This window comes from Sphingomonas sp. LT1P40 (assembly GCF_036663835.1).
Lineage (GTDB): Bacteria > Pseudomonadota > Alphaproteobacteria > Sphingomonadales > Sphingomonadaceae > Sphingomonas.
The window spans coordinates 1,982,990-2,039,349 of sequence record NZ_JAXOJT010000001.1; the positions used below are offsets into that span (position 1 = coordinate 1,982,990).

The window sequence follows — 56,360 nt, forward strand, 5'->3', positions numbered from 1 at the left end:
CGCCTCGACCCGGCGCACCAGCACCTCAAGCGCGGCCCGGTCGCTGGCGTTGATCATCGACAGCAATGCCATCGGCTCGACGTCGGCGGCATAGGCGGCGGCGATCGACCGCTCGATCGATTCGACCCAGGCCCGCCCGCGCGTGTCGAGGAAACGATTGCGCAGGAACACCACGCCGACATCGATCATCTTCTGCGTGTCGTCGGTCGCCCAATTGCGCTCGTCGGCGAAGCAGCGCAGCCATTGCTGCCAATAGGCCTCGGAAATCGCGCGAATCTCGGGTTCCAGCATCGTCCACACATCGCGGCTCAACCGGTCGAGCGATCCGTCGAAGTCGAAGATGCGCAGCCGTGCCGCGATATCGATCCTTGCGCTCATCGTACCCGCAACGGGCATATCCTTGGGCGTCGCCGCTCGCGTCACGTATAAAGTCCCCCTGTGCGGTGAAGCGCCCGCGCGATCCACCTCAGCCTCACGCTACCGGGACAGGTATTAAGAGTGCGTTAGCCAGTGCCGATCCACTTGCATCGTGTGCCCACCTGTCTCATTAGGCCCGCAAACCGTCAGGGGAACCACATTGGCCACGGCCCGCAACACCGATCGTCCGCTCTCGCCGCACCTTCAGGTGTGGAAATGGGGGCCGCACATGCTCGTCTCGATCCTTCACCGCGTCACCGGCAGCGGGATGGCGACCGTCGGTGCCGCCATATTCCTGTGGTGGCTGGGCGCGCTGGCGGCGGGCGAGACGGCCTATGCCGGGTTCCTCGACCTGCTGACGGTCGAAAGCGGCGCACCCAATATCGCCGGCTATATCCTCGGCATTGGCCTGACGCTCAGCTTCTTCCAGCACATGATGACCGGCATCCGCCATTTCTTCCTGGATGCGGGCGCGGGTTACGAGCTGGAAACCAACAAGCGCTTCGCGGTGCTGACGATGGTGGTCTCGGTGCTGCTCACGGCGGCGTTGTGGGGCTATATCACTTATGGCGACCTGATCGCGCCGGCTGCGACGCCAGCGCCGATCGCGGTGGAGAAGAAATAATGGGCGACGGAACCAGCATCGGCCGCGTGCGCGGCCTGGGCGCGGCGCATGAGGGCACGCACCACTGGGTGACTCAACGGCTGACGGCGGGGTCCAACTTGGCACTCATGCTTTGGCTGGTGGTCAGCCTCGTTCGCCTGCCGGACCTTGGCTATGAGACGGTTCAGGCGTGGCTGTCGGCGCCGATCGCCGCCGTTCCGATGATCCTGCTGGTCATCAGCGTGTTCACCCATTTGCGCCTCGGCCTGCAAGTGGTGATCGAGGATTATCAGCATGACGAGACCCGCGTCGTGCTGATGACGCTGGTGAATTTCTTCGCCATCGCGGCAGCGGTCTTTGCCATCTTCTCGATCCTCAAGATCGCGTTCACCGTGACCACCGGAGCCGCCGCCTGATGACCACAAGTTCTTCTGGCGCCTACAAGATCATCGACCACAGCTATGATGCCGTGGTCGTGGGCGCGGGCGGTTCGGGCCTGCGTGCGACGATGGGTTGCGCCGAGGCCGGTCTGAAGACCGCGTGCATCACCAAAGTGTTCCCGACGCGCAGCCACACCGTGGCGGCACAGGGCGGCATCGCCGCCTCGCTCGGCAACAATTCGCCGGATCACTGGACCTGGCACATGTTCGACACCGTCAAGGGATCGGACTGGCTCGGCGACCAAGACGCGATCGAATATATGGTGCGCGAAGCGCCCGCCGCCGTGATCGAGCTCGAACATGCCGGCGTGCCGTTCAGCCGCAACGACAATGGCACGATCTATCAGCGCCCGTTCGGCGGCCATATGCAGAATATGGGCGAAGGCCCCCCGGTCCAGCGCACCTGCGCCGCCGCCGACCGCACCGGCCACGCGATGCTCCACGCGCTCTATCAACAGAGCCTGAAGTATGACGCCGACTTCTATGTCGAGTATTTTGCGCTCGATCTCATCATGGAAAATGGTGCCTGCCGGGGCGTGATCGCGCTGTGCATGGAGGATGGCAGCATCCACCGTTTCCGCAGCCATTCGGTGGTGCTCGCCACCGGCGGCGGCGGTCGCGTGTACCAGTCGGCGACCAGCGCCCACACCTGCACCGGCGACGGTAACGGCATGGTGCTGCGCGCGGGACTGGCATTGCAGGACATGGAGTTCGTCCAGTTCCACCCCACCGGCATCTACGGCGCAGGCGTGCTGATTACCGAGGGTGCGCGCGGCGAAGGCGGCTATCTCACCAACTCCGAAGGTGAGCGCTTCATGGAGCGCTACGCCCCGTCGGCCAAGGATCTGGCGTCACGCGACGTCGTCGCCCGCTCGATGGCGGCGGAAATGCGCGAGGGGCGCGGCGTCGGCAAGGACGGCGATTACATCTATCTCCACCTCGACCATATCGACCCGAAGGTGCTGGCCGAGCGCCTGCCCGGCATCACCGAGACCGGCAAGATCTTCGCGGGCGTCGACCTGACGCGCCAGCCGCTGCCGGTCACGCCGACCGTTCATTACAATATGGGCGGCATCCCGACCAATTATCATGGCGAAGTCGTGCAGTTGCGCGATGGCAACCCGGATTCGGTCGTCCCCGGCCTGTTCGCGGTCGGCGAAGCGGCATGCGTGTCGGTCCACGGTGCCAACCGGCTCGGCTCGAACAGCCTGATCGACCTGGTCGTATTCGGCCGTGCCACCGGCCTGCGCCTCAAAGAGACGCTCAAGCCCGGCACGCCGCACAATCCGCTGCCCAAGGGGTCGGAGGAATTCGCCCTGACCCGCCTCGACCATTTCCGCAACGCCAAGGGCGCAACGCCCACTGCGCAAATCCGTGCGGACATGCAAAAGACGATGCAGAAGCACTGCGCCGTGTTCCGCGACACCGCGCTGCTGGCCGAAGGCGCGACGAAGATGGATGCGATCTATCAGAGTTTCCAGGATGTCCAGGTCACCGACCGCTCGCTGATCTGGAACACCGATCTGGTCGAAACGCTGGAACTCGACAATCTGATCGGTCAGGCCGTCGTGACGATCAAGGGCGCCGAAAACCGCAAGGAATCACGCGGCGCACACATGCACGAGGATTTCCCGGACCGCGACGACGCCAACTGGATGCAGCACACCACCGCGACGTTCGACGGCTGGGGCGGCAAGGGCGGCGGCGTATCGTTGGGCTTCCGCCCGGTGCATGATTACACGCTCACGGACGACGTGGAGTATATCAAGCCGAAGAAGCGGGTTTATTGAGGCATGGCCCGACCAAGACGCGCTTGGTTGGTTTATGAGAGAGGTTGGCAGCACGAGTGGACGGGGCGCGTTTATCCCTTGCTTGTGATTGACCCGCGACGGTCAGTTGAGCGGGTGCAAGCCTCCGTCCAAGACTTGTGGAACGCGACTGGTTTATCGACCGCCGAGAAGGTAGTTTTCTCCACTCGCACACGATCAACGCCTTATCTCGCTACTGTCATCAACCAGCGAGGAATTGGTTCGGTAATCACTTGCGGGCACGATCCCTATCTCGAAGCGAGGATTTGGATTTTAGAAGATATTGCCGACGACGGTACAATTGCTGTGAGGCCGCCAGCTACAGCGAATCCGTCAGCGACATCCTAGCGAGGGCTTGAGACCTTAGGCCCAGTCTATCCCGCCCACGTCCATCCGCCTGTGAACGATACGTGAGATGACCACCGCTTCATCAATCACGCGGTAATAGATGCTATGCTCACCGGATCGCCACTTGCGCAAACCCGGCGACACATCGGACCGATCGCTTTCCGTTTCCGGCAGTTCCGCGATCCGGTCCAGCGCATCGGCGATCGCGCCGAGATATAGCTGCGACTGCGCCTGGCCCCAACGCGCGTCTGTGTAGTCGGCAATCGTACGCAAATCCTTATGCGCCTCCGGTCGAATATCGATCCGGCGTTTCAAGCGCTCGGATACCGGTCTGCGATCCACGCCCGCATGTCGAACGGTGTCGCCGGGCCGCTTTCATCCCCCACGCGAATTGCCTCACGCAACGCGGCCAGTTTCTGCTCCTCGCTCTCCAGTAATCGCAGACCCGCGCGGATAACCTCACTCGCGGAGCCATAGCGTCCCGACTCGACCTGCTCGGCGGTGAACGCCGTAAAATGCTCGCCGAGTGCAACGGAGGTGTTCTTGCTAGCCATGCCTAATGTTACCAAAATCTGGTAACGGTCGCAAATCCCTTAATGCTTGACGTGCCTCCCCCCACCGCCCCACCTTCCGCACACATCACCGGGGGAATCAATGCGCCGTTCGCTGCTTCCATTCGCCGCGATTCTCACGCTCCTCCCGGCGTCGGCGCAGCAACAGCCCTATACCCCGCCCAAACACACCGCCCCCGCCCCGCCCGGCATCGCGCGCTCCACACCGGAGGAGGTCGCGCAGCAGGCCGATGGCGGCACCCAGATCGAGCGGGACCGCCCGGTCCGCCACGCCCTCGCCGAACATCGCCGCCTGACCAGAGCGCTCGCCACCCTCGCCCCACAGCGCAAGGGGATTGTCGATGCCTATGTCCTGTCGGTCGCGCTCGACAGCGACCCCGTATTCGGGCGGGAGGCGCGCGAGGCCGCCAAGGTTCTCGCCCGCCGCTACGACGCCGCCGGCCGCACGCTCACCCTCGGCGGCACCGACGGCTCCGCCCCCAGCCCGTTGCCGATGGGTTCGCCCGTCAATTTCGAGGCCGCACTCGCCCGCATCGCCGAAGTCATGGACCCCAAGGAGGACGTGCTCGTCCTCTACACCACCAGCCACGGCGCGCCGTTCGGCATCGTCTATAATGACGGCAATGAAGGGTTCGGCGCGATTTCGCCCAATCGCCTTGCCCGCATCCTCGACGATCTCGGCATCCATCGCCGTCTGCTCATCGTCAGCGCGTGCTATTCGGGCGTGTTCGTCCCCGTCCTGTCCGGCCCGGAAACCGCGATCGTCAGCGCTGCGGGGTCCGACCGCTCGTCTTTCGGCTGCATGGCGGAGAATGACTGGACCTTTTTCGGCGATGCGCTCATCAACCGCGCGCTGCGAAAGCCCCAGCCGCTCGAAAAAGCCACCAACGAAGCCGTCGCGCTGATCGACGGGTGGGAGAAACAGGGCAATCTCACACCCTCGCTCCCCCAGCAAAGTTTCGGGGTATCCGTGGAAAACTGGCTCAAGCCACTGGAGGCGCGCATGCCCAAGGCTGCGACGCAGCCGGTCGGCAAACCCTCGATCGACAGCCTTGGCGCGTTGCAACGCTGACGGAACCTCCGCGCCATCGGCGGGTTGCCGCGCACATGACCGAAACGACTCACAACAGCATCCGCTACCCGCTGCTCGCCCGCCCGCACGTCCATCTGTCGGGTACCGTCGATCACGCCATGTACGACAGCTTCCGCAAACAGCTCGCCGCCGCGCCGCACGACGGCAGTTTGGTCGTGGCAATCTGCACGCTGGGCGGCGATCCCGAAATCGCGCGACTGATGGGCGACGAAATCCGCCTGATCCGCGAGTTCGAGGGGCGCGAAATCCTGTTCCTGGGCAAGGTCGCGGTCTATTCCGCCGGGGCGACCTTCATGGCGCACTTCCCGATCGACAAACGCTTCCTGACCCGCGGCACCCGCATCATGATCCACGAGCGCAACCTCACCTCCGACATCCATCTTGCCGGCCCGCTCAAATCGCTGACCTCCAGCCTGAAGGCGAAGCTGCACGAGATCGAGGAGTCGGTGCGGATCGAGGAAGAAGGCTTCCGCGACCTGATCGCCGGATCCAAAATCACCTTTGACGAGGTACAGCAGCGCGCCTCGTCCAACTGGTATATCGAGGCGGACGAGGCCCGCGAACTGGGCCTCGTCCTCGACGTTATCTAGAGCGAAAGCCCGCCATCGATATCGATCCGCGCGCCCGTGATGAACGATGCCTCATCACTGGCGAGGAATGCGACCAGCGCGGCGACCTCGTCACCCCGGCCATAACGGCCCAGCGCGATCTGCGACGTGAACAGCTTTGCCATATCGCCATCCGCCGGGTTCATGTCGGTGTCGATCGGCCCCGGCTGCACCGTGTTGACTAGGATGCCGCGCGGCGCCAGGTCGCGCGCCCATCCACCGACCAGTTGCGCCACCGCCGCCTTGGTCGCGTTATAAACCGCGAACCCTTGGGCCGGCGTAAAGTGTGAGGAGATACTGCCGATTACGATGATCCGCCCGCCATCGCTGATCCGCGGCACCGCCGCCAGCGTGCCGGCGAACACGCCATCGACATTGGTGCCGAACTGGTGCCGAAAATTCTCGATCGTGTCCTCGCCGATCGGCTTCACGTCCGCGACCCCGGCATTGTGGACCAGAATATCCAACCCGCCCAGCGCGTCGATTGCCGCCGCGACCCCGGCCTGTTGCGCATCGACATCGGCGGCGTTCGCCTGAACCCGGTAACCGCGCCCACCCGCCGCCTCGATCGCCGCGACCGTCGCGTCCGCTGCCTCACGATTGGCAGCATAGGTAATTGCGACGTCCGCACCCTCCGCCGCCAGCCGCTTTGCGATCGCAGCGCCAATGCCGCGCGAGCCGCCGGTCACCAGAGCGCGTTTGCCGTTTAATCCATAAGTCATGTCGAAATCCGTGAATTGCGCCGGATCCTGTCCGGCCCACCGTCAATTGGGGAGGCCACAAATATAGTTCAATAATCCCGAACTATTAAACTTACGGCCGTGTTCCTATATGCCTTTCGTGGCACGCTTTTCTCATCCCCGGCTCGACGATGTCCCGCTGACCGCCGTGCTACATGCACTGGGCGACCCCGTGCGGCTGGGCATCGTCGCGCGGCTTGCAATGGGTGCGGCGATGAACTGCACCACCGCCTGTCCCGGCGAAGCAGTGCCCAAAAGCACCTTGTCCAACCATCTGCGCATCCTGCGCGAGGCGGGCCTTATCGAAACGGTGCAGAGCGGCCGCGACGGGCTGAACAGCCTGCGCCGCGAAGCATTCGACGCGCGTTTTCCCGGCTTGCTCGACAGCGTGCTGGCCCAGCAATGCGGCGGCGCGCGCCCTGCCTGATTGCTGCTTCTGTTTGCAGCAGCCCCCGCCCTTATGTATCTGACCGGCAAACGGGAGCGGGTCGTCGCTCCGCTGGAACTGATACGGGGTTGAAGATGGCCGATTTCGTCCTGCCGAAGAACAGCAAGATCAAGAAGGGCAAGACCCATCCGGCCCCGGCGGGTGCAAAGCGTGCGCGCACCTTCACCATCTATCGCTACGACCCCGATTCGGGCCAGAACCCGCGCTACGACAATTTCACGATCGATTTGGACGATTGCGGGCCGATGGTCCTCGACGCCCTTATCAAGATCAAGTCGGAGATCGACCCCAGCCTGACCTTCCGCCGTTCGTGCCGTGAGGGGATTTGCGGGTCGTGCTCGATGAACATGGACGGCAAGAACGGCCTCGCCTGCACCACCGCGATCGAGGATATGAGGGGCGCGATCCGCATCACGCCATTGCCCGCGATGGACGTTATCAAGGATCTGGTCCCCGATTTCACCCATTTCTACGCGCAATACTCCTCGATCCAGCCCTGGCTGAAAACCGTCAGCCCGCCGCCGTCGGGCAAGGAACGGCTGCAATCGCCCGAGGATCGCGCGAAGCTTGACGGGATGTACGAATGCATCCTGTGCGCGTGCTGCTCGACCAGCTGCCCCAGTTACTGGTGGAACAGCGACCGTTTCCTTGGCCCCGCAATCCTGTTGCAGGCCTATCGCTGGCTGGCGGACAGCCGCGACGAGATGACCGGTGAGCGGCTCGACGAGCTGGAAGACCCGTTCCGGCTCTATCGCTGCCACACCATCATGAACTGTGCGAACGTTTGTCCGAAAGGGCTAAGCCCGGCCAAGGCGATCGCGGAGATCAAGAAGATGGAAGCCGAACGGATTGTCTGAAACGACGACCGAAACGCATTTCAGCTATGGCGACGATCCGGATCTGTCCGGCTGGAAACGCTGGGCGCTGCGTGACGATACGCGCTTCAATGCGTTTCTGGGGGCGATCCATACCCGGCTCGACGGCGACCGCGCGCTGGTCCGCATGGTGCCGGAGCGGCGGCATTCCAACCTTGCCGATTCGATGCATGGCGGTGCGTTGCTGGGCTTCATGGATGCCGCGTTGTTCGCCGCCGCGCGCACCTTTGGCGTGTTGACCGCAGGGGCGGCGGTCACGCTCGACCTGTCGGCGCAGTTCATCGGCACCTCCACCATCGGTCAGCCGGTCATCGCCGAAGTCGAATTGCTGCGGGAGACGGGCCGCATGCTGTTCCTGCGTGGGCTGGTGAAGCAGGACGATAATGTGCTCGCCAGCTTCTCCGGCACGGTGCGCAAGAACACGACCAAATGACCCAGGTCCTCGCCCGCTACGACGCGCTGGTCGCCGGGGGCGAGCTGCGCCGTGACCCGGATCAGGCCGCCGCCGCGCACCGGCTCGACCAGCTTGCCCGCGAACTGGAACAGGGGCCACGCAAGGGCAGCGTGCTGTGGCGGCTGACCAACCGCACGCCCGCCGCCCCCACCGGCATCTATCTGTGGGGCGGGGTCGGGCGCGGCAAATCGATGCTGATGGATTTGTTCTTCGGCGCGGTGAAGATCGACCGCAAACGCCGCGTCCATTTCCACGAATTCATGATCGAAGTTCACGCGGCGCTGGCGGTGGAGCGCAAGAAGGAAGCGGGCGACCCGATCCCACCGGTCGCCAAAGCGCTTAGCGAAAATCTGCGCCTGCTTGCGTTCGACGAGATGGTCATCAACAACGCCGCCGACGCGATGATCCTCTCGCGCCTGTTCACCGCAATGATGGAACATGGTCTGACGGTCGTCGCTACGTCGAACCGTCCGCCGGACGATCTCTACAAGGACGGGCTGCAACGCGACAGTTTCCTGCCGTTCATTGCGCTGTTGAAGGACAAGCTCGACATCCTGCCCTTGAACGGCCCGGTCGACTACCGCCGCGACCGGCTCGGCGACATGACCACCTGGCTGGTCCCCAACAGCCCCGCCAACACCGCCGCGCTCTCCGCCGCCTTCTTCCGCCTCACCGATTATCCACCCGAAGACCGCGAGCATGTGCCCGAGGAGGATTTGCCGGTACAGGGCCGCACGCTCCACGTTCCCAAGTCGCTGAAGGGTGTCGCTGTCTTCTCGTTCAAGCGACTGTGCGGCGAGGCGCGCGGCGCGGCGGATTACCTCGCCATCGCGCGGCGCTATCACACCGTCATCATCGTCGGCATCCCCCGCCTCGGCCCCGAAAACCGCAACGAAGCCGCGCGCTTCGTCACCCTGATCGACGCGCTCTACGAGCATAAGGTCAAGCTGCTGGCGATGGCCGATGCCGCACCGATCGACCTCTATGCAGCGGGCGACGGCAAGTTCGAATTCGAGCGCACGGTTTCACGGCTGATGGAAATGCAGTCGGAGGACTATCTGGCGCTGGGGCATGGCCACGAGGCTTGAACGACCAAGTCGCTTCACACCCCATCGTCATCCCGGCCTTGAGCCGGGATCCCGCTTCTTCGACGGCACCCATAAGCGGGACCCCGGCTCAAGGCCGGGGCGACGAGAGATAAGCCAATCACCCTCATTATTGCAACTAATTCGCAACCGCAAAGATTTCCTTGACAGCGCCAATTCGACGGTTGCCGCGCCTTGCCAAACGGCCTAAGGCGCGGGCCGTTCCCCTGCGGCCCGCATGACTTTACCGCGCCGCCCAACGATAATTTCCAGGGAGGTTATAGTGGCCCGCAAGAAGATCGCACTCATCGGCGCAGGCAATATCGGCGGCACGCTCGCTCATCTCGCCGCGCTCAAGGGGCTTGGCGACATCGTCCTGTTCGACGTGGTCGAGGGCGTTCCGCAGGGCAAGGCGCTCGACCTTAGCCAGTGCTCACCCGTAGAGGGTTTCGACGCCACGATCACCGGCACCAACGATTATGCCGACATTGCGGGCGCGGACGTCATCATCGTCACTGCCGGTGTCGCGCGCAAGCCGGGCATGAGCCGCGACGACCTGCTGGGCATCAATCTGAAGGTCATGAAGGCTGTCGGCGAGGGCATCGCCGCCAACGCGCCGGACGCCTTCGTCATCTGCATCACCAATCCGCTCGACGCGATGGTGTGGGCGCTGCGCGAATTTTCCGGCCTGCCGCACCAGAAGGTCGTCGGCATGGCCGGCGTGCTGGACTCCAGCCGTTTCAGCCACTTCCTGGCGGACGAGTTCAAGGTTTCGGTCAAGGACGTCACCTCGTTCGTCCTCGGCGGTCACGGCGACACGATGGTCCCGGTCATCGAATATTCGACCGTCAGTGGTATCCCCGTCCCCGACCTGATCGAAATGGGCTTTTCGACGCAGGAGCGCATCGACGCGATCGTTCAGCGCACCCGTTCGGGCGGCGGTGAGATCGTCGCGCTGCTCAAGACCGGCTCGGCCTATTACGCCCCCGCCACCAGCGGCATCGCGATGGCCGAAGCCTATCTGTATGACCAGAAGCGAGTCATCCCTGCGGCTGCACATTTGACCGGCCAATATGGCATCGACGACCTTTACGTGGGCGTCCCCGTCATCATCGGCGCGGGCGGCGTCGAAAAGGTGGTCGAAATCAAGTTGAACGACGAGGCCAAAGCCAACCTCGCCGTCTCGGTCGACGCGGTCAAGGAACTGCTGGTTGCGTGCAAGGCCATCGACAGCTCGCTGGGCTGATCCCGCTCCGGTGGCGACACCGGGCATCGTGGAGACGACATGATCCTCGCCGCACTTCTTCTGCAAGCCACAGCAACCGCGCCGTCCCCGGACGCGCAGTTACTGGCGCGCTTTGTGGAAGGGTGCGACCGCGTCGGCCAATATAATGCCAGCGCGAACATGGCGACCGTCACCGGCTGGGGCATGGCGGGCTTTCCGCCCGAATATCGGATGTCGGACGCGCGGGTTCGGCGGATCGTGGCGGCGCTGAAGCAGGAAGCAGGCACCGACAGCAAGCTGTCGATCGCGCCGTTCATGCGCACCGACGGGCCGCGCACGATCTACATGCTGCTTACGACCCAAAGCTATGGCGGCAATTCGGCCAAGCCAAACCGGTGCATCCTGCTCGACCTCGACGCCCGCACCCCGCTCGATCCCGCGCTGCTCGCTCGCGCAATCGGATCGAAGCCCGACAAGGTCGAAGGTCGCGGGGCGACTGCGCGGCGCTACTGGGCGCATAGCTGGAAGCCGGGCATATGGGCGGAGGCGCGCTTCATCGCGCCGCGTTCGCGCGAAGCCCGCACGCTTGGCTATAGCGGACGGATTTTGACCGCATTTTCACGGAGTGGCGGATGAACCGGCCCGGCCTTCTGCTCGCGCTCGCGCTGTTGACCCCGTCGGCTGCGGTGGCATCGCCGTTGCTCGATGCCTTCAAGGCAGCCTGCTACGACGTCCGCAACTTCGACGGCGTCGGGAAGGCGGCGGTTGCTGCGGGCTGGACGGAGGTCGCTGAAGCGCAGGCCGACCCTCGCATAGCAAAAATCGTCATGCTGGGCCGCGACGCGGTGAAGAAGGAAGAGCCGGACTCGACGATGACCGGCCAGACCTTTCGCCAGCGTTTCGACGGGCGCGATGTCTATCTCGTCACCAGCCGCTTCGTCGCCAAGGAAGGCTATTGGGGTAATGGCTGTCGCGCTTATGACCTCGACGCCCCTGCCGCACCGGCGCGCGAAACGCTCGACAGCTGGGTTGGCAAGCCGCCGACCGGCACCTCGGCCGCTGGCAACGCGACCAAGCGATTGTGGGAGCCGTGGAAAGACGGCGTCACGCTCGAAATCACCTATGTGCCGCGCGACAATCCGCTCGGCACCGCATACGGCATCCAGGGCCTCGTCCTGGTCTCGCAATCAATCGGAGGGTTCTGAATGTCGATTCTGATCGACCGCAATACACGGGTCATCACACAGGGGATGACCGGTGAAACCGGCACCTTCCACACGCAACAGGCGCTGGCTTATGGCACCCAGATGGTCGGCGGCGTGACCCCGGGCAAGGGCGGCAGCGAGCATATCGGCCTGCCGGTGTTCAACACCGTCGACGAAGCCGTGCGCGTAACCGGCGCGACCGCCAGCGTGATCTATGTCCCGCCGCCCTTCGCCGCCGACTCGATCCTGGAGGCGATCGACGCCCAAGTCCCGCTGATCGTCGCCATCACCGAGGGCATTCCGGTGCTCGACATGGTCAAGGTCAAGCGCGCGCTGTCCGGCTCCAAGTCGCGCCTGATCGGCCCGAACTGCCCCGGCGTACTGACTCCCGGAGAGTGCAAGATCGGCATCATGCCCGGCAGCATCTTCTCCAAGGGTTCGGTCGGCGTTGTAAGCCGCTCCGGCACGCTTACCTATGAAGCCGTGTTCCAGACCACCAACGCAGGGCTTGGCCAGACCACCGCCGTCGGCATCGGCGGCGATCCGGTCAACGGCACCAACTTCATCGACGTGCTCGAACTGTTCCTGGCTGACGACGCGACCCAGTCGATCATCATGATTGGCGAAATCGGCGGCGACGCCGAGGAGCAGGCCGCCCAGTTCCTGATCGACGAAGCCAAGCGCGGTCGCAAGAAGCCGATGGCCGGTTTCATCGCTGGCCGCACGGCGCCTCCGGGCCGCCGCATGGGCCATGCCGGTGCGATCGTGTCAGGCGGCAAGGGCGATGCAGAGAGCAAGATCGCGGCGATGGAGGCAGCGGGCATCCGCGTCTCGCAATCGCCGAGCGAGCTTGGCTCGACGCTGGTCGAGGTGTTGAAGGGCTGATTTCAGCCGTCACCCCAGCGCAAGCTGGGGTCTCCAGCCGCGAGCGCGACGCTGGAGGCGAAAGACCCCAGCTTGCGCTGGGGTGACGAGGAAAGAAGAGAAGCAATGGGCATCGAGAGCCTGGATTTCGCTGAGATCGCCGGTGGCGTAAGCCCGGCGTTCGTCGAGACGCTGTACGCCAAGTGGAAGGCCGATCCCGCATCGGTCGAATCCGGCTGGCGCGAGTGGTTCGACGGCCTCGAAGGCACCGTCTCCGGCCCCAGCTGGGCGAACCCGGCCTGGCCGCTCAGCGACACCGACGCGCTGACCGCCGCGCTCGACCCCACGCAGATGGAGCCCGCGCCGAAGCCCGCGAAGCCGGGTGCCGCGCCCGCCGCTGCCCCCGCCGCTTCCGGCGCGGACATCGCGCGCGCCGCGAACGATTCGATCCGCGCGATGCTGCTCATCCGCACCTATCGCGTGCGCGGCCATCTGGCCGCCAACCTCGATCCGCTCGGGCTGTCGAAGCAGGAACTGCCCGCCGACCTGACACCCGAATATCACGGCTTCACCGACGCCGATCTCGACCGCCCGATCTATCTTGGCGGCACGCTTGGCCTCGAAAAGGGCAGCGTGCGTGAGATCGTCACGATCCTGCGCCGCAATTATTGCGGCAATGTCGGCCTTGAATATATGCACATCGCCGATGTGGAGGAACGCCGCTTCCTTCAGGACCGGATGGAAGGCAAGGACAAGGCGATCGAGTTCAGCCCCGAGGGCAAAAAGGCTATCCTGAGCAAGGTGATCGAGGCCGAACAGTGGGAACGCTTCTGCGGCCGCAAATATGTCGGCACGAAGCGTTTCGGCCTCGACGGCGGCGAATCGATGATCCCGGCGATGGAAGCCATCATCAAGTACGGCGGCGCGATGGGTGTGCGAGAGATCGTCTATGGCATGGCGCATCGCGGCCGCCTCAACATGCTCGCAACGGTGATGTCGAAGCCGTACAAGGTGATCTTCCACGAATTCGCGGGCGGCTCCGCCAACCCCGACGATATCGGCGGGTCGGGCGATGTGAAGTACCATCTCGGCACCAGCACCGATCGTGAGTTCGACGGCATCAGCGTGCACATGTCGCTGGTCGCCAACCCCTCGCATCTCGAGGCCGCCGACCCCGTCGTCCTCGGCAAGGTGCGCGCGCAACAGACCAACCGCAACGATCTGGAAAAGCATGAGCAGGTCTTGCCCGTGCTGCTGCACGGCGACGCCGCGTTTGCCGGTCAGGGTATCGTGTGGGAGTGCCTCGGCTTCTCCGGCATCCGCGGTTACAATACCGGCGGTTGCGTCCACTTCATCATCAACAATCAGGTGGGCTTCACTACTTCGCCGCAATTCGCGCGCTCGTCGCCATATCCGTCCGACGTGGCGAAGGGCGTCATGGCCCCCGTCTTCCACGTCAATGGCGACGATCCCGAAGCCGTGACCTTCGCCTGCAAGATGGCGATCGAGTACCGTCAGCGCTTCCACCGCGATGTCGTCATCGACATGTGGTGCTATCGCCGCTTCGGCCATAATGAGGGCGACGAGCCTTCGTTCACGCAGCCGTTGATGTACGCCAAGATCAAGGGCCATCCCGGCGTCAGCGAAATCTACGCCAAACGGCTGGTGGCAGAGGGCGTGATCGACGACGGGTTTGCCGCCAGCCACGTCGCCGAGTTTACCGCGCACCTCGAAGAGGAATTCGCGGCGGGCGCGACGTACAAGGCGAACAAGGCCGACTGGTTTGGTGGGCGCTGGACCGGACTTGGCGCGCCGCTCGACCCCGAAACCGCGCGCCGCAACATCGAAACCGGCATCGACAAGAAACTGTTCGACAGCCTCGGCCGCACGCTGACCAGCGTTCCCGCCGACCTGACCGTTCACAAGACGCTGAACCGCGTGCTGGATGCCAAGGCGGCGATGTTCAAATCGGGCGAGAATTTCGACTGGGCGACCGGCGAGGCACTGGCATTCGGCGCGTTGCTGTCCGAAGGCTATGGCGTCCGCCTGTCGGGCCAGGATTCGGGCCGCGGCACGTTCAGCCAGCGCCACGCGGTGTGGGTCGATCAGACGACCGAGCGCAAATATGTGCCGCTGGGCGAAATCCCGCATGGCCGGTTCGAGGTGCTGGATTCACCGCTCTCCGAATATGGCGTGCTCGGCTTCGAGTACGGCTATGCGCTGGCCGACCCCAAAAGCCTCGTCCTGTGGGAGGCGCAGTTCGGCGATTTCGTCAACGGCGCACAGATCATGATCGACCAGTTCATCTCGTCGGGCGAAGCCAAATGGCTGCGGGCCAACGGCCTGGTGATGCTGTTGCCGCACGGCTATGAAGGTCAGGGTCCGGAGCATTCGTCCGCGCGCCCCGAACGCTTCCTGCAAAGCTGCGCAGGGGACAATATGCAGGTCGCCAACTGCACCACCCCGGCCAATTATTTCCACCTGTTGCGCCGCCAGATGCACCGCAATTTCCGCAAGCCCCTCGTCATCATGACGCCGAAATCGCTGCTGCGGCACAAGATGGCGGTATCGAGCGCGGCGGAGTTTCAGGGCGACACGCATTTCATGCGTATCCTGTCCGACCCGTCCGCGCCAAAGGACAAGGACGTCAAGCGTTTGGTGCTGTGTACCGGCAAGGTCGCATACGACCTGATCGAAGCACGCAACGCGGCGGGCGACACGGATACCGCGATCGTCCGCATCGAACAGCTCTACCCCTTCCCGGGCGAGCCATTGGTCAATCGCCTGAAGCGCATGACCAATGTCGAAGAGGTGGTGTGGGCACAGGAAGAGCCGAAAAACGGCGGCTACTGGTTCTTCGTCGAATCCTTTATCGAGGGCTGCATGGCCGAAGCGGGCATCAAGCCACAGCGTCCACGCTATGCCGGTCGCACCGCATCGGCATCGCCCGCGACCGGTCTGATGAAACGCCATCAGGCCGAACAGGGCGCACTCGTCGCTGATGCGTTGGGCCATAATGTGCGCGAGGAAATCCGCCGCGCACGCAAGACCGAAGATCAAAAGACCGCTGGCAAGGCCGGCGCATAAATCCTGACCCCCAGGAAGGATATGAATATGGCTACTGAAATCCTCGTCCCCGTACTGGGCGAATCAATCACCGAAGCGACCCTGGGCGAATGGCTCAAGCAGCCAGGCGACGCCGTTGCCGCCGACGAACCGGTCGCCAGCCTTGAGACCGACAAGGTCACGGTCGAAGTCGGCGCGCCCGCCGCGGGCGTCATGGGAGCTCATGCCGTGAAGGTCGGCGACACCGTCAATGTCGGCGCGATGATCGGCACGATCGACGCGGGCAGCGGCGCTGCCGCCGCGCCGGCTCCTGCCGCCGCCGCGCCTGCTGCTGAAGCGCCTGCTGCTGAAGCGCCTGCTGCTGAAGCGCCTGCTGCTCCCGCCGCTCCGGCACAACAGGCACCCGCCGAACCTGCCGCAAATGTCGAGGCCGCTGCGCTGTCGCCATCGGTCCGCCGCGCGATCCTGGAGCATGGCGTCGATCCCGCGACGATCACCGGCTCGGGCCGCGACGGCCGCATCACCAAGGACGATGTCGTCGCCGCCGCTTCGGCCAAACCCACCGCCGCACCCGCCGCCGCGCCTGCCCCTGCCGCCGCACCCGCAACCACCGGCGACCGCAAGGAAGAGCGCGTCCGCATGACCCGCCTGCGCCAGACCGTGGCCAAGCGGCTCAAGGACGCACAGAACACCGCCGCCCTCCTCACCACCTTCAACGATGTCGACATGACCGCCGTCATCGAGGCGCGGACCAAATACAAGGACCTGTTCGAGAAGAAGCACGGCGTGCGCCTCGGCTTCATGGGCTTCTTCGTGAAGGCCGCATGCATGGCGCTGAAGGACATTCCCGGCGTCAACGCGCAGATCGACGGTGAGGAAATCGTCTATCACGATTATGCCGACATCTCGGTCGCGGTCAGCGCGCCCCAAGGCCTGGTCGTCCCGGTCATCCGCGACGCCGACCGCATGAGCGTCGCGCAGATCGAAAAGACCATCGGCGACTTCGGCAAGCGCGCCAAGGACGGCACGCTGAAGATGGAAGAAATGAAGGGCGGCACCTTCACCATCTCCAACGGCGGCGTGTTCGGTTCGCTGCTCTCCACCCCCATCATCAACCCGCCGCAGAGCGCCGTCCTCGGCCTCCACCGCATCGAGGACCGCGCCGTCGTCCGCGATGGCCAGATCGTCATCCGCCCGATGATGTATTTGGCGCTGTCCTATGACCACCGCATGGTTGATGGCCGCGAGGCAGTGACGTTCCTGGTGGCGCTCAAGAACGCGATCGAGGATCCGACGCGGTTGTTGATCGATCTGTAAGGAGATGAAGCGGGTTGCCACCACGCCAGCAGAAATGGCGACAATGATTGAGCAAGCAGTGAGCGTGCTGCCCGACTCTGTCATGAAGCTTGATGCGGAAGGATGGCCCATCCCGCCTTGGAGTGCGCTTCCGATGATTAAGCGGCGCTCGATCGGATGGCGAATGGGGCTAGGCGAGGACTATATGGCAGAGTTCTGCGATTGGTTTCGGACACTAACCAACGATGAAAACGAACGGTACGTCACTAGATATCCTGAACCTACGGAATGGTCAGGATTCTATTCGACCATGACCGAAGATTGATACGGCAAGGAAGTACCGATGGCTGAATACGACTTCGACGTCCTCGTGATCGGTTCCGGGCCCGGCGGCTATGTCGCCGCGATCCGCGCGGCGCAGCTTGGCCTGAAAACCGGGTGCGTCGAGGGGCGTGAGACGCTGGGCGGCACGTGCCTCAATGTCGGCTGCATCCCATCCAAGGCGCTGCTCCACGCATCCGAACTGTTCGAGGAAGCCGCATCCGGCGCGCTCGCCAAGCTGGGCGTCAAGACCGGCGAAGTCAGCCTCGACCTCGACGCCATGCACGCGCAGCGGCTCGATGCGGTCAAGGGCCTGACCGGCGGCATCGAATTCCTGTTCAAGAAGAACAAGGTCGAATGGCTTAAGGGCTATGCCGCGTTCACCGGCAAGGACAGCGTCAAGGTCGGAGACCGTGAAGTCCGCGCCAAGAACATCGTCATCGCCACCGGCTCGTCCGTCACGCCCCTCCCCGGCGTTGAAATCGACCAGCAGGTCGTCGTCGACTCCACCGGCGCGCTCGAACTGGCGAAAGTGCCCGACCATCTCGTCGTGATCGGCGGCGGCGTGATCGGCCTCGAACTCGGCAGCGTATGGCGTCGCGTCGGCGCCAAGGTCACCGTCGTCGAATATCTCGACCAGATCCTCCCCGGCTTCGACGGCGACGTGCGAAAGGAAGCGCAAAAGCTTTTCAAGAAGCAGGGCATCGAGTTCAAGACCGGCACCAAGGTAACCGGCGTCATCGTCAGCGGCGGCAAGGCGACCGTGACCGTCGAACCCGCCAAGGGTGGCGATGCCGAAACGATCGAGGCCGACAACGTCCTCGTCGCGATCGGACGCAAGCCCAATACCGATGGCCTCAACCTCGAAGCCGCTGGCCTGTCGGTCAATGCGCGCGGCCAGATCGAGATCGACCATGATTTCGCCACCTCGGTTCCCGGCGTCTGGGCAATCGGCGACGTCGTCCCCGGCCCGATGCTGGCGCACAAGGCGGAAGATGAAGGCATTGCGGTCGCGGAAAACATCGCAGGCCTGACCGGCATCGTGAACCACGATCTGATCCCCAGCGTCGTCTACACCATGCCCGAAATCGCCGGTGTCGGCCTGACTGAGGAAACCGCCAAAGAACGCGGCGAGATCAAAGTCGGCAAATTCCCGATGGCGGGCAACAGCCGCGCCAAGACCAACCACATGACCGACGGCTTCGTGAAGATCATCGCCGATGCCAAGACCGACCGCGTCCTCGGCGTATGGATCATCACCAGCGTCGCGGGCACGATGATCGCGCAGGCGACGCAGGCAATGGAATTCGGCGCGACGTCGGAGGACATCGCCTATACCTGCCACGCCCACCCGACGCACAGCGAGGCGATCAAGGAAGCGGCGATGGCGGTGACCGGGAAACCGATCCACATCTGACAAAGGTGCCCGCATCACTCTTGCGAACCCCTTCGGCGTGTTATAGCATCGTAACACACTGAGGGGGTTTCTCATGAATCGCTACGTTATCGGCCTCGCGGCCATCGTTCTGACGGTCGCGCCGGCGCTGGCGCAGGACACCGCCCGCATGGATGCCGTGGTGCGCGACGATGTCGAGAAGGGCGAGTTCATGGGTGCGGTGCTCGTCGCCCGCGACGGCGAAATTCTGTTCGACAAGGGCTATGGCTCGGCGAACCTCGAATGGAAGATCGCCAATGACGGCGACACCAAGTTCCGGCTGGGTTCGGTCACCAAGCAATTCACCGCCGTCGCGATCCTGCTGCTCCAGGAACGCGGCAAGCTGACGCTCGACGCGCCGGTCAAGACCTACCTGCCCGACGCCCCCGCAGCGTGGGACAAGGTGACCGTCCGCCACCTGCTCACCCACACATCGGGCATCCCCAATTTCACCGGCTTCCCCGATTATGGCGCGCAGAAAACGCTGCCCGCGACTCATACCACCCTGATCGCCCGCTTCCGCGACAAGCCGCTGGCGTTCCAGCCGGGCGAGAAGTGGGATTACTCCAACTCCGGCTATGTGTTGCTCAGCGCGATCGTCGAGAAATTGAGCGGCCAGAGCTACGCCGCCTTTGTCGGCGATAATTTGTTCAAGCCGCTGGGCATGGCCGATACCGGCTATGACAGTCACGCCGCGATCCTGCCGCGCCGCGCATCGGGCTATGCCCCGGCAAAGGACGGCCCCGTCAACGCCGACTATGTCGACATGTCGATTCCGCAGGGTGCGGGCGCGCTTTACTCCACCACGCGCGATCTGCTCAAATGGCAGCGCGGCGTCTATGGCGGAAAATTGCTCAAGCCAGCCTCGCTCGCCGCCTTCCGCACACCGTACAAGAGCGACTATGCGTTCGGCATCGGCGTCGTCAGCAAGGACGGCGTCACCACGATCGAACATGGCGGCGGGATCGAGGGGTTCAACACGTCGCTCGCTTACGATCCCGACCGCAAGCTCACCGTCGTTGTCCTTGGCAACCTCAACGGCCCGTCGCCGGGCAAGCTGTCCAAATCCCTGATGACCCTCGCGCGCGGCGGGACCGTGATATTGCCGGACGAGCGCAAGGCTGCGACCGTCGCACCCGAAAAACTCGCGCAATATGAAGGCGTATACGAACTGGCACCGACCTTCACCCTCACCATGCGGGTGAAGGACGGCAAGCTGATGACTCAGGCGACCGGGCAGCAGGAGTTCGAGCTTTTCCCCGAATCCGCCGACCGCTTCTTCCTGAAAGTCGTCGATGCGCAGGTCGATTTCACCCGCGACGCTGCGGGCAAGGTCACCGGCCTGATCCTGCATCAGGGCGGCCGATCCACCCCGGCACCGCGAAAATAGCGGCTAGATTCGCTCGCCCGGTGCCACCGCGAACCCGTCGATCGCCGCGAGTTCCTCCGCCGCAAAGTCCAGCCGCTTTACCGCGTCGAGCGAATTGTCGAGCTGCGCCACCGTACGCGCGCCAATCAGTGCGGAGGTCATACGCGGGTCGCGCAACACCCAGGCGATCGCCATCTGCGCCAGCGTCTGCCCGCGCGCCTCGGCGATCGAATTCAGCCCGCGGATGCGCGCCACCACATCGTCGGTCAGCCGCCCGACACTCAGCGACCCACCCTTTGCCGCACGCGCGTCCGCCGGCACCCCGTCCAGATAGCGCGCGGTCAACAACCCCTGCGCCAGCGGCGAGAACGCGATACAACCCGCCCCGGCATCGCCCAGCGCGTCGAGCAAGCCGTCCTCGATCCAGCGGCTGAACAGCGAATAATCTGGCTGATGGATCAACAGCGGCACGCCCGCGCCCGCCAATATCTCGGCCGCGCGCCGCGTCGCCTCGGGCGTGTAGCTCGAAATGCCGACATAGAGCGCCTTGCCCTGCCGGTGCAGCTGAACCAGCGCGCCCATCGTTTCTTCAATCGGCGTGTCGGGGTCCATGCGGTGCGAATAGAAGATGTCGACATAATCCAGTCCCATCCGCTTCAGCGACTGGTCGAGGCTGGCGATCAGATATTTGCGACTGCCGCCATCGCCGTAAGGGCCGGGCCACATGTCCCACCCCGCCTTGGTCGAGACGATCAGCTCGTCGCGGTGCGGGCGCAGGTCGCTCGCCAGCACCCGGCCGAGCGTCTCCTCCGCCGATCCGTAGGGCGGCCCGTAATTATTGGCCAAATCGAAATGCGTCACGCCGCGATCGAATGCCCGCAACAGCATTGCCCGCCCGGTCTCGAATACATCCACCCCACCGAAATTCTGCCACAGCCCCAGCGATATGGCGGGCAGCACGATCCCGCTGCGCCCGCACCGGCGATAGGGCATCGCGCCGTTATAGCGATCGGCGGCGGGCTGATAGGTCATGGGCTGCTCCTGCGCGGGGTGGGAACGCGGTGATGACCGCGCCCGACTGCCACGGCAAGCCTGACATTAACTGACAGCCCGTCGCGTCCACCCGACACCCGCGCTACATCAAGCCGGAAAGGACAAGCCGATGTTTTGTGCCCTCGCCCTCCTGCTCTGCGCGGCCCCCTCCGGTCAGGCGCAACCGCGCCCCGATCCCATCATCGACATCGCCAAGGGCCGCGCCGACATGGCGACGGCCATCCGCAAGGCGCGCGCCGAACTGCCCCGCTTCTTCAAGCGCTTCGCCGCGCCCGACCCTTCCGAAAGCTATTTCCTCGTCAAATACGACCTCGTCCCCGGCGAGATCGACGAATTCATCTGGGCGCAAGTGGTCACGCACACCGATGGCGTCACCACCGCCCGCCTCGTCAACAACCCGCGCGCGCCCGGCTACCGGCGCGGACAGGAAGTGCGCATCCCCGACGCCGCAGTCATCGACTGGAGCTATGTGAAGAACGAGCGCGTCGAGGGCGCGGCCACCACCCGCGCGTTGCTGAACATGGTCAGTCCGGGCGAAGCGGCCGCGCTGCGCAAGTCGCACGGCTGGGACTGATTCCACGCGATTGACGCCACGCGCGTTGGATGGGACAGCGGAATGATGACCGCGCCCGCCGCCATTACCCAGCTCGGCCCGCTGCTGCCGCTGCTCGACCTGTCCGGCATCGCATTGTTCGCCGCAACCGGTGCGCTGGTCGCGGCGGGGCGCGCGCAGACCTTTGTCACCGCCGCATTCTTCGCGCTGGTCACCGGGATCGGCGGCGGCACGATCCGCGATCTGCTGATCGGCGCGCCGGTATGGTGGGTGCATCATCCCTATGTCGCCGCACTTTGTCTGGGGGTGGCAGGGGTGATCTGGGTGACGCCGCAACGCTGGTGGACCAACAACACCGCGCTCGACTGGTTCGACGCGCTCGGCCTTGCCGCCTATGCCGTGTTCGGCGCGGCCAAGGCATTGAGCATCGGCATCCCGCCGGTCCCCGCCTTCGTCATGGGCGTCGTTACGGCGTGCGCAGGCGGCATCATCCGCGACGTGCTGGCGGGCGAACCGTCGATTTTGATGCGTCCCGAACTCTACGTCACCGCCGCTGCGTTATCCGCCGGCCTCTATGTCGCACTGACCTTCACGCCCCTGCCCGTCTTCATCGCCGCGCTGATCGCCGCCGCAGCCGGCTTCGCCCTGCGTGCCGCCGCTTTGGTCTGGAAGATCAAGTTGCCTGCCTATCGCGGCCGACGTTAGTGTTCGAGCAGCCAGTCCAGCGCCTCGTCGCGCTCGGTGAAAATCCGGATATCGGGTCGCGATTCGCGGATGCGGTCGATCTGCCGCTGCAACAGCACCGATCGCGCCACGAACGCCACCTTGCGCGCCCAGATCGGTTTATAGACCGGGTTGGCGAAGCCCATCCGCATCAGATCGACGGTTTCGGCGGGCACCGCGCTAACTTCGCGCATATCGTAAAGCGTCACATGCTTGCCGACGTCCCTGCCCAGCGACTTGATCGCGCGGCGGGTTTCCATCGTGGCCTTGTGCGTCGCCTCGGGTGTGAAGAATCCCGATGCCGTGACGATCACCAACCGGCGAACATGGTCGATTTCAATCGTTTGCGTCGGTTCGTTGGTCGTCGCCATGTCTCGTGATTTAGCGAAGTCATGCTGAACAAAGCGTTGAAAGCGAGCTTAGGCCCGCACAACGCCCACTTCGCTGAACGGCTTCGGCTCTACCGGCGGGGTCACGCTGTCGTTAAGCTCGCACTGCCAGATGCCGATATCGATCCAGCGCCCTTCCTTAAACCCGATCTCACGCAACTGCCCCGCGCGGCGAAAGCCGATCGTCTCGTGCGACCGGATCGAATGCTCGTTGGGCAGCGAGATCACGCCGATCGCCTGGGTGAACCCCTGTGCCCGCAACGTGTCGATCAGCGCTTCGTACAGCAGCCGCCCGACGCCCTGCCCCTGCACCGCGCCCGCGACATAGACCGATGTCTCGACGACATAGCGATATGCCGCGCGTTCACGAAAGCTGGTTGCATAGGCATAGCCGAGCACGCCCCTGCCCTCGCCATTGGTGGCGACGATCCACGGATATAGTCCATCGGATGACTCCATCCGTCCGCGCATTTGCCGCGCGTCCGGTGGGTCGAACTCGAACGATACCGTGCCGGTCAGCACATAGGGCGCATAGATCGCAGCAATCGCACTCGCGTCACCCGGCTCCGCCGCTCGCAACAGGATCACAGGCCGACCTTCGCCAGCACCAGATCGATCAGCCGTGCGTCTGCCCGCACCGTCCCCGCCGCCGGACCGAACGATCCGCATTCCAGGCAACGTGCCTGCATCGACGATCCCATCGCCAACCGCTTCGCATCGCCCAGCGCCTGACCGAACACCGCGCGCCGGTCTGCCGCGATCCGGGCATAGAGGTCGCCACCGCTCTCGGGCGCCGCTTCCTCTTCCTCATCGCCGCCACCGGCAAAGAAGCCCGCGACCATCGTCTCGAACCAGCTCGGCTCCTTCTCCAGATACACCGCATGTACTTTGGCGGGATCGAGCTTGGCGCGCTTCGCCGCTTCCGCGATCGCCGCGTCGAGATTGCCGAAACGATCGACCAGTCCCAGCTGACGCGCGGTGCCACCGTCCCACACGCGGCCCTGACCGATTTCATCGACCCGCTGCGGCGTCATCTTGCGCGAGGCCGCGACCAGCCCGATAAAGCGGCGATAGCCTTGCTCGATCCCCGCCTGCAAAATGCGGTCGGTGACCGCATTGGTGCCGGCATAAATATCCGGCTGTCCGGTCAGCGGCGTGGTTTTCACCCCGTCGCTGGTCACACCGATCTTGGCCAGCGTGTTCTCGAACGTCGGGATGATCCCGAAAATGCCGATCGATCCGGTGATCGTGTTTGGCTCGGCAAAGATCACGTCGGCGGGCATCGAAACCCAATATCCGCCGCTCGCCGCCAGACCGCCCATCGACACCACGACTGGCAGCTTCTGCGCCTTTGCCTGCAGAATCGCCTGCCGGATGCGCTCCGACGCCAGCACCGAGCCACCCGGCGAATCGACGCGCACGACCAGCGCCTTCAGCTTTTTCTCGGCCAGTCCCTTCAGCAACAGGTCGGCGATCGTGTCGCCTGCGGCCATGCCCGGCCCGGCCTTGCCGTCGATGATCTCGCCCGCAACCGTGATCACGCCGATCTCGTCGCCGGTCTTGGCCACCGGATTGGCCTCCAGCCAGTTGGCCAGCTTGATGCTCTTGTAGCTGCCCGCAGATTTACCCGCGTCGACGCCGGCAATCTCCGCCACGCGCTTGCCGAATGCCAGCCGGTCGCCGCGCTTGTCGATCAGACCCGCGCGCTCGTTCGCCAGCGCGATATCACCATTCGATGCGACGATCAGCGCGTCCGGCCGGTTGATCGTATCGCCCAGCTTCGCCTTGGGCCGCGCCTTGACCACGGCTTCCTGCCACTGGCCGAAGATCGCGCCGTACAGCGCCTCGTTCGCCGCCTTCGCCTCGGGCGACTGCCCGGTCAGCAGGTAAGGCTCGACCGCCGACTTGAACTTGCCGACCTTATAGACGTGCGTGTTCACGCCGAGCTTGTCGATCAGCCCCTTGTAATAAAGCCGCGATCCGCCGGGACCGCTGAACAACGTGCCGCCGATCGGATGGACCCAGATCTCGCTGGCATTGGCTGCGAGCAAATAGCTGCTGTCGGTATAAGCCGTGGCATAGGCCAGCACCGGCTTTTTCGCCGCCCGCACCCGGCCGACCGCCGCCGCCACTTCCGACACCACCGCGGGATAACCGCCCATGAACCGGTCGAGATCGAGCACCACGACCTTCACCCGCGCATCGTCCTTGGCCGCGTCGAGCGCGCGGACCAGATCGCGCATGCGATATTCGCGCACCGCCTCGCCGCCGCCCAGCGACGCGAACGGATCGGCCTCGCTAGGCTGCTCGACGATCATGCCGTCGATGTTGAGCACCAACGCGCCGTCCTTCACCGCCGCCGGATTGGGGCGGGCGGACAGCACTGCGAACAACGCGCCGAAAAACAGCAGCATCAGCAGCAGGACGAGACCGTCCTTGATTCCCACAAGCAGCTTCCATGCGCCGCGCACCAGTCTCACGTGTTCTGCTCCTCGGAAGCCTGCCCCTAACGTCAAGTTAGGGCATAGGAGCGTGCGAGTAAACGGCCCGTGTTAACGAAGCAATACAGATGCGAGCAAGCGCATCAGAGTGAGAGCTTCCACATCACCGATACGCGCCAGTCCTCGTCATAGCCGGGATAGGGATCATCGATCGCCTTCGCCGCCTCGATGCCAAGTTCGCCCTTTTCCTTGAACCGCACCCGCGCACCCGCCCCCGCCGACGCCATCGACAGGTCGATCGCCGGGTCCAGTCCTCGTGCCGCGATGCCGATCCAGGCGCGGTCGGCAAAGGCATAGAGTTCGCTCGCCGAAAACCCGCCGCCCTTGATCGGGCGGACCGCCACTTCGCCGAGCGCGCCAGCACCCTTGTCGGCGGTCAGGAATGCGGTGTCGAACGCGCGGCCCAGCGCTTCGCCGCCCACGGCGAAACGTTCGGCGGCGGGCAGCCGGTCGCCGCTATACTGGCCGGACAGGTTCAGTCGCAGCGTGACCCGCTTGCCCAGCATCTGCGCCGCGCTCGCGGCACCGCTGATCTTGCGGAAACCCTTCTCGGCGAACGGCTCGATCACCCGCGCGCCCGCGAAGTCCAGCCCCTGCGACGCCGCCACGCTCAGCGACCATGCCCGCTTTTCCCGGCTATCCGAAATCCCCGCCGCTGCGCGCAACGCGCGCGTCCGCTCGGTCGCAATCAGATTGCCCAGCACCGCATTGTCGCTGTCGATGCCGTCCAGGCCCAGACTGATATCTGCATTGCGGCGAAACCCGCGGATCAGCGGATAGCTCAGCGTCGCCCCCGCCAGCTTGGCAGTACCCTTAAGTGGAATGCCCTTTGGCCGCGTCTCCAGATACGCCGCGTTCACACTTGCGGTCAGACCGCTCGTGCCAACCGGTGCCTGGTAGCCCAGCGCGCCATAGCGATAGCGTTTGAAATCGCTTGCCGCCGATGCGGCGAAACTCAGCTGGTCGCCATCCACCGCCAAGCCATAGAATTCCGCGAGCGCATCGAACTGCCCGTCCCCGGTCAGGTCGACGCCGCGATTGCTGAAGCCCAACGTGAATTTGCTCCGCCGTTGCTTCGGCGTCAGCGTCAGTATCAACGCGCCGGTCCCGTCGGGGTCGGCAAACGCCGTGTCAAGCGTCAGGCCGGGGAGCGCGCGCATCAGCGTGAACTGCCGCTCGAACGTCACGCGGCTCAGCGGCGCCTCCTGCGTCAGCGGTGCGGCGCGCCCGCGCAATTGCCGGTGCCGCCGTGCCTCCCCCGCGATATTCAGCTTTGCGACCCGCCCTTCGGTCAGCAGAACGACGACCACGTCGTCAGCGAAATCCTGTTCGGGAATGGCGACGGTATAGAGCGCGACATCGCTCTTCTCATACGCCCGCGACAGCGTCCCGGCGAGCTCGGCCAGCGTTTCCGCCGTCATCGCACGCCCCAGAAAATCTTCGGCCGCCTTCGCCACCGGGCCCGGCGCATCGACGCCGCGAAAGCGCACGCCCTTGATCGGTCGGCCAGTGCCGCTGGCGGCAATCCGCGCGCGCTCGCGCGGGGCCATTGGGGCGATTTTCGGTGCGGTCTTCGGTCGGTCGATCCGGTTGCGGTCGATCAATCGCGTGCCGTCCTGCGGGTCCGCAACCGCAGCCAGCGCCATCAGGCTTACCAGCATCATGGGGTTCGCATCCTGTTAAGGGAAAGAAGGAACCCGCGCGCTGTCAAGCCACATGAGCACGCGGGTTCAGGGATGGGCTTTCAGTTGCCCTTCTTCTTCAGGCCCAGCAGGCCGCCCGACTGGCCGTTCGTCACCTTGCTGACGGTGCCGCCGAGCAGTCCCGACCCGCCAGTTGCGCCGGTCGCACCCGTCACGCCGCCAGTCTTGTTCAGCACGCCGCCCAACAGGCCGTTGCCCGATCCGTTGAGGTCGAGCGCGACCAGCTTGCCGCCCGATGCCGCGCCGACGGTCACCAGCTTGCCGGTATTGGGGTTTTGCGCCAGCACGTTCAGGCCGATCAGGGCTTTCGACCCGGCCGGTGCCGCGATCACCTTGCCCGCGCCCAGATCGAGCGCGACGAGCGCCCCCAGCTTGCCACCGGCGCCGTCCAGGATCAGGCCGCCGCCGCTGCTGCCGCCGGCGCCGGTGCCGATCTGGACCAGCGTCTGGCCAGTCTTGGTCAGAATGGCGGTGACCTTGCCGGTCAGGATGCCGCTTTGCGGCACCGCGCCGTTCACGACGCTCGCCACGCCATTATGCTTGCCCGCGACGCCGATCACGGTGTTGCCGGCGGTCACGATAAGGTTGCCGACCAGGTTGCCGCCCGCAGCACCGTTGCCACCGCTGCCGCCAGGTCCTCCGGTTCCGCCGGTGCCGCCGGTTCCGCCTGCGCCACCCGTACCGCCCGGGCCCCCGTCACCGCCATTGCCGCCAGTCCCGCCAGCCGATCCAACAGATGCGATACGATAGTTTCCGGAACTCTCACACGCGGACAGTGCAAGCATTGCCGTCGAGGCAAGCACCAGCGTTGGCCATACGGCCTTGTTTTGCAACATGACACCACTCCTGTCTAATGCGATACTTCAATGCATCGCTAAAAATCAGAAATCTATTCTTGAAGCTATTGTTCCTGAACGATAAGAATAATCGTAGTTACTAAATTCTTACTATGGAACCTATCCAGAATGGACTTAATTTGCATCAAATTTTCGCCTTGCCTGATTCTTTCGGTTGCCCACCTCAGACCCGTTGACGCTGCCGGGACACACGCCCATATGACCGCTGCTGGCACTCGCTTACGGTGAGTGCCAACACCTATTATCAATCCTGTTCAGGAGAGCTCCATGAACTTTCGTCCGTTGCACGATCGCGTGCTGGTCCGCCGCGTCGAGGCCGAGGCCAAGACTGCCGGTGGCATCATCATCCCCGACACCGCCCAGGAAAAGCCACAGGAAGGCGAAGTCGTCTCCGTCGGCACCGGCACCCGTACCGAAGCCGGGACGATCACCCCGCTCGACGTTAAGGCCGGCGACAAGATTCTGTTCGGCAAATGGTCGGGCACCGAGGTCAAGGTCAACGGCGAAGACCTGCTCATCATGAAAGAAAGCGACATTCTCGGCATTGTTGGCTGATTTCAGCCACGTCGAAACCGTCAACTTCGTCAACTTCCCCACTTTCTGAAAGGGTAGCCACATGGCAGCCAAGGACGTAAAATTCAGCCGCGACGCGCGTGAACGCATTCTGCGCGGCGTCGACATCCTCGCCGACGCGGTCAAGGTCACGCTGGGGCCAAAGGGCCGCAACGTCGTCATCGACAAGAGCTTCGGTGCCCCCCGCATCACCAAGGACGGCGTTACTGTCGCCAAGGAAATCGAGCTGAAGGACAAGTTCGAGAACATGGGCGCACAAATGGTGCGCGAAGTGGCCTCGAAGACCAACGACATCGCCGGCGACGGCACCACCACCGCGACCGTCCTCGCTCAGGCGATCGTGCGTGAGGGCATGAAGTCGGTTGCGGCCGGCATGAACCCGATGGACCTGAAGCGCGGCATCGATCTCGCCGTCATCAAGGTTGTCGAGGACATCAAGTCGCGCTCGAAGCCCGTTTCGGGTTCGGCCGAAATCGCTCAGGTCGGCATCATCTCGGCCAACGGCGACACCGTCGTCGGTGAGAAGATCGCCGAAGCGATGGAGAAGGTCGGCAAGGAAGGCGTCATCACCGTCGAGGAGGCCAAGGGTCTCGATTTCGAGCTCGACGTGGTCGAGGGCATGCAGTTCGACCGCGGCTACCTGTCGCCTTACTTCATCACCAACCCTGAGAAGATGTCGGTCGAACTGAACGATCCGTACATCCTGATCCATGAGAAGAAGCTGTCGAACCTGCAGGCGATGCTCCCGATTCTGGAAGCCGTTGTTCAGTCGGGCCGTCCGCTGCTCATCATCGCCGAGGATATCGAGGGTGAGGCACTGGCCACGCTCGTCGTCAACAAGCTGCGCGGCGGCCTCAAGGTCGCAGCGGTCAAGGCACCGGGCTTCGGCGATCGTCGCAAGGCGATGCTGGAAGACATCGCCGTCCTGACCAAGGGCGAAGTGATTTCGGAAGACCTGGGCATCAAGCTCGAGACGGTTACCCTGGGCATGCTCGGCACCGCCAAGCGCGTCACCATCGACAAGGACAACACCGTCATTGTCGACGGCGCGGGCGATCACGATGCGATCAAGGGCCGCACCGATGCGATCCGCCAGCAGATCGAAGTCACCACCAGCGACTATGACAAGGAGAAGCTCCAGGAGCGTCTTGCCAAGCTCGCCGGCGGCGTTGCGGTCATCAAGGTCGGCGGCGCTTCGGAAGTCGAAGTGAAAGAGCGCAAGGACCGCGTCGACGACGCGCTGCACGCAACCCGCGCAGCCGTTGAAGAAGGCATCGTCCCCGGCGGCGGTACGGCTCTGCTGTACGCAACCAAGGCGCTCGATGGGCTGAAGGGCGTCAATGACGACCAGACGCGCGGCATCGACATCATCCGCAAGTCGCTGACGGCGCTGGTTCGCCAGATCGCGGCGAATGCGGGCCATGATGGCGCGGTCGTGTCGGGCAAGCTGCTCGACCAGTCGGACACGTCCTATGGCTTCAACGCCTCGACCGACGTTTACGAGAACCTCGTCACCGCCGGCGTGATCGACCCGACCAAGGTCGTTCGCACCGCGCTCCAGAACGCAGCCTCGGTTGCCGGTCTGCTCATCACCACCGAAGCGGCGGTGAGCGAGCTTCCCGACGACAAGCCCGCCATGCCCATGGGCGGCGGCGGCATGGGCGGCATGGGCGGGATGGACTTTTAAGTCCCACCCGTTCGACCAATGCGAAGGGCCGGGGGAGCAATCTCCCGGCCCTTTCTTTTGGCAGTATCTATAGCGTGATGACATCACACTTCCTCGTCACCCCGGGCTTGACCCGGGGTGACGTGACTGGTTCAAGCGGAGTTGCGCTAAGCCGAATCTCCCCCAAAGCGGAGCGAATGGCCGTAGCGCTTGCCGAAATTTAACGCTTCGCCGCTAGTCGCAGCCTGACCAGCAGGTTGGGACCGGCATGAACGCGGCAGTTGCTATCGATGGATCGAACGCCCGTCCGGCGTCGCCGGACCTGCGTCTGCACGTTCGGCCGCCCTCTGCCGAGATCACAACGCCGGGACCGCTCAACCCTGCCCTTGCCGCCGAATGGGACGATCTCGCCGCCCACGCCGCCGAGCCAAACGTCTTCGCCGAACGCTGGTTCGTCGCCGCCAGCGCACCGCTGCACCCGCCATCCGGCGTCCGCCAGATCACGGTCCGTGCGGACCGCAAGCTGATCGGCATCCTCCACATCTCGCAAGCCAGCCATTATGGCCGCTTGCCCATTCCCGTAGTCGAGAACTGGCTGCACTATCACAGCTTCCTAGGCGGCCCGCTGCTGCGGCGCGGTTATGAACAGGCGGCATGGACCGCGATCCTCGCCGCGCTCGACGCCGACCCGAAATCGACGGGCCTGCTCCACTTAACGGGCCTCGTCGAACACGGCCCGGTCCATCGCGGCCTGCTCGCCGCCGCCGCTGCGCTGGATCGCCCGTGCCCGACCGTCCACCGCATCGAACGCGCCTTGCTCGACAGCGATCTGTCGCCCGAGACCTATTACGCCACCACCGTGCGCAAGAAGAAGCGCAAAGAGCTCGGCCGCCTCCAGTCGCGCCTCGCCGAACTGGGCAGCGTCACCACGCATCGCCTGACCGATGCCAACCAACTTCCCGCCTGGATCGACACTTTCCTGCGCCTGGAACAGAGCGGGTGGAAGGGCCGCGCCGGTTCCGCGCTTGCCTGCACGCCCGCCACCGCCGCCTTCTTCCGCGACGCGGTGACGGGTGCCCACGATGTCGGCAAACTCGAAATGATCCGCCTCGATCTCGACGAAAAACCAATCGCGGTGCTTGTCAACTTCCTCAGCAGCCCCGGCTCCTTTTCGTTCAAAACCGCGTTCGACGAGGATTATGCCCGCTTCTCCCCCGGCGTGCTGATCCAGCTCGAAAACCTGTCGCTGCTCGCCCACGACGACATTCGCTGGATGGACAGCTGCGCGAGCGAGAACCACCCGATGATAAACAGCCTGTGGGGCGAACGCCGCGGCATCGTTCGCGTCACGTTGCCGCTGCGCAACTGGCGCAGTCGCGCGCTGTTCCACATCACCCGCGCCGTCGAACGCGCCGCCGCCGCGATCCGCGCACGCCGCGCACGCCCCACCGGAGACCGAAGCATGAACGCCCCGACGCGCAACCCGGTGGCGCATGGTGTGTTCGACACCGACGCGCGCACCCGCTTCGCCACCCTTTATCCCGAACAGCCGGGCAAGATCACGCACGGCCTGTGCGGCCACCCGCTGTTCGATCTGGAGGCGCTGGTCGCGCTGTCGCAGCGAATCCGCCCGGTCGATGTCGAACAGAATCTGGCGAACCTCCCGATCGAGGTCGATCCCGCCACCGTCCAGCATAATGGCCTGTCGGTCGCCGACTCGATCCGCTCGATCGAACAGAACGGCTCATGGATGGTGCTCAAATTCGTCGATCAGGATCCGCTCTACCGCGCGCTGCTCGACGAGATTCTAGACGAACTCGAACCCGCCATCGTCGCCCGCACCGGCGCGATGATAAAGCGTGAGGCGTTCATCTTCGTCTCCTCGCCGGACGCGGTCACCCCGTTCCACATGGACCCCGAACACAACATTCTGATGCAGTTGCGCGGCCACAAGACGATGACCCTGTTCCCCGCTGCCGACTCCGACCTGACCCCCGGCGCATTGCAGGAGGAATTCCATCGCGGCAGCCACCGCAACCTCCCGTTCCGCGACGATTTCGCCACCAAAGGCACGCCCATCCGACTCGATCCGGGCGAAGCGCTCTATGTCCCGGTCAAGGCACCGCATTGGGTGCAGAATGGCGACGCGACTTCGGTCTCGCTGTCGGTCACCTGGCGCTCCGAATGGAGTTATCGTGAGGCAGACGCGCATGCGTTCAACCGCATGCTGCGCGGCGCGGGGCTGAAACCGGCCATGCCTGCGCGCTATCCGCAGCAGAATTTGCTCAAGGCCTATGTCTGGCGCGCGCTGATGAAAGCGAAGCGCATCGTCGGGCGCAGCGACGCCGAATGAACGCGCACGCTTCCCGGATCGAGGCATCGTCAGAAATCGAGATTCGCATCCTCGACTCGCTGTCGGCGCTCGCCAGCGATGCGGGAACCGCGCTCGACCGCGCGACGCAACCGTCGCTGTACGATCGGCTCGACTGGCTGCGACTGACGCAGGCGCATTTGTGGAGCGACGCCCCCACTGTCGTCGCAACCGCGCGACTGGGTCACGATGCCGTCTGGTTGCCGTTGCGCGATTGCGGGTCGCGTCACGGACGCGGACTCGCCAGCTGGTACACGCTGGCGTTCGCGCCGATTTTCGCTCCCGGCTGCGACGCCCCGACCCGCGCGCGCCTCCTCGCCGAAATCGCGCGCGCCCTGCGCGGCTGCTTCGGCAGCCTCACGCTGTGGCCCTTGGAACCCGAAACCGCCGCCGCGCTGGAGGCTGCGTTCCGCGCACAGGGCTGGGTCGCCGCCGACCGGATCGAGGCTGCGCATTGGGTCGCCCATACTGACGGCATGGATTTCGATGGCTATTGGGCGAGACGTGGTTCCAAATTGCGCAACACCGTCCGCCGCCGCACCAAGAATTCAGCGGTCGAAACGCAGATTTTCGACCATTTCGACGCTGATGCCTGGGCTGCCTATGAGGCGATCTACCCGCTCAGCTGGAAACCGGCCGAGGGTTCGCCCGCGTTCCTGCGCGCCTTTGCCCAGCATGAAGGTGCCGCCGGGACGTTGCGCCTCGGTGTCGCGCATCGCGAAGGCCGCGCCGTCGCCGCACAGATGTGGACCGTCGAAAACGGCATCGCCACGATCCACAAACTCGCGCATCTGGAGAGCGAGCGCGAACATTCGCCGGGCACGTTGTTGTCGGTGGCGATGTTTCGCCACGTCCTCGATCACGACCGTCCAGCGATCATCGACTATGGCAATGGCGACGAGCCATATAAGGCCGAGTGGATGGACGAGCGCCGCGTCCGCCACCGCCTGCAATTGTTCAACCTGCGCAGCGTGGCGGGCCTCTCCAAAGGATTGGGCCGCGCCTATCGCGCAACGATCGGACGTATCGGCCGCTGAACCAAAGCGATTGCTCCGCCGCACGGAATGGCTAACGCAATCTTAGCCATGACTGCGCCACACCCGCCCGCGATGCGCGATCTCAACGCCCGCCTGCCGCTTGTCGTGCTGCCGCTGCTGCTGTTTGGCGCGTTTTTTCATTGGCAGATCCTCGACATCACCAACGTCGCATGGCTGTTGCGCGGCAGCGACAATGGCGAGAATGCGCTCGGGCTGCATGGCTTTCTCCACGATCCCGCACCCGGCTTTTTACGGACATACCTGCTCAACGCACCTGATGGCGTCGGCCTGTTGTTCACCGACAGCAACCCGCTGCTTGGGGCGCTCGCCTTTCCATTTCGCGCGCTGTTTCCTGCCGACATGCAACTGATCGGCTGGTGGGTGCTGGCCTGCCTGTATTGCCAAGTCGCTTTCGCCTGGGCGCTGCTCCGCCGCCATGCCCCGAACGCGCTGGCCTTGTGGTGCGGCGTCATCCTGCTCGCCGCGCTGCCGACGCTGTTCAACCGCATTGTCCATGTCAACCTGATGGCGCACTGGCTGATCCTGTGGTCGCTATGGCGCTTCACTCATTTCGAGCGGTCGTCGTCGAACAAGGGCTGGGCGATCCTCATCGCGGTGACCGCGCTGGTCCACAGCTATCTGCTGGTGATGGTCGGCGCGATCTGGGCCAGCGCGATGCTGGAACGGGCATGGGCCGAACGCGGCAACTGGCAGCGCACCCTCCCTCGCCTAGTCGCCGAGTGCATCGGCATCCTTGCGCTCGTCGCCATCATCGCCTGGGCGCTCGGCGTAATCGAGCCCCACCGTGCCTCGGGCAATTACGGCGCTTTTGCCATGCCGATCGACGCGCTGTGGAACCCCGGCATCGACGGTTATTCCACCTTCCTCCCCGCGATCGAGCAGCGTCCCGGCCGCGGGTTCGAGGGGTTTCAGTATCTCGGCCTCGGCCTGTTGCTGCTGCTCCCACTTGCCGCGATCCTGTCGCGCTGGCACCGCTCGTCAACGCAGACCGACAGCCTCGCCCGCCTCAAATGGCTTGTCCCCGCTTTCATCGTTCTGACCTTGCTGGCGATCAGCACCTATCCCGATTTCGCCGGACAACGCCTCCCGCGCTACACGCTCCCGCAGAACGTCGCGGAAGCGCTCGACGCCGTCCGCGCCTCGGGCCGTCTGTTCTGGCCGATCGCCTACACGCTGGTGTTCGCCGCGATCCGCATCCTCTACCGCCTCCCCGCGAAACGCGCCGGCCTGATCCTCGCCGCGATCGCCCCGATCCAGGTTGCCGATCTGACCCCGATGGCGCTTTCAATCCGCGCTCAGACTGCCGAAGCGCGTGGCGCGGTCCTCTATCCGCGCACCCCTTCGCCCGAATGGGATCGCCTGATCGGCCAGGCAACCGACATCGCCTTCGTCCCCGGCGACGTAACCAAGGGCCTCGGTGTCTTTCAGGAAATCGCATGGCGCGCGGTCAAGGCCAAGGTGCCCGTCCGCAACGTCTATGCCGCCCGCCCTTCGGATGCCAGCGCGGTACGGCAGGAGGCGGAATCCAACGAATTCCGCGGCGGCAAGGTCATACCCGGCCGTCTCTACATCCTGATCGACGGCGAGATGATCCCGCCCCCGCTCGCCGCGCAGGCCCGTCCGCTGGACGGCCTGACGATCGTGTTCCAACCTATTTCTTCATCGCCTCGATAATCCGCTTCACGTCCTGGCTGCGCCCGCGCGGCAGGATCAGCACATCGTCGCCGTCCACCACGACGATCAGGTCGGACACACCGACCAGCGCGACCTTCTTGCCTGCACCGGCACGCACCAGACAATCGGCCGTGTCAATCGCCACCACGTCGCCGCGACAGGCATTGCCGTGAATGTCGCAATCGCTGATCGCATGTAGCGCATCCCAACTGCCCAGATCGCTCCAGCCCATGCTCACCGGCACCACCGCCACGCGCGGAGCCTTTTCCATCACCGCATAGTCGATCGAATCCGATGGCGATTTCGCGAACTCGGTCGCGTCGGGCAGGATGCGGGTGCCTTCGCGCACCGCCCGGTCCATCGCCGCCTGCGACGCCGCCAGCATGTCCGGCGCGAACGACGCCAGAGCGCCCAGATACACGTCCGCCCGGAACAGGAAGATACCGCCATTCCACGCATGATCGCCCGATGCGATCATCGCCTCCGCCGCCTCGCGCGCGGGCTTCTCGACGAACCGCTCGACTTTGTGAACCCCGCCACCGATCGCCTCGCCGATCTGGATATAGCCATAGCCGGTCTCCGGCGCGTCGGGCGCGATCCCGAACGTCACCAACCAGCCATCCTCGACGGCGGGCATCGCCGCATGGATCGCCGCGTGGAACGCATCGACATCGGCGATGACATGGTCGGACGGCATCACCAGCAACGGATCGCTGCCCCCGCCCACCGCCAGCGCCGCCAGCGCGATCGCGGGCGCGGTATTCCGCCCCATCGGCTCCAAAATCAGCGCCTGTGCCTTCGCCTCGACTGCCCCCAGTTGCTCCTCGACCATGTCGGCATGCAGCGCATTGGCGACGATCACCGGCGCGGCAAAGCGCTCGCCGAACGGCGTGCGCTGCACGGTCAACTGAAGCATCGTCTCCTCAGCGGTCAGTGCCAGCATCTGTTTCGGACGTTCGGGCCGCGACATCGGCCACAGGCGCGTGCCCGATCCGCCCGATAAAATGACGGGAACGATCGGCTTGTGCTCGGTCATGCTTGCCCTCCTGATCGGCGCACCTAACCCCACGCGCCTCGACCGCCAAACAATTAAGTTGGCACGCGTTTCCCAGGATTCAGCATTTCTTCGTCAATTTCGCCGACAGGGGTCGCAGCGTGTCGGATTTGTTTACACTCGTCCGCTAGGAATCGGCCCATGATCCGCCTGTTCAAACACTATATCCCAAATGCGGTGCTGCTGCTCGCGCTGTTCGATGTCGTGCTGCTGTTTGCTGCCGCCGAGTTCGGCTGGCTGTATCGCGCGCATCAGATCGCGCTGGATGTTGAGCCGATCCACACCCGCATTCCCCAAATGCTCAGCTTCGCCGCCAGCCTCGAACTCGCGATGATCGCGGTCGGCGTTTATGGCGCGGATGCATTGCAGTCGATCCGCGTCGCCACCGCACGATTGCTGGTGGCGGTATCGCTCGGCACGATCTTCCTCTCGGTGATCTTCTTCCTCGTCCCCGCGCTCACCTTCTGGCGCTCCAACCTGCTCTACGGAATGCTGGCCGCGGTCGTATTGCTGTTCATGCTGCGGCTTTTGCTCGGCAAGATGCTCGGCAGCCAGTCGTTCAAGCGCCGTATCGTCGTGCTCGGCGCGGGCGCGCGTGCGGAGCGGCTCAAGGTCCTCTCGCGCAAGCCCGGATCGGGTTTCGTCGTCGTCGGCTATGTGGCGATGAGCGAGCCGAACCGCACGATCCCGGAGGCGATCGCCCGCGACGCGATCTACAACCTCGCCGACCATGTCGTGCTGCTCAACGCCAGCGAAGTCGTGCTCGCGCTCGAGGAACGCCGCAACGCGTTGCCGCTCAAGGATCTGCTGCGGATCAAGACCACCGGCGTCCATGTCAACGAAATCTCGACCTTCCTCGAACGCGAAACCGGACGTGTCGATCTCCAGTCGGTCAACCCCAGCTGGCTGATCTTCTCCGACGGCTTCTCCTCGGGCCGCATGCTGTCGAGCATGTTCAAACGCCTGTTTGACATCGTCGCCAGCCTGCTTCTGCTCGTGCTCGCGCTTCCGCTCATCATTCTGGGTGCCATCGCGGTTAAGCTGGAAAGCAAGGGTCCGGCCTTTTACCGCCAGCGTCGCGTCGGGCTCTACGGCCAGGGCTTCGACATCCTCAAACTCCGCTCGATGCGCACCGATGCCGAAGTCGCGGGCAAGGCGGTCTGGGCCGAAAAGGACGATCCGCGCATTACCCGCGTCGGCCGCTTCATCCGCAAGGTCCGGATCGACGAGCTGCCGCAATGCTGGAGCGTGCTGAAGGGCGAGATGAGCTTCGTCGGGCCGCGCCCGGAGCGGCCCCAGTTCGTCGAGGATCTGGAGCAGCAGCTCCCCTATTATGCGGAACGTCATATGGTGAAGCCGGGCATCACCGGCTGGGCACAGATCAACTATCCCTATGGCGCGTCGATCGAGGACAGTCGGCAGAAGCTGGAATACGACCTCTATTATGCGAAGAATTATTCGCCGTTCCTCGACCTGCTGATCCTGCTGCAAACCTTGCGCGTGGTGCTGTTCCCGGAGGGCGCGCGGTAAGCCTATGGTCCCGACCCTCATCCTTTGGGGCCACGCCCTCGCGGCATTGTTGTTCGCAATGCTCGGCCTGTGGACGTTTCGACGCGCGGAACCGGGCGTACCGCGCAACCCGCTGGCGCTCGCGCTGGGCCTGACGGCTTTGTGGGCACTCGCGGTTGCAGGCATCGGCGAGACCGATCTGGTCACGCGCGTGGCATCGGCGGCACGCAACCTCGCCTGGCTCGGCTTCATGATCGCGCTTCACCGGCGCAGCGGGATGCAGCGGCCACCCGCCGCGATCGGCACCGTTTACGGCGTCGTCGCCGCCGTCATCCTCATCGCGCTCGCGCTCCATATCACCGCAGCCGCAGCGCACGAGGTCGCCAAGGACGCCACACAGGCGGCGTTGCTGCTCAAGATGATGGTCGCCGTCGCCGCGCTCGTGCTGGTGCAAAGCCTGCACAACGCGATCACGCCCCAGAGTGGCAGCGGCATGCGCCCCGTCGTCCTCGCGCTCGGCGCGATGTGGCTGGTCGATATTAACGTGTTCAGCGTTGCCTGGCTGACCGAGGGGTGGCCGCATCAGCTGGTCGCCGTGCGGGGTCTCGCGATGGCGCTGATCGCCGCCGTCATCGCCGCCGGGCTGCAACGGCGCGGCGAATGGCCGATGCAGCTGTCGCGCACCGTTGCCTATCAGTCGCTGTCGCTGGTTGCGATCGGCCTGTATTTTGCGCTGCTCGCGCTCGCCACGACCGCGCTCGCTGCGATCGGCGGCAGTAACGCACGGCTGTTCCAGACCGCGTTCGTGTTCGGCTCGACCGCCGCCATCCTCACCCTCGTCTCCAGCACGTGGTTGCGCGCATGGATCAAGGTTAAGCTGGCGAAACACTTCTTCCGCCACCGTTACGATTACCGCGCGGAATGGATGCGCTTCACCGAAACGCTGGGCGAACCGCATGGCAGCGCCCCGCTGGACGAACGCATCGTGAAAGCGCTCGCCGACCTCACCGACTCGCCCGCCGGGCTGCTGCTGCTGCCACAGGGCGATACGCTGGCACTGGGTGCCGCATGGAACGTCGATCGCACGACCCTGCCGGCCGCTTATGGTGAGGACTGGCCGACCGCCGGGATCGACCCCGCGCTCGTGCTCGAACTCGACCCCGGCAAGGACGCTGCCTCACCCTCGATCCGCAGCTGGGATCAGGCGTGGGTGATCGTGCCCCTGCCGCATCACGCCCGCCTCGCCGGTGCGATCGTGCTCGCCCGCCCGCCGGTGCCGCGCGCACTCGACTGGGAGGATTTCGACCTACTCAAGGCTGCCGGGCGTCAGCTCGCCAGCTATCTCGCGGAAGAGCGCGCGCAGGAGGCGCTGGCCGAGGCGGAACGCTTCGACGAGTTCAACCGCCGCTTTGCCTTCATCATGCACGACATCAAGAATCTGGTCAGCCAGCTCACCCTCGTCGCGCGCAACGCCGAACGCCATGCCGACAACCCCGCCTTTCGCGCCGACATGATCGCCACCTTGCAGGATTCGGCGGGCCGCATGAACGATATGCTCGCCCGCCTGTCCCAGCATCACCGCGCCCGTTCCGACGCGCCGATCGCCACGCCGCTCGCCCCGCTTGCCCGCCGTGTCGCCAAGGCATGTCTGGCGCAGCACCCGGTTCAGGTTATCGCCACCGGTGATCCACTCGCCATCGCCGACCCCTTACGGCTCGAAGCGTTGCTCGGTCACCTTGTCCAGAACGCGGTCGAGGCCAGTCCCGCCGACTCACCCGTCACCGTCGCGGTGGACGCGACCAATGGCGAAGCCCGTATCGAGGTGATCGACAAGGGTTGCGGCATGTCGCCCGCTTTCGTCCGCGAAAAACTGTTCAAGCCCTTCGTCTCGTCCAAACGAGGCGGCTTCGGCATCGGCGCGTTCGAGGCGCAGAAGCTGGCCGCCGAGATGGGTGGCCGCATCGAAGTAGAAAGCGCCGAAGGCCATGGCACCCGCTTTCGCGTCGTCCTGCGCGCGGCGGGCAACGGCACCAACGAACTCGGACGAGCGGCATGAGCGACCCCAAGCCTAAACTCCTCATCGTCGAGGACGATGCCGGACTTCAGCGACAATTGCGCTGGGCCTATGAGGGCTATGAGATTCTCACCGCCGGAGACCGCGAGTCCGCGATCACCATGCTGCGCGCCGAGGAACCCGCCGTCGTCACGCTCGACCTCGGCCTCCCGCCCGACCCCGACGGCACGACCGAGGGCTTCGCCGCGCTCGAACAAATCCTCGCATTGAAACCCGACACCCGTGTCATCGTCGCCTCCGGCCATGGTGAGCGCGAATCGATGCTGCGCGCGATCGCGATGGGCGCGTGGGATTTCTATCAGAAGCCGATCGACATCGACGCGCTCGGCCTGATCGTCGCGCGCGCCTTCCACGTCCACGCGCTCGAAGCCGAAAACCGTCGCCTCGCCGCGCGCGCCGAAACCGGCACCGCATTGGGCGGCATCATCACCGGCTCGCCCGAGATGCTCAAGGTTACCCGCACGATCGAACGCGTCGCCCCGGCGGACGTCTCGGTGATGCTGCTGGGCGCCAGCGGCACCGGGAAGGAATTGCTCGCACGCGGCCTGCACGATTCCAGCCGTCGCAAGGGTGCGTTCGTCGCAATCAACTGCGCCGCGATCCCCGAAACCCTGCTCGAATCCGAATTGTTCGGGCATGAAAAGGGCGCGTTCACCGGTGCGGTCAAGACCACCGAGGGCAAGATCGAACAGGCGCAGGGCGGCACGCTGTTCCTCGACGAGATCGGCGACGTGCCGCTGCCGCTTCAGGTCAAATTGCTCCGCTTCCTGCAGGAACGCGTGATCGAGCGCATCGGCGGGCGGAAAGCGATTCCGGTCGACACCCGCATCGTTTGCGCCACGCATCAGGACATCGACGCGATGGTCGCCGCGAACAGCTTTCGCGAAGACCTTTATTATCGCCTCGCCGAAATTGTCGTCCGTATTCCCAACCTCGCGGAGCGCCCCGGCGACGCCGGACTTCTCGCTCGCCATTTGCTCCACAAGCACGGCACCGTAATGAAGCTTCCGGCCAAGAGCTTCGCCCCCGACGCGCTTGCCGCGATCGACGCATGGGGCTGGCCCGGCAATGTCCGCGAGCTGGAAAACCGGGTGAAGCGCGCCGCGATCATGGCCGATGGCAAGCTGGTTACCGCTGCCGATCTCGACCTTGGCGCCGCGCCCGATGCCGAACCGATCAATCTGAAGGCGATCCGCGAAGCCGCCGATCGTCGCGCCATTGCGCACGCGCTGTCCCGCGCGGACGGCAATATCTCCGGCACCGCGCGCCTGCTCGGGATCAGCCGCCCTACCCTCTATGATTTGATGAAGGCCTATGACCTCCAGCCCTGAACCGCGTCGTCGTCGCTCCAAGCGCACCCGTAGCCTCAACCTGCGCCGCATCGTCGTGTTCGCGCTGTGCATCGGCGCGTTCGGCGTAGCGCTGTTTGCGTTCCGCTCGGTTGTCACCGGCGGTCCCGACCCCGCCGCCGCGCGCGAAGCGGTCGCGCGCAGTCAAACCTATCTCAAGGCGAACAACGCCTCCGCCGCGCGCAGCCAGGCCTTCACCGCCGTCCGCGCCGATCCGCAATGGGGTGAGGCGCATCTCGCGCTCGCCCGCGCGAACCTGATGCTCGACGAGGGCGTCGCCGCCGAATCCTCGCTCCGCCGTGCACTCGACAGCGGAGTCGATCCCAAACGCATCCACGCCCTCATGGCCCATGCCATCCTGCTGCAAGGCGATCCGCGGCGCGCGCTGGTCGAGGCCGACAAGGCCCCCGAGGCCGACCGCGCCTACGCGCTGAAGGTCCGCACCCGCGCCTTCACCGCCGGCGGCAACCTCGCCGCCGCGCGCGATGCCGCGATGGCTGCCGTCCGCCTCGCCCCGCAAAGCGCTGACGCCTGGACCGATCTCGGGCGCTTCCGCTTCAACGCGGGCGATGTCGTCGGCGCGATCGAGGCCAGCACGCGAGCGGTCGAACTCGACAAGGGCAATACCGACGCCCTCATCCTGCGCGGCGAACTCGTCCGCACGCAATTCGGCCTCGTCGCCGCGCTTCCCTGGTTTGAGTCCGCGCTCAAACGCGACCCGTACCGCCACGCCGCGCTGATCCAATACGCCTCCACGCTTGGTGACGCGGGCCGCACCCGCGACATGCTCGCCGCAACCCGCAAGGCGATGGAAGTCCGCCCGCGCAGCCCGCAGGCCTTCTACCTTCAGGCCGTGCTCGCCGCCCGCGCCGAACAATTCGACCTCGCCCGCCAGTTGCTGCAGCGCGCGGGCGGCGGTGTAGGCGCGCTCCCCGGCGGCTTGCTGCTCGGCGGCACGCTCGATTTGCAGGAAGGCCGCTACGAACGCGCGATCGAGAAACTTCGCAACCTCGTCAGCCTTCAGCCAATGAACATCGGCGCACGCAAATTGCTCGCCAGCGCGCTGATGCGATCCGACGCCTCCAAAAATGCGATCGAGGTCCTGCTTCCCGTTGTCGCACGCGGCGATGCCGACGCCTATTCGCTCTCGCTCGTCGCGCGCGGCTATGAACGGATCGGCGAACGCGCCACCGCCGCGCGCTATTTCGACCGCGCCGCCCTGCCCGCGCGCGACAATGCCGCATGGTTCAGCTCAGACGATGCCGTGCCGATGCTCACCGCCGCCGCGCAAAAGGCACCGACCGACGATCCGCGCGCGACGATCCCGCTGATCCGCGGCCTGATCGACAGCGGCGACAAGGGCGCGGCACTGGCGAAGGCGCAGGATATCGCCGCGCGCAATCCCGGCGCACCCGCCGCGCATACGCTGGTCGGCGACACGCTGATGCTGCTTCAGCGCCCGGGCGATGCCGTCGCGGCGTACAAGTCCGCCGCCAGCATCCGCTTCGACGAACCGGCCATGCTGCGGCTGGTCGAGGCGCTCGACCGTTCGGGCCAACGCCAGCAGGCATCGACCACGCTCGCGCTGTTCCTGTCGCAAAACCCGCTCAACCTCGCCGCCCTGCGCCTGTCGGCGCACTGGCAGGCGGCGGCGGGCGATTTCGACGCCGCGATCGACGCGCTGGAGGCCGTGCGCCTGCGCACCGGCAACCGCGACGCCGCGCTCCTCGCCGAACTCGCCTTCGCCTATGCCGGGGCGGGCGAGCCCGATCGCGCCGCCCGCTATGCCGAGGCCGCTTACCTCATCGCCCCGTCAAACCCCGCCGTCGCGGGCGCAATGGGTTGGGCGCTGACCGAAGGCGGCGACACCGCAGGCGGGATCGAACTGCTGCAAAAAGCCGTCGCGCTCGCCCCGCGCCACCCGATGCTCCGCTGGCATCTCGCGCAAGCCTATGCCGAAGCGGGCCGGAAGGCGGATGCCAAGGCGCAAGCGCAGGTTGCCCTTGCCACCCCCGGCTTCACCGATCGCGGCGCGGCGGAGGCACTGATCGCGCGGTTAGCGTGAAGGTCGTCAGGCCGACCTGACAGGCACACGCTGCGCAGCCAGCACCGCCGCCAGCTTGTCGGGATCGCGCACCCGCAATTTCACGACACGCTCGTCGGGGCCATCATACCGCACGATGATGTTGTTCGACAGGAAGCCCCGTTTCCGTTCCACGCTTCGTATGCGACGCAAGGGGATCCTGTGCTCCATGCGGTACACTTCCGGCAGGAATCCAAGCGTGAACGGGAAGAACGGCGTGACCACCATTTCTTCAGGCGTAACCGTCACGATCAGGCAGTTGCTTGCCCATGTGCCCGACGCCTTTCGCTCAACGAACAGCGCGTTTTTCGGCACGCGGGGGATGATCGGTTTTCCATTCGCGCGACGGTATATGATCGACGCACCGATAACGAGGGCGACCCAGCCCCAAGAGATGACGAAAAGCCAGATTGGAAAGGGTTCGGCATCCACGTGTTGAGGCTATCCGCAGCATCGTCAATGTTCAACCCGCGCTGACCGCCAACCACGCCCCCCAACCACGGCCCATTGCCAACCCCCGCCCCACCCCTTAGCCCTCCGACCCGATGACCGACCCGCTGGACCGCATCGCCGCCGCGCTCGAACGGCTGGCCCCGCCGCCGCCGCCGGTGCCGGACCTGACCGCGCACCCGGCCTATGTCTGGCACAAGAGCCACATCACAGCCGCCCGCGCCTTCGCGCCGTTGCCGCTCGACGAACTGGTCGGCATCGACGCGCAAAAGGCGACGTTGCTCGACAATATCCGCCGCCTTGCCAGCGGTCTGCCCGCGCATGACGTGCTGTTGTGGGGCGCACGCGGCACCGGCAAGTCCGCCCTGTCCAAGTCCACCGTTGGCGCGATCCAGGCCGAAGGCGGTGCCATCGCCCTGATCGAGGCACAGGCGGATACGCTCGATACCCTCCCCGCTCTCTTCACCCTGATCGCCGACGCCCCGCGCGCCTTCGTTCTATTCCTCGACGATCTGGGCTTCGACGCCGCCTCGGACGGTCGCGCACTACGCTCGCTCCTTGAAGGCGGCGCAGAAGCGCGTCCCGCCAATGTCCGGCTGTTTGTCACCTCGAACCGCCGTCACCTGATTCCGCGCGACATCGCCGAGCAATCCAGCGCGATCAATCCGCGCGATAGCATCGACGACAGCCTCGCGCTCGCCGATCGCTTCGGCCTTTCGCTCGGTTTCCATGCGATCGATCAGGACACCTATGTCGCCATCGTGCGCGGCTATGCCGACCATCATGGCCTGAGTTTCGATCCCGCAGAGGCGATCAACTGGGCCACACGGCGGGGCAGTCGTTCGGGCCGCGTCGCCTGGCAATATGTCGTCGATCTGGCGGGCCGCAGCGGCAAGACGCTGTGAAGCATCGCCTCGCGATCCAGCATATCGAGATTCACTGGACCAAATGAGATCGCGGCGCCGACCCCGGCACGATCCGCAACGCGCTTCCCCGCACGGCACCGTTCCAGCCGCCATTCGACACCGAACGCGGCTGGCTCCATCATATCCGCTTCGACGCCGACCATGATTATCGCCGCGACGAGGCATGGCACGAACTGGGCGTGATCGAGGACTGGCGCGTGCCGATCCAGACGCGCATCGACGGCGACCATCTGTGGATCAAGCCGCGCGTTTCCAGCCAGAAACCCCGCCGCCTCCATCTGGAGGATTGGATCATCCGCCTGCCCTTCGGTCAGCACGCCATCTTCCACATCAACGGCGCAAGCGATGGACGCCATCAGCGCCGTTATGAAGAACATCGAATCGCCATCGGTTTTGCCGAAACCGCCACGCTCGACCTGCCCCTGTTCCGTGAGATCGACGAGCGCGTCCTGCTCTACTGACATGCCGATGGACCTTCCACGCCCGTCCGCCGTTACCGCGCGATGACAAACCTTCCCGTCCCGCGCGAAGCCGTGCTGATCGTCAACGCCAAATCCCGGCGCGGGGCGGCGCTGTTCGAGCAGGCGCGCACGAAGATCGAGGCGGCCGGCATCCGCCTGATCGCAGCACACCCCGTGCGCGACCCCGATCTGCTCGACGACACCGTCCGCGACGCGATCCGCTCCGGCGCGCCGATGGTCATCGTCGGCGGCGGCGATGGCTCACTCTCCGGCGTGGTCGACGATGTCGTCGGCAAGGATGTGGTGTTCGCCGTGCTCCCGCTCGGGACCGCCAACAGCTTCGCGCGCACGCTCGGCATCCCGCTCGACTTGGACGGCGCGATCGCCACCATTGCCACTGGCAAGCGCCGCCGCGTCGATCTGGGCATGATCGACAACGACTATTTCGCCAATGGTGCCGCGATGGGCCTGTCACCGATGATCGGCGAGAGCGTGCCCCACAATCTCAAGAAATATCTGGGCCGCGCCGGTTACCTGATCTGGGCGGTCTGGTGCTTCACGCGGTTTCGCCCGTTCCGCGTTTTCATCGACGATGGCGAGAAAACGCACCGCATGTGGGCCAGCGAAGTCCGCATCCTCAACGGCAAATTCCACGGTGGCGTGGTGATGAGCGACGACGCCGATGTCGATAGCGGCGAGATGATGATTCAGGTCGTCACCGGACGCAACCGCTGGCGGCTAGGCTGGGACTGGTACGCCCGCTTCTTCCGCTTGCGCTCGCGCGACCAGACCGTCAGCGAGTTTCGCGGTGCCAAACTAGGCCTCGACACCCGCCCCCACCATCGCATCTCGATTGACGGCGAAGTGTTGGCGCGGACGCCGGTGACGGTGCGCGTAGCAGAACGGGCGATCGACGTGGTGGTGCCGCGTTAGGCTGAATAGCAACCTTGCCCTATCTCATCTGCGACGACATCATTCGGTGATGGCAAAGCCAATCCCCACCCGCTTCAGCGTAACGCCCGAAAATGTTGAAGCGGCGGTTTCATATTGCACCGAGCGAGGATTTCCTCCCGTCCGCATCGAGGCGGACGGGGAAGGATTTTCCTATTTGATCTTTGCACCGCTTCCCCACGAGCAGATGCCCGGCCTGGTTAGCGCGCTGCCCATCCACTTGAGCGCGAAAGTTGGAATCGTTGCCCATAGCGATGAAGAATTTGAACGACTGACTCGAAACCAGCCATAGTGGCCAAGCTCACCCCAACCCCTCGACGATCTCCGCCAACTCAAGCCAGCGCAACTCAGCCGCATCCTTCTCCTCACGCGCCTTGGCGATGCCAGCCATCAACGTGTCGAACTTCGCCGGGTTCTTCGCGAACAAATCCGCATCCGCCAGTGCCGCCTCGTCCCGCGCAATCCCGGCGTCCAGCTCCTCGATCCGCTTCGGCAACAGGTCGTAGTCGCGCTGGTCCTTGTAAGTCAGCTTGACCTTCGCCTTAGGCGAGACCGCCACCGGCGCGGTCTTCAGCGCCGCCTTTTTTGTCTGCGCGACGACCTTCCGCTTGGCTTCCCAGTCGGCATAGCCGCCGACCACCATGTCGACCGTGCCGGAGCCATCCAGCCCGATCGTCATCGTCACCGTGCGGTCCAGGAAATCGCGGTCGTGGCTGACGATCAGCACCGTGCCGTCATAATCCGCGATCACTTCCTGCAACAGGTCGAGCGTCTCCAGGTCGAGGTCGTTGGTCGGCTCGTCCAGGATCATCAGGTTCGACGGCCGCGCAAATTCGCGTGCCAGCAACAGCCGCGAGCGCTCGCCACCGGACAGCGTGCCCACCTTCGCCTCGACCATGTTCGGGTCGAACAGAAAGTCCTTGAGGTAACCATGGATATGCTTGCGCACGCCCAGCACGTCGATCCACTCACCACCATCCGCCACCACTTCGCGCACGGTCTTTTCCGGTTGCATCCGGCTGCGCTGCTGGTCGATCACGACCGGATCGAGCGTCTTGGCCAGCCGCACGCTGCCGCTGTCCGGCGCGATCTCGCCGGTCATCAGCTTCAACAGCGTGGATTTGCCCGCGCCATTCTTGCCGACGATACCGATCCGGTCGCCGCGCGTGATGCGCAGGGTCAGGTCGCGAATGATCGTGCGGTCGCCGTACGCCTTCGACGCACCTTTGACGTCGATCACCACCTTGGTCTTCGAATCGCCCGCCGCCGTGGTCAGGTTCGCCGCACCCGCCGGCCCCGTCATCGCCGCGCGCTCGGCGCGCATCTCGTACAGTTTGGTCAGCCGCCCCTGGTTGCGCTTGCGCCGCCCGGTCACGCCGCGTTGCAGCCAATGCTCTTCCAGCTTCAACCGCGCGTCCAGCTTCTCCGCCGTCCTTTGCTCATCGGCATAGACCTGCTCGGTCCACGCGTCGAACCCGCCAAAGCCGATCTCGGCCCGCCGCATCGACCCGCGATCCAGCCATAGCGTCTGCCTGGTCAGCCGCGTCAGGAACGTGCGGTCATGGCTGATGACGACGAATGCGCCGCGATAACGCGTCAGCCATTCCTCCAACCATTCGATCGCGTGGATATCCAGATGATTAGTCGGCTCGTCCAGCAACAGCACGTCGGGATCCTGACACAGCGCTCGCACGATTCCCGCCCGCCGCCGCTCGCCGCCGCTGGCCGTCGCCGCCTCCCGGTTCAGGTCGATGCCCAACTGGTCGGCAATCGCCTCCGCCTCGTGCAGCACCGGCGCATCGTCGCCGGACAGGACATAATCCATCAGCGTCACGCACCCGGTCATGCGCGGTTCCTGCTCCAGCATAACGACGCGCGTGCCCGGCTGGATCGTCCGTCGCCCCTCATCCGCATCGACTTGGCCAGCCAGCAATTTGAGCAACGTCGTCTTGCCAGCACCATTGCGCCCGATCAGCGCCAGCCGGTCGCGCTGCCCGATATGAATGTCGAGACCACGGAACAACCAGCCCGATCCCTGGACCAGACCGAGATTTTCATAAGCGAGTACGGGAGCAGCCATGCGGCGGGCAGGTAGGGCGATGAGCGGGTTGGGGCAAGCCGCGTAAGCCTGTCCAACTGCTTTCACCTGCATTCACGGGCTGTTCAACGCTTCATCGCTATGCCAATCCCCATGAACATGTTTGGCGTTTTTTGTCTCGGCGCGTTTCTGGCCGTTGCCGCCGTCCCGGTGCATGCCGCACCGCAGGACCGGCGTAGCAGCGATCAGGAAGCTGCGCGTCAGGGCCGGATGCAGGGCCGCCTGCTGCCGCTGCGCGTCATCGAGGCGCGCGTGGTGCCGCTGATGGCCAAAAAGGGCGCGCAATATATCGGTTTCGACTTCGATTCGGGCACCGGGATTTACACGCTGAAGTTCCTGCGCAATGGAAACGTCATCTGGGTCGATGTCGATGGCCGTTCGGGTCAGGTGATAAGCACGTCCGGCGGCTGAAGCGGTCGAATTGAGAGCATAAAGGGAAAGCCAATGCGCGTTCTGATCGTCGAGGACGAACCCAATCTTCGCAGCCAGCTTCAGGCGACGCTTGAGGGTGCGGGCTATGCCGTCGATACCGCCGGCGACGGCGAAGAGGGTCTCTATCTCGGCCAGACCGAGGCCTATGACGCGATCGTCCTTGATCTCGGCCTGCCTGAAATCGATGGCCTGACCGTGCTCGACCGCTGGCGCAAGGACGGCAAGACCACCCCCGTGCTGGTGCTCACCGCGCGCGACAGCTGGTCGGACAAGGTCGCCGGGCTCGACGCCGGTGCGGACGATTATGTCGCCAAGCCATTCCAGTCCGAAGAACTCATCGCTCGCCTGCGTGCGCTCATCCGCCGCGCGTCGGGTAACGCCAGCGCCGAACTGATCGCGGGCGACATCCGCCTCGACACGCGCAGCGGCAAGGTCACCAAGGCCGGCGACCCGGTCAAGCTGACCGCGCAGGAGTACAAGCTCCTGTCCTATCTGCTCCATCACAAGGGCAAGGTCGTCAGCCGCACGGAGCTGATCGAACATATCTACGATCAGGACTTCGATCGCGATTCGAACACGATCGAGGTGTTCGTAACGCGCATCCGCAAGAAACTGGGTGCGGACGTCATCACCACGATTCGCGGCCTGGGCTACAGCCTCGAAGAACCGGCGGAGGCCGGTGCCTGATCAGCGCGATTCGGATTCAGCTTCGCTGAATCAGGGCGGCACCGGCCCGCTCCCCCACCCGGCCACCCACACGGTATCCTCGATGGGTGGCCGGGTGGGGGAGCGGGCCGGTGCCGCGTCCGCGACAGCGGACTTTATCAAGAAATTTACCCGCCGCTTTCCGTTCGTTCACCGCGCGGCGCAAGCGGCGGCGCCCGAACTGACCCTCGTGCCCGGCGACCCCGCCCCCCGCACGTACACCCGCTCGACCGGGTCGCTCAGCCGCCGGATGATCCTGATCGCCGGGCTGTGGATCGCTTTGCTGCTTACCGGCGGCGGACTCGCGCTCGATCGTGTGCTGACCGGTGCGATCACGCGCAATTTCGACGATCAGCTCGAATATCTCCTCACCTCGATGATCGTCTCCGCCGAAATCGGGCCAGAGGGCGAAGTGGTGTTCAACCGCGCGCTCGGCGATCAGCGTTTTCTCGAACCCTATTCGGGTCTCTACTGGCAGGTCAGCGGTCAGGGCTTCGACATGTTCGCGTCGCGCTCGCTATGGGACCGCCGCTTGACGACCGACCGGACACATCAGGATCAGGAGCTCCACACGTACGACAGCGTCCAGTTCGATCAGAAAATCCGCATCGTCGAACGCGACGTCCGCCTGCCCGGCTCGCCCATCCGCTGGCGCTTTCAGGTCGCCGAAATGCGCGACGTGCTCGACGCCCAGATCGACGCGCTGCGCCGCACGCTCGTGCGCAGCTTCCTGCTGCTCGCCGCCGGTCTGATCGCCATGGCCGCACTGCAGACCTGGTACGGCCTGCTCCCGTTGCGCAAATTGCGCGCTGCGATCCACCGCCTGCGCACGGGAGAGACCGCCGCGATCGAGGGCGCGATGCCCGCCGAAGTCGCGCCGATGGTCGAGGAACTCAACGCGCTTGTCGCGCATAACGACAAACAGGCCGAGGAAGCACGCCGCCACGCCGGCAACCTCGCGCATGCGCTGAAAACGCCGCTCACCGTCATCATGAACGCCGCCGCCGCCGGGTCCGACGACTTGCCGACGACGGTGGTGCGCGAAGCCCGCACGATGCGGCGTCAGGTCGACCACCACCTCGCCCGCGCCCGCGCGGTCGGCCGCCGCGGCTCCGCGCACAGCCGCGCGCCGGTTTGGCCCAGTGTCGATTCGGTCGAGCGCGCCGTCGCTCGCCTGTACCCCCATGTCCGCATCGATACCGATGGCCCTAAGGACCTGAACGCGCATATCGAGCGACAGGATCTGGACGAGATCATGGGCAATCTGGTCGAAAATGCCGCAAAATATGGCGGCGGGAGCGTGTTCATCACTGTCGGCGTCGATTCGGGCTTTGTCGAGATCCTGGTCGAGGATGACGGCGTCGGCATCCCGGAAGCCGACCGCATCCGCATCTTCGACCGCGGCGTCCGCCTGGACAGCGGCAAGCCCGGTACCGGCCTCGGCCTCGCCATCGTCCGCGACGTGGCGGAGATTTACGACGGCACGGTCAGTCTGGAGGAGAGCGACGACCTTGGTGGCCTGCTGGTCAGACTAAGGCTGCCAGCGGCGGGCTAACGCAAAACCGTCACCCCAGCGAAAGCTGGGGTCTTGTGCAGCGATCGTGTCGCGTGCGGTTTGAGACCCCAGCTTTCGCTGGGGTGACGGTATTAGCTACCCCATAACGCCCACGAACCGCCACCTCCGGGTGACTGGACTCAACACCAGTTCACACCCGCAATCGCGGCAAATTCCCTGGACTTCATTCGGCTTCAGCCGGTCGCGGCGACGGGGGCGATGGACGCCCTCATGACAGCGCACGGCAGGGTTTGGCGGTGGCATCGCCGTCTCCTTGCTGCGGTCCCCTGCTGCGGAGACAGGTGTGCTAGCGGATCAAGGCAGCTTTCAGGCGGTGATGCGGCGCATTGCGTCCGCAGCGATCGAAAGGCTGCGCTTTCTGGCGTCATGGTCATAGATCGAACTGACCAGCATAACCTCGTCCACCCCCGTCCGCGTGATGAACTTCGCCAGCCCCTCGCGTATCTTCTCAGGCCCGCCGATCGCGGTGCAGTTCAGCACATGGTCCAGCATCGCCCGTGCCTGTGGCGGAATCGTTTCAAGATAGCCCGGCAGCGGCGGCGGCATGCGAATGCCCGTGCCGGTGGTGCGCAGCGCGACGAAGGTCTGCTGCATCGACGTCGCCAGCACTTCCGCCTCCTCGTCGGTATCGGCGGCGAACACATTGAACCCCGCCATCGCATGCGGCTTGTCGAGCACCGCTGAGGGCCGGAACTGCCGCCGGTAAATCTCCAGCGCCTCGTCAAGCGATCCCGGCGCGAAATGCGACGCGAACGCATAGGGCAGCCCCAAAGCCGCCGCGAGCTGCGCCCCGAATGTGCTCGATCCCAAGATCCATAAATCCGGTTTCGCCCCGGCTCCCGGCACCGCCGAAATCCCGGTCTGCCCGTCATCCGAGAAATAGCTTTGCAGCTCCATCACATCCTGCGGAAACGCATCCGAACTGGTCTCCAGCGTCCGCCGCATCGCCCTCGCAACCTTCTGGTCGCTGCCGGGCGCGCGTCCCAGCCCCAAGTCGATCCGCCCCGGATACAGCGCGTCCAGCGTCCCGAACTGCTCGGCGATCACCAGCGGCGCATGGTTCGGCAGCATGATCCCGCCCGCGCCGACGCGGATGGTCGAGGTCGCCGCCCCGACATGCGCAATCACCACCGCAGTCGCGGCGCTGGCGATCCCCGGCATACCGTGATGCTCCGCGACCCAGTAGCGGCTGAACCCCTCCGCCTCCGCATGCCGCGCCAGATCGGCGGCATTGACGAAAGACTGGCTGGCGTTGCCGCCCTCCACGATGGGGACGAGGTCGAGCAGGGAATAGGCTGTCATGAAGGACAGATGGGAAGGCAGGTTGCGTTTTGCTACGCAAGCAAGGCTTGGCACACGCGAACCTATTCCTTCGCTTCCCTCCCGCCGCCATCCCCCCTAAACGCCCGGCACGATGCGCCCCGATCTCGCCCATATCGACGCCTGGTTGTTCGATCTCGACAACACGCTTTATCCGGAGCGGAACAACCTGTTCGCGCAAATGAACGAACGGATCGGTGCCTATGTCGCGCGCTTATTGAAGCTCGATCCGGTGGCAGCAAATGCCGTGCAAAAAGGCTATTATTTCAGCCACGGCACCACCCTGGCCGGGCTGATGGCCGACCATGGCGTCGATCCCTATCACTATCTCGCCGACGTCCATGACATCGAAATGGACGTGCTCGAGCACGACGCCCCGCTCGCCGCCGCCATTGCCAAGCTGCCGGGGCGCAAGATCGTCTTCACCAACGCCGACGCGCCCTATGCTGAAAAGGTGCTGGATCGCCTGGGCCTGCTCGACCAGTTCGAAGCGATTCACGACGTTCACGCCAGCAATTATCACCCGAAACCACACGAACACGCCTATCGCAGTCTGTGCGAGGCGTACCGCATCGACCCAACCACCGCCCTGTTCGTCGAGGACCTTGCCCGCAACCTCGCCCCCGCCAAGGCAATCGGGATGACCACGGTGTGGATCGACGCAGGCTCCGAACAGGCACCGGACGAAGACCGCAGTTTTATCGATTTCATCACCACTGACATCTGCCACTGGCTGACCAGCATTCAGGAGCAATCATGACCGACCTCGCCACCATTATCGACGCCGCGTGGGACGACCGCGCGAATATCTCGATCGCCACCACCGGCGCGGTGCGCGAAGCCGTGCAGGAAGCGCTCAACCTGCTCGACAGCGGTCAGGCGCGCGTCGCCGAACCAACCGGCGACGGCTGGCAGGTCAACCAGTGGCTCAAGAAAGCCGTCCTCCTCTCCTTCCGCCTCAACGACAACGCCGTCGTGGAAGGCGGCGGCTTCGACAAGGTTCCGCTCAAGACCGCCGGCTGGGACGACGCCCGCTTCCGCACCGCGGGTTTCCGCCAAGTTCCCGGCAGCATCGTCCGCCATGGCGCGCACATCGCAAAGGGCGCGGTTCTGATGCCCAGCTTCGTCAACATCGGCGCGTTCGTCGATGAAGGGACGATGGTCGACACCTGGACCACCGTCGGCAGCTGCGCCCAGATCGGCAAGAACGTGCATCTGTCGGGCGGCGTCGGCGTCGGCGGCGTGCTGGAACCGCTTCAGGCCGATCCCGTTATCATCGGCGACAACGCCTTTATCGGCGCGCGCAGCGAAGTGGCCGAGGGCGTCCGCGTCGGCGAAGGCGCGGTGCTGTCGATGGGCGTCTATCTGGGTGCCAGCACCAAGATCGTCGATCGCGCTACCGGCGAAGTCCATCGCGGCGTCGTCCCGCCCTATGCCGTCGTGGTCCCCGGCACGCTTCCCGCCGAAAACGGCAAGCCCGGCCTCTATTGCGCGGTGATCGTCAAGACGGTGGACGCTCAGACGCGCAGCAAGACCGGCATCAACGAGCTGCTGCGGGACTAGAAACCATTTTCCTACTTGGCCCGGCATGGGTTATCCGTAACCCATGCAACCATTCCAACTCTCGCCCCAAATTGACGTCCGGCGCGCGCACGTCGAGAGCGTCAACTTCGTTAACTCAACTCGTATTCGATCGGGAGCCGTCGCATGACGGAACCGATGACCTATGGGCGCTATCTCGCGCTCGACGCGCTGCTCACCGCCCAGCATCCGATTTCGGACGAGCATGACGAACTGCTGTTCATCGTCATCCACCAGACCAAGGAGCTGTGGCTGAAACAGGCCATCGCCGAACTGCGCGTGGCGATCGACCTCGTCCGACACGACCGGCTGGTCGAGGCGTACAAGAGCCTCGCCCGCGTCAGCCGCATTCAGGCGGTGATGACGCTGTCATGGGACGTGCTGACCACGATGACGCCCAGCGATTACAGCCTGTTCCGCGGCGTGCTCGGCTCCAGCAGCGGATTCCAGTCGGACCAGTTTCGCGCGGTCGAAACCCTGCTGGGCTTACGCGGCGGTGGCGTACCCGGCCCGCTCACCACCGAATATGCCCAAGCCCCGAGCCTGTGGGACGAAGCGAACGCCGCGCTCGCCCGCGCCGGGTTCGCCGTACCGGACAGCGCTCTGAATCGCGACTGGTCCAAACCTTATCGCTCCTCCCCGGAGGTCGAGGCGGCGTGGGCGCAAGTCTATCGCGACACCACTGCTTACTGGGAACTCTATCAACTCGCCGAGAAACTGGTCGACGTGGACGACGCCCTTGCGACGTGGCGGCACAAGCACGTTCTGACCGTCAGCCGCGTCATCGGCATGAAAACCGGCACGGGCGGGACCGCTGGGGTGCCGTATCTGGAGTCCACTGTGTCCAAGCGCGCCTTCCCGGAACTGTGGACACTGAGAACATTACTGTGAGCTATAAACACCTTTTCCAGCGCTCGCTCGCCGCCGCACCCGACCGCCTCCACTTCGCCGCGCACAGCCATCATCTATGGCCCGACGCATCATGGCTGGGCCATCAGGCCGCGTGGCAGGATGCCGCGCGCTTGGCCGATCACAAATGGGGCCGGGTGATGGACGAATTCTGGCCTGCGGCGCAGCGCCATGTAGCAGCGGAACTCAACTTGCCCGATCCCTCGACGATCGTCTTCGCGGGCAACACCCACGACCTGATTCTGCGCATCGTCTCCGCCCGCAGCGAACAACCCGTCCGTATCCTCACCAGCGACGGCGAATTCCATAGCTTTCGCCGCCAGTCCGAACGCTGGGTCGAATCGGGCCGCGTCGTCATCGACGCAATCCCGGTGGGCGACGGTTTCGACGCCCGCTTCCTCGCCGCCGCCCGCACCGGCAACCACGACCTCATTTTCGTCAGCCAGGTGATGTTCGGCACCGGCGCGATCTTTGCCGCGCTCCCGGAACTCGCCGCGCTCGCCCGCCCCGATGGACCATGGGTGGTGGTCGACGGCTATCACGGCTTCATGGCGATGGAGGCCGACCTGTCCGCCGTCGCCGCGAACATCTTCTACACCGCTGGCGGCTACAAATACGCGATGTCGGGCGAGGGCGTCGCGTTTCTCCACTGCCCGCCCGGCTACGGCCCACGCCCCGAAATTACCGGCTGGTATGCCGAGTTCGAGGGGTTGGAAGCCCCGCCGGGCCGCATCGGCTATGCCACCGACGCGATGCGTTTCATGGGTTCGACCTTCGACCCCAGCGGCCTCTACCGCTTCGTCGCCGTCCGCGACGTGCTGGCGGAGAACGGTCTGACCACCGCCGCGATCACCGCACACATCGCCCCGCTGCGCGAACAACTGCTCGCCGGCCTCGCCACCACGCCACTCGCCGACGCGACCTTGCTCAACCCCGGCACCGACCCACGCGCCCGCTTCCTCGCCTTCCGCTCACCCAACGCTGCGATGTGGAAAACCGCGCTTGACCAGCAGGATATCGTCACCGATGTGCGCGGCGACGTGCTGCGCATCGGCTTCGGCCTTTATCATGACGAGCGCGACGTGAACCGGCTATTGGCCGCCCTGCACGATCTTGGCGACGCCTAGCCGGGGAATATCGATCGCCGGACAGCGGTCCATCACCACCTGCAACCCCGCTGCCTCGGCCCGCGCCGCCGCTTCCTCGTTGATGACACCCAGCTGCATCCAAACCGCCTTGGCACCCACCGCAATCGCCTCGTCCACTGCCTCGCCAGCCGCCAGCGGACGGCGGAAAATATCCACGATGTCGATTGGGTCGCCAATCTGGCTCAACTCGCGGAACACGAACTCGCCATGAATATGCTCGCCGGTAATCTGCGGATTGACCGGGATCACCCGATAGCCATGCCCCTGAAGCATTTCCATCACCCGGTTGCTCGGCCGGTCGGGACGATCGCTCGCCCCCACCATCGCAATCGTCCGCGCG

Annotated in this window: 55 protein-coding genes (2 of these 55 running past the window's edge); 40 read left to right on the forward strand and 15 right to left on the reverse strand. The window is 64.9% G+C overall.

The annotated features are described in order from the left end of the window. Positions 1–378, reverse strand: partial view of a methyl-accepting chemotaxis protein gene (locus U1702_RS09900; RefSeq protein WP_332723917.1) — the 5' portion only. It extends 948 nt beyond the left edge of the window; 378 of the gene's 1,326 nt are visible here — the first part of the coding sequence; the start codon lies at positions 376–378; the stop codon falls past the left edge of the window. Between the two features lie 199 nt (positions 379–577). Between U1702_RS09900 and sdhC the strand changes: the two genes are divergently transcribed. From sdhC to sdhA, 3 genes are read left to right on the forward strand one after another with little or no spacing between them, the layout of a single operon-like run. Further along, positions 578–1,042, forward strand: a complete 465-nt coding sequence (sdhC, locus tag U1702_RS09905) for a succinate dehydrogenase, cytochrome b556 subunit (RefSeq protein WP_332723919.1) — start codon at positions 578–580, stop codon at positions 1,040–1,042. Continuing rightward, positions 1,042–1,437, forward strand: coding sequence for a succinate dehydrogenase, hydrophobic membrane anchor protein (gene sdhD, locus U1702_RS09910; protein WP_332723921.1), 396 nt, complete (start codon positions 1,042–1,044; stop codon positions 1,435–1,437). Before sdhC ends, sdhD begins: the two co-directional genes overlap by 1 nt. Further along, the gene (sdhA, locus tag U1702_RS09915) at positions 1,437–3,251 is read left to right on the forward strand and encodes a succinate dehydrogenase flavoprotein subunit (RefSeq protein ID WP_332723922.1); all 1,815 of its coding nucleotides are present in this window, start codon (positions 1,437–1,439) and stop codon (positions 3,249–3,251) included. Before sdhD ends, sdhA begins: the two co-directional genes overlap by 1 nt. Before the next feature lie 381 nt (positions 3,252–3,632). Here sdhA and U1702_RS09920 read toward each other — a convergent pair whose 3' ends face one another. Beyond that, positions 3,633–3,932, reverse strand: coding sequence for a type II toxin-antitoxin system RelE/ParE family toxin (locus U1702_RS09920; RefSeq protein ID WP_332723924.1), 300 nt, complete (start codon positions 3,930–3,932; stop codon positions 3,633–3,635). After that, on the reverse strand, positions 3,929–4,171 hold the full coding sequence (locus U1702_RS09925; protein WP_332723926.1) for a type II toxin-antitoxin system ParD family antitoxin: 243 nt from the start codon (positions 4,169–4,171) through the stop codon (positions 3,929–3,931). The genes U1702_RS09920 and U1702_RS09925 overlap by 4 nt, the downstream gene beginning before the upstream one ends. Positions 4,172–4,271: 100 nt before the next feature. Between U1702_RS09925 and U1702_RS09930 the strand changes: the two genes are divergently transcribed. Together U1702_RS09930 and U1702_RS09935 are read left to right on the forward strand one after the other, a co-directional pair. Further along, positions 4,272–5,261 (forward strand): C13 family peptidase, encoded by a 990-nt coding sequence (locus U1702_RS09930; protein ID WP_332723928.1) that lies wholly within the window; start codon positions 4,272–4,274, stop codon positions 5,259–5,261. Positions 5,262–5,296: 35 nt separating this feature from the next. Next, positions 5,297–5,872 (forward strand): ATP-dependent Clp protease proteolytic subunit, encoded by a 576-nt coding sequence (locus tag U1702_RS09935; protein WP_332723930.1) that lies wholly within the window; start codon positions 5,297–5,299, stop codon positions 5,870–5,872. Here U1702_RS09935 and U1702_RS09940 read toward each other — a convergent pair. After that, positions 5,869–6,612: an SDR family NAD(P)-dependent oxidoreductase gene (locus U1702_RS09940; protein ID WP_332723932.1), complete on the reverse strand. Its 744-nt coding sequence runs from the start codon at positions 6,610–6,612 to the stop codon at positions 5,869–5,871. The genes U1702_RS09935 and U1702_RS09940 overlap by 4 nt on opposite strands. A gap of 109 nt (positions 6,613–6,721) precedes the next feature. On the opposite strand from U1702_RS09940, the gene U1702_RS09945 reads away from it, so the two are divergent. The 13 genes from U1702_RS09945 to U1702_RS10005 all read left to right on the forward strand — a co-directional run bounded on the left by U1702_RS09945 (position 6,722) and on the right by U1702_RS10005 (position 20,294). Beyond that, positions 6,722–7,057: an ArsR/SmtB family transcription factor gene (locus tag U1702_RS09945; RefSeq protein ID WP_332723934.1), complete on the forward strand. Its 336-nt coding sequence runs from the start codon at positions 6,722–6,724 to the stop codon at positions 7,055–7,057. Positions 7,058–7,152: 95 nt separating this feature from the next. Next, the gene (locus tag U1702_RS09950) at positions 7,153–7,935 is read left to right on the forward strand and encodes a succinate dehydrogenase iron-sulfur subunit (RefSeq protein ID WP_332723936.1); all 783 of its coding nucleotides are present in this window, start codon (positions 7,153–7,155) and stop codon (positions 7,933–7,935) included. Beyond that, positions 7,928–8,386 carry a PaaI family thioesterase gene (locus U1702_RS09955; RefSeq protein WP_332723938.1) on the forward strand — a complete coding sequence of 153 codons (459 nt, stop codon included), beginning with the start codon at positions 7,928–7,930 and terminating at the stop codon, positions 8,384–8,386. The genes U1702_RS09950 and U1702_RS09955 overlap by 8 nt, the downstream gene beginning before the upstream one ends. After that, positions 8,383–9,495: a cell division protein ZapE gene (gene zapE, locus U1702_RS09960; protein ID WP_332723940.1), complete on the forward strand. Its 1,113-nt coding sequence runs from the start codon at positions 8,383–8,385 to the stop codon at positions 9,493–9,495. The genes U1702_RS09955 and zapE overlap by 4 nt, the downstream gene beginning before the upstream one ends. Positions 9,496–9,775: 280 nt before the next feature. Continuing rightward, positions 9,776–10,738 carry a malate dehydrogenase gene (mdh, locus tag U1702_RS09965; protein WP_332723942.1) on the forward strand — a complete coding sequence of 321 codons (963 nt, stop codon included), beginning with the start codon at positions 9,776–9,778 and terminating at the stop codon, positions 10,736–10,738. 39 nt (positions 10,739–10,777) lie between these two features. After that, positions 10,778–11,353, forward strand: coding sequence for a hypothetical protein (locus U1702_RS09970; RefSeq protein ID WP_332723944.1), 576 nt, complete (start codon positions 10,778–10,780; stop codon positions 11,351–11,353). Further along, on the forward strand, positions 11,350–11,922 hold the full coding sequence (locus U1702_RS09975) for a hypothetical protein (protein WP_332723946.1): 573 nt from the start codon (positions 11,350–11,352) through the stop codon (positions 11,920–11,922). Before U1702_RS09970 ends, U1702_RS09975 begins: the two co-directional genes overlap by 4 nt. Beyond that, complete coding sequence (gene sucD, locus U1702_RS09980) at positions 11,923–12,807, forward strand: succinate--CoA ligase subunit alpha (protein ID WP_332723948.1); 885 nt, start codon at positions 11,923–11,925, stop codon at positions 12,805–12,807. A 105-nt stretch (positions 12,808–12,912) separates the two neighbouring features. Further along, the gene (locus U1702_RS09985) at positions 12,913–15,873 is read left to right on the forward strand and encodes a 2-oxoglutarate dehydrogenase E1 component (RefSeq protein ID WP_332723950.1); all 2,961 of its coding nucleotides are present in this window, start codon (positions 12,913–12,915) and stop codon (positions 15,871–15,873) included. Between the two features lie 27 nt (positions 15,874–15,900). After that, positions 15,901–17,169, forward strand: coding sequence for a 2-oxoglutarate dehydrogenase complex dihydrolipoyllysine-residue succinyltransferase (odhB, locus tag U1702_RS09990; RefSeq protein WP_332723952.1), 1,269 nt, complete (start codon positions 15,901–15,903; stop codon positions 17,167–17,169). Between the two features lie 4 nt (positions 17,170–17,173). Continuing rightward, a complete protein-coding gene (locus tag U1702_RS09995) occupies positions 17,174–17,473 on the forward strand; it encodes a hypothetical protein (protein ID WP_332723954.1) in 300 nt (99 codons plus the stop codon). A gap of 18 nt (positions 17,474–17,491) precedes the next feature. Next, on the forward strand, positions 17,492–18,886 hold the full coding sequence (gene lpdA, locus U1702_RS10000; RefSeq protein ID WP_332723957.1) for a dihydrolipoyl dehydrogenase: 1,395 nt from the start codon (positions 17,492–17,494) through the stop codon (positions 18,884–18,886). Positions 18,887–18,959: 73 nt separating this feature from the next. Then, positions 18,960–20,294: a serine hydrolase gene (locus U1702_RS10005; RefSeq protein ID WP_332723959.1), complete on the forward strand. Its 1,335-nt coding sequence runs from the start codon at positions 18,960–18,962 to the stop codon at positions 20,292–20,294. A 3-nt stretch (positions 20,295–20,297) separates the two neighbouring features. Here U1702_RS10005 and U1702_RS10010 read toward each other — a convergent pair whose 3' ends face one another. Further along, on the reverse strand, positions 20,298–21,305 hold the full coding sequence (locus U1702_RS10010; RefSeq protein WP_332723961.1) for an aldo/keto reductase: 1,008 nt from the start codon (positions 21,303–21,305) through the stop codon (positions 20,298–20,300). Positions 21,306–21,435: 130 nt separating this feature from the next. Between U1702_RS10010 and U1702_RS10015 the strand changes: the two genes are divergently transcribed. Beyond that, entirely contained in the window at positions 21,436–21,900 is a 465-nt protein-coding gene (locus tag U1702_RS10015; protein ID WP_332723963.1) for a DUF2314 domain-containing protein, read from the forward strand. Between the two features lie 45 nt (positions 21,901–21,945). Continuing rightward, on the forward strand, positions 21,946–22,584 hold the full coding sequence (locus U1702_RS10020) for a trimeric intracellular cation channel family protein (RefSeq protein WP_332723965.1): 639 nt from the start codon (positions 21,946–21,948) through the stop codon (positions 22,582–22,584). Here the strand turns inward: U1702_RS10020 and U1702_RS10025 are convergent. The 5 genes from U1702_RS10025 to U1702_RS10045 all read right to left on the reverse strand — a co-directional run bounded on the left by U1702_RS10025 (position 22,581) and on the right by U1702_RS10045 (position 28,031). Continuing rightward, the gene (locus U1702_RS10025; RefSeq protein ID WP_332723967.1) at positions 22,581–22,973 is read right to left on the reverse strand and encodes a hypothetical protein; all 393 of its coding nucleotides are present in this window, start codon (positions 22,971–22,973) and stop codon (positions 22,581–22,583) included. The two genes, U1702_RS10020 and U1702_RS10025, sit on opposite strands and share 4 nt — an antisense overlap. 48 nt (positions 22,974–23,021) lie before the next feature. Further along, entirely contained in the window at positions 23,022–23,579 is a 558-nt protein-coding gene (locus U1702_RS10030; RefSeq protein WP_332723969.1) for a GNAT family N-acetyltransferase, read from the reverse strand. Further along, the gene (gene sppA, locus U1702_RS10035; RefSeq protein WP_332723972.1) at positions 23,576–25,471 is read right to left on the reverse strand and encodes a signal peptide peptidase SppA; all 1,896 of its coding nucleotides are present in this window, start codon (positions 25,469–25,471) and stop codon (positions 23,576–23,578) included. Before sppA ends, U1702_RS10030 begins: the two co-directional genes overlap by 4 nt. Before the next feature lie 104 nt (positions 25,472–25,575). Beyond that, a complete protein-coding gene (locus tag U1702_RS10040) occupies positions 25,576–27,156 on the reverse strand; it encodes a ShlB/FhaC/HecB family hemolysin secretion/activation protein (RefSeq protein WP_332723974.1) in 1,581 nt (526 codons plus the stop codon). 80 nt (positions 27,157–27,236) lie between these two features. Continuing rightward, the gene (locus tag U1702_RS10045) at positions 27,237–28,031 is read right to left on the reverse strand and encodes a hypothetical protein (protein WP_332723976.1); all 795 of its coding nucleotides are present in this window, start codon (positions 28,029–28,031) and stop codon (positions 27,237–27,239) included. A 288-nt stretch (positions 28,032–28,319) separates the two neighbouring features. On the opposite strand from U1702_RS10045, the gene groES reads away from it, so the two are divergent. The 5 genes from groES (at position 28,320) to U1702_RS10070 (ending at position 35,394) form a co-directional block, all read left to right on the forward strand. Beyond that, on the forward strand, positions 28,320–28,607 hold the full coding sequence (groES, locus tag U1702_RS10050) for a co-chaperone GroES (RefSeq protein ID WP_332723978.1): 288 nt from the start codon (positions 28,320–28,322) through the stop codon (positions 28,605–28,607). 61 nt (positions 28,608–28,668) lie between these two features. Then, positions 28,669–30,312, forward strand: coding sequence for a chaperonin GroEL (gene groL / locus U1702_RS10055; protein WP_332723980.1), 1,644 nt, complete (start codon positions 28,669–28,671; stop codon positions 30,310–30,312). A gap of 247 nt (positions 30,313–30,559) precedes the next feature. Further along, the gene (locus tag U1702_RS10060) at positions 30,560–32,644 is read left to right on the forward strand and encodes a GNAT family N-acetyltransferase (protein WP_332723982.1); all 2,085 of its coding nucleotides are present in this window, start codon (positions 30,560–30,562) and stop codon (positions 32,642–32,644) included. Then, a complete protein-coding gene (locus U1702_RS10065) occupies positions 32,641–33,699 on the forward strand; it encodes a GNAT family N-acetyltransferase (RefSeq protein ID WP_332723984.1) in 1,059 nt (352 codons plus the stop codon). Before U1702_RS10060 ends, U1702_RS10065 begins: the two co-directional genes overlap by 4 nt. 48 nt (positions 33,700–33,747) lie before the next feature. Beyond that, a complete protein-coding gene (locus U1702_RS10070; RefSeq protein ID WP_332723986.1) occupies positions 33,748–35,394 on the forward strand; it encodes a DUF6311 domain-containing protein in 1,647 nt (548 codons plus the stop codon). Here U1702_RS10070 and U1702_RS10075 read toward each other — a convergent pair. Next, the gene (locus U1702_RS10075) at positions 35,372–36,430 is read right to left on the reverse strand and encodes a mannose-1-phosphate guanylyltransferase/mannose-6-phosphate isomerase (RefSeq protein ID WP_332723988.1); all 1,059 of its coding nucleotides are present in this window, start codon (positions 36,428–36,430) and stop codon (positions 35,372–35,374) included. The two genes, U1702_RS10070 and U1702_RS10075, sit on opposite strands and share 23 nt — an antisense overlap. 159 nt (positions 36,431–36,589) lie before the next feature. Here U1702_RS10075 and U1702_RS10080 point away from each other — a divergent pair, with 159 nt between their 5' ends. Genes U1702_RS10080 through U1702_RS10095 form a run of 4 tightly spaced genes read left to right on the forward strand, consistent with a single transcriptional unit; the run spans position 36,590 to position 43,445 of the window. Then, positions 36,590–37,978: a TIGR03013 family XrtA/PEP-CTERM system glycosyltransferase gene (locus tag U1702_RS10080; protein WP_332723990.1), complete on the forward strand. Its 1,389-nt coding sequence runs from the start codon at positions 36,590–36,592 to the stop codon at positions 37,976–37,978. Positions 37,979–37,982: 4 nt separating this feature from the next. Continuing rightward, a complete protein-coding gene (prsK, locus tag U1702_RS10085; RefSeq protein ID WP_332723992.1) occupies positions 37,983–40,013 on the forward strand; it encodes an XrtA/PEP-CTERM system histidine kinase PrsK in 2,031 nt (676 codons plus the stop codon). Beyond that, positions 40,010–41,362: a PEP-CTERM-box response regulator transcription factor gene (prsR, locus tag U1702_RS10090; protein WP_332723995.1), complete on the forward strand. Its 1,353-nt coding sequence runs from the start codon at positions 40,010–40,012 to the stop codon at positions 41,360–41,362. Before prsK ends, prsR begins: the two co-directional genes overlap by 4 nt. Further along, positions 41,346–43,445 carry a tetratricopeptide repeat protein gene (locus U1702_RS10095; RefSeq protein ID WP_332723997.1) on the forward strand — a complete coding sequence of 700 codons (2,100 nt, stop codon included), beginning with the start codon at positions 41,346–41,348 and terminating at the stop codon, positions 43,443–43,445. The genes prsR and U1702_RS10095 overlap by 17 nt, the downstream gene beginning before the upstream one ends. A 6-nt stretch (positions 43,446–43,451) precedes the next feature. Here U1702_RS10095 and U1702_RS10100 read toward each other — a convergent pair whose 3' ends face one another. Further along, positions 43,452–43,895 (reverse strand): hypothetical protein, encoded by a 444-nt coding sequence (locus tag U1702_RS10100; protein ID WP_332723999.1) that lies wholly within the window; start codon positions 43,893–43,895, stop codon positions 43,452–43,454. 113 nt (positions 43,896–44,008) lie between these two features. Here U1702_RS10100 and U1702_RS10105 point away from each other — a divergent pair, with 113 nt between their 5' ends. From U1702_RS10105 to U1702_RS10120, 4 genes are all read left to right on the forward strand, one after another. After that, a complete protein-coding gene (locus tag U1702_RS10105) occupies positions 44,009–44,818 on the forward strand; it encodes an ATP-binding protein (RefSeq protein ID WP_332724001.1) in 810 nt (269 codons plus the stop codon). Between the two features lie 200 nt (positions 44,819–45,018). Then, positions 45,019–45,300 carry a hypothetical protein gene (locus tag U1702_RS10110; protein WP_332724003.1) on the forward strand — a complete coding sequence of 94 codons (282 nt, stop codon included), beginning with the start codon at positions 45,019–45,021 and terminating at the stop codon, positions 45,298–45,300. A gap of 42 nt (positions 45,301–45,342) precedes the next feature. After that, positions 45,343–46,233 carry a diacylglycerol/lipid kinase family protein gene (locus tag U1702_RS10115; protein WP_332724005.1) on the forward strand — a complete coding sequence of 297 codons (891 nt, stop codon included), beginning with the start codon at positions 45,343–45,345 and terminating at the stop codon, positions 46,231–46,233. A gap of 49 nt (positions 46,234–46,282) precedes the next feature. Further along, positions 46,283–46,543 (forward strand): hypothetical protein, encoded by a 261-nt coding sequence (locus U1702_RS10120; RefSeq protein WP_332724007.1) that lies wholly within the window; start codon positions 46,283–46,285, stop codon positions 46,541–46,543. A gap of 9 nt (positions 46,544–46,552) precedes the next feature. Here the strand turns inward: U1702_RS10120 and U1702_RS10125 are convergent, their stop codons facing one another. Next, complete coding sequence (locus U1702_RS10125; protein ID WP_332724009.1) at positions 46,553–48,331, reverse strand: ABC-F family ATP-binding cassette domain-containing protein; 1,779 nt, start codon at positions 48,329–48,331, stop codon at positions 46,553–46,555. 117 nt (positions 48,332–48,448) lie between these two features. Between U1702_RS10125 and U1702_RS10130 the strand changes: the two genes are divergently transcribed. The 3 genes from U1702_RS10130 to U1702_RS10140 all read left to right on the forward strand — a co-directional run bounded on the left by U1702_RS10130 (position 48,449) and on the right by U1702_RS10140 (position 51,041). Beyond that, a complete protein-coding gene (locus tag U1702_RS10130) occupies positions 48,449–48,760 on the forward strand; it encodes a hypothetical protein (RefSeq protein WP_332724011.1) in 312 nt (103 codons plus the stop codon). A gap of 33 nt (positions 48,761–48,793) precedes the next feature. Then, positions 48,794–49,468, forward strand: a complete 675-nt coding sequence (locus tag U1702_RS10135; protein WP_332724013.1) for a response regulator transcription factor — start codon at positions 48,794–48,796, stop codon at positions 49,466–49,468. Positions 49,469–49,550: 82 nt separating this feature from the next. Further along, positions 49,551–51,041: a sensor histidine kinase gene (locus U1702_RS10140; protein WP_443026834.1), complete on the forward strand. Its 1,491-nt coding sequence runs from the start codon at positions 49,551–49,553 to the stop codon at positions 51,039–51,041. A gap of 327 nt (positions 51,042–51,368) precedes the next feature. Here the strand turns inward: U1702_RS10140 and U1702_RS10145 are convergent, their stop codons facing one another. After that, the gene (locus tag U1702_RS10145; RefSeq protein WP_332724017.1) at positions 51,369–52,364 is read right to left on the reverse strand and encodes an LLM class flavin-dependent oxidoreductase; all 996 of its coding nucleotides are present in this window, start codon (positions 52,362–52,364) and stop codon (positions 51,369–51,371) included. A gap of 112 nt (positions 52,365–52,476) precedes the next feature. Between U1702_RS10145 and U1702_RS10150 the strand changes: the two genes are divergently transcribed. The 4 genes from U1702_RS10150 (at position 52,477) to U1702_RS10165 (ending at position 55,999) form a co-directional block, all read left to right on the forward strand. Then, positions 52,477–53,142: a pyrimidine 5'-nucleotidase gene (locus U1702_RS10150; protein ID WP_332724019.1), complete on the forward strand. Its 666-nt coding sequence runs from the start codon at positions 52,477–52,479 to the stop codon at positions 53,140–53,142. Next, a complete protein-coding gene (gene dapD / locus U1702_RS10155; RefSeq protein WP_332724021.1) occupies positions 53,139–53,945 on the forward strand; it encodes a 2,3,4,5-tetrahydropyridine-2,6-dicarboxylate N-succinyltransferase in 807 nt (268 codons plus the stop codon). The genes U1702_RS10150 and dapD overlap by 4 nt, the downstream gene beginning before the upstream one ends. Positions 53,946–54,089: 144 nt before the next feature. Then, the gene (locus tag U1702_RS10160; RefSeq protein ID WP_332724023.1) at positions 54,090–54,854 is read left to right on the forward strand and encodes a tryptophan 2,3-dioxygenase; all 765 of its coding nucleotides are present in this window, start codon (positions 54,090–54,092) and stop codon (positions 54,852–54,854) included. Beyond that, a complete protein-coding gene (locus U1702_RS10165; RefSeq protein ID WP_332724025.1) occupies positions 54,851–55,999 on the forward strand; it encodes an aminotransferase class V-fold PLP-dependent enzyme in 1,149 nt (382 codons plus the stop codon). Before U1702_RS10160 ends, U1702_RS10165 begins: the two co-directional genes overlap by 4 nt. Here U1702_RS10165 and U1702_RS10170 read toward each other — a convergent pair. Beyond that, on the reverse strand, positions 55,964–56,360 hold the 3' portion of the coding sequence (locus U1702_RS10170) for a CoA-binding protein (RefSeq protein WP_332724027.1). The gene runs 44 nt beyond the window's last position; only the last 397 of its 441 coding nucleotides appear in the window; the start codon falls outside the window, past its right edge; its stop codon occupies positions 55,964–55,966. The two genes, U1702_RS10165 and U1702_RS10170, sit on opposite strands and share 36 nt — an antisense overlap.

Bases quoted from the DNA above. Each gene is read 5' to 3' on its own strand.
- U1702_RS09935 (WP_332723930.1), top strand. From the start codon at position 5,297: ATGACCGAAACGACTCACAACAGCATCCGCTACCCGCTGCTCGCCCGC.
- U1702_RS10020 (WP_332723965.1), top strand. From the start codon at position 21,946: ATGACCGCGCCCGCCGCCATTACCCAGCTCGGCCCGCTGCTGCCGCTG.
- U1702_RS10045 (WP_332723976.1), bottom strand. From the start codon at position 28,031: ATGTTGCAAAACAAGGCCGTATGGCCAACGCTGGTGCTTGCCTCGACG.
- U1702_RS10015 (WP_332723963.1), top strand. From the start codon at position 21,436: ATGTTTTGTGCCCTCGCCCTCCTGCTCTGCGCGGCCCCCTCCGGTCAG.
- U1702_RS09975 (WP_332723946.1), top strand. From the start codon at position 11,350: ATGAACCGGCCCGGCCTTCTGCTCGCGCTCGCGCTGTTGACCCCGTCG.
- U1702_RS10070 (WP_332723986.1), top strand. From the start codon at position 33,748: ATGACTGCGCCACACCCGCCCGCGATGCGCGATCTCAACGCCCGCCTG.
- U1702_RS10095 (WP_332723997.1), top strand. From the start codon at position 41,346: ATGACCTCCAGCCCTGAACCGCGTCGTCGTCGCTCCAAGCGCACCCGT.
- U1702_RS10065 (WP_332723984.1), top strand. From the start codon at position 32,641: ATGAACGCGCACGCTTCCCGGATCGAGGCATCGTCAGAAATCGAGATT.
- U1702_RS10075 (WP_332723988.1), bottom strand. From the start codon at position 36,430: ATGACCGAGCACAAGCCGATCGTTCCCGTCATTTTATCGGGCGGATCG.
- groL (WP_332723980.1), top strand. From the start codon at position 28,669: ATGGCAGCCAAGGACGTAAAATTCAGCCGCGACGCGCGTGAACGCATT.
- U1702_RS10140 (WP_443026834.1), top strand. From the start codon at position 49,551: ATGGGTGGCCGGGTGGGGGAGCGGGCCGGTGCCGCGTCCGCGACAGCG.
- U1702_RS09925 (WP_332723926.1), bottom strand. From the start codon at position 4,171: ATGGCTAGCAAGAACACCTCCGTTGCACTCGGCGAGCATTTTACGGCG.
- U1702_RS10135 (WP_332724013.1), top strand. From the start codon at position 48,794: ATGCGCGTTCTGATCGTCGAGGACGAACCCAATCTTCGCAGCCAGCTT.
- U1702_RS10120 (WP_332724007.1), top strand. From the start codon at position 46,283: ATGGCAAAGCCAATCCCCACCCGCTTCAGCGTAACGCCCGAAAATGTT.
- U1702_RS10125 (WP_332724009.1), bottom strand. From the start codon at position 48,331: ATGGCTGCTCCCGTACTCGCTTATGAAAATCTCGGTCTGGTCCAGGGA.
- U1702_RS10130 (WP_332724011.1), top strand. From the start codon at position 48,449: ATGTTTGGCGTTTTTTGTCTCGGCGCGTTTCTGGCCGTTGCCGCCGTC.
- U1702_RS09985 (WP_332723950.1), top strand. From the start codon at position 12,913: ATGGGCATCGAGAGCCTGGATTTCGCTGAGATCGCCGGTGGCGTAAGC.
- U1702_RS10025 (WP_332723967.1), bottom strand. From the start codon at position 22,973: ATGGCGACGACCAACGAACCGACGCAAACGATTGAAATCGACCATGTT.
- groES (WP_332723978.1), top strand. From the start codon at position 28,320: ATGAACTTTCGTCCGTTGCACGATCGCGTGCTGGTCCGCCGCGTCGAG.
- U1702_RS10115 (WP_332724005.1), top strand. From the start codon at position 45,343: ATGACAAACCTTCCCGTCCCGCGCGAAGCCGTGCTGATCGTCAACGCC.
- U1702_RS10080 (WP_332723990.1), top strand. From the start codon at position 36,590: ATGATCCGCCTGTTCAAACACTATATCCCAAATGCGGTGCTGCTGCTC.
- odhB (WP_332723952.1), top strand. From the start codon at position 15,901: ATGGCTACTGAAATCCTCGTCCCCGTACTGGGCGAATCAATCACCGAA.
- U1702_RS09945 (WP_332723934.1), top strand. From the start codon at position 6,722: ATGCCTTTCGTGGCACGCTTTTCTCATCCCCGGCTCGACGATGTCCCG.
- U1702_RS09940 (WP_332723932.1), bottom strand. From the start codon at position 6,612: ATGACTTATGGATTAAACGGCAAACGCGCTCTGGTGACCGGCGGCTCG.
- zapE (WP_332723940.1), top strand. From the start codon at position 8,383: ATGACCCAGGTCCTCGCCCGCTACGACGCGCTGGTCGCCGGGGGCGAG.
- sdhD (WP_332723921.1), top strand. From the start codon at position 1,042: ATGGGCGACGGAACCAGCATCGGCCGCGTGCGCGGCCTGGGCGCGGCG.
- U1702_RS10105 (WP_332724001.1), top strand. From the start codon at position 44,009: ATGACCGACCCGCTGGACCGCATCGCCGCCGCGCTCGAACGGCTGGCC.
- U1702_RS09970 (WP_332723944.1), top strand. From the start codon at position 10,778: ATGATCCTCGCCGCACTTCTTCTGCAAGCCACAGCAACCGCGCCGTCC.
- U1702_RS10145 (WP_332724017.1), bottom strand. From the start codon at position 52,364: ATGACAGCCTATTCCCTGCTCGACCTCGTCCCCATCGTGGAGGGCGGC.
- prsK (WP_332723992.1), top strand. From the start codon at position 37,983: ATGGTCCCGACCCTCATCCTTTGGGGCCACGCCCTCGCGGCATTGTTG.
- U1702_RS09950 (WP_332723936.1), top strand. From the start codon at position 7,153: ATGGCCGATTTCGTCCTGCCGAAGAACAGCAAGATCAAGAAGGGCAAG.
- U1702_RS10060 (WP_332723982.1), top strand. From the start codon at position 30,560: ATGAACGCGGCAGTTGCTATCGATGGATCGAACGCCCGTCCGGCGTCG.
- U1702_RS09930 (WP_332723928.1), top strand. From the start codon at position 4,272: ATGCGCCGTTCGCTGCTTCCATTCGCCGCGATTCTCACGCTCCTCCCG.
- lpdA (WP_332723957.1), top strand. From the start codon at position 17,492: ATGGCTGAATACGACTTCGACGTCCTCGTGATCGGTTCCGGGCCCGGC.
- U1702_RS10005 (WP_332723959.1), top strand. From the start codon at position 18,960: ATGAATCGCTACGTTATCGGCCTCGCGGCCATCGTTCTGACGGTCGCG.
- U1702_RS09995 (WP_332723954.1), top strand. From the start codon at position 17,174: ATGAAGCGGGTTGCCACCACGCCAGCAGAAATGGCGACAATGATTGAG.
- dapD (WP_332724021.1), top strand. From the start codon at position 53,139: ATGACCGACCTCGCCACCATTATCGACGCCGCGTGGGACGACCGCGCG.
- U1702_RS10160 (WP_332724023.1), top strand. From the start codon at position 54,090: ATGACGGAACCGATGACCTATGGGCGCTATCTCGCGCTCGACGCGCTG.
- U1702_RS10010 (WP_332723961.1), bottom strand. From the start codon at position 21,305: ATGACCTATCAGCCCGCCGCCGATCGCTATAACGGCGCGATGCCCTAT.
- sdhA (WP_332723922.1), top strand. From the start codon at position 1,437: ATGACCACAAGTTCTTCTGGCGCCTACAAGATCATCGACCACAGCTAT.
- U1702_RS10040 (WP_332723974.1), bottom strand. From the start codon at position 27,156: ATGATGCTGGTAAGCCTGATGGCGCTGGCTGCGGTTGCGGACCCGCAG.
- sucD (WP_332723948.1), top strand. From the start codon at position 11,923: ATGTCGATTCTGATCGACCGCAATACACGGGTCATCACACAGGGGATG.
- prsR (WP_332723995.1), top strand. From the start codon at position 40,010: ATGAGCGACCCCAAGCCTAAACTCCTCATCGTCGAGGACGATGCCGGA.
- U1702_RS10150 (WP_332724019.1), top strand. From the start codon at position 52,477: ATGCGCCCCGATCTCGCCCATATCGACGCCTGGTTGTTCGATCTCGAC.